This window comes from Ruegeria sp. AP12 (assembly GCF_056540025.1).
This window is the reverse complement of record NZ_JBQFVZ010000008.1, coordinates 1-55,988: the sequence shown is the minus strand read 5'-3', so window position 1 is coordinate 55,988 and position 55,988 is coordinate 1. Positions and strand designations below refer to the sequence as shown.

The window sequence follows — 55,988 nt, the reverse complement described above, 5'->3', positions numbered from 1 at the left end:
CAAAGGCGTAGAGCCTGAAAGCGTAACCGCAGCCACCTTTGGCGGCACGCCGATGATCTTTGTCGGGGCCGAGCGTGCCTCGGTCGTTGGTGTCTATGACGCCACCGACCCGGCTAATCCGGTGCTGAAACAACTGCTGCCCTCGGGTGTTGGCCCGGAAGGCTATGTGGCGATCCCCGAGCGCAACCTGCTGATCTCGGCCAATGAAAAGGACCTGATCGAAGATGGCGGCCCGCGCGCGCATGTCTCGATCTTCGAGTATCAGGACGCCCCCGCCAGCTATCCGCACCTGACTTCGGAAGGCGCGGATGAACTGATCGGATGGGGCGCGCTGTCCGGTCTGGTCGCGGATGAGGACGGCATGATCTATGCGGTCAATGACAGCTACTACGGTTTCCAGCCGTCGATCTTCAAGATCGACCCCAGCCAGCAACCTGCCCGTATCGTGGACGTGATCCGCATTCACCGTCAAGACGGCAACCCGGCGCAGAAGCTGGACCTGGAAGGCATCACGCTGGACGGCAAGGGCGGCTTCTACGTCGCCTCCGAAGGTCGCACTGACCGGGTGATCCCGCACGCGATCTACCATGTCTCGGCCGACGGTCTGATCAAAGACCGCAAGGGCGAGATTGGCCTGCCGCCGGAATTGATGGCCGTCGAAAAGCGTTTCGGCTTCGAGGGCATCACCAAGGTCGGCGACACCCTGTGGATGGCCGTTCAGCGCGAATGGAAAGACGACCCGGAGAACCACGTGAAACTGGTCGCCTACAATCTGGAGACCCAGGAATGGGGCGCGGTGCATTATCTCAAGGCGGATCCGGAAACAGGCTGGGTTGGCCTGTCGGAAATCGTGGCCTTCGGTGACCATGTCTATGTCATCGAACGCGACAACCAGCACGACCACCGCGCCGTGACCAAGAAAATCTACCGCATCCCGCTGTCCGAAATGACCCCGGCGCCACTGGGCGGCGACCTGCCGGTGGTCAGCAAGGAAGAGGTCCGCGACCTGCTGCCCGACCTGACTTCGACCGGCGGTTACGTTCTGGACAAGATCGAAGGTCTGGCCATCCTGCCCTCGGGCGAGGCATTTGTGATGACCGACAATGACGGCGTCGACGATGCCTCGGGCGAGACGATGTTCTGGTCGATCGGGTCAGTGACGGCTGGGAATTGAACCCACTTGCACAACTTGAGAAACCCCGCACGAAATTGTGCGGGGTCATTTTACTTCTAACTTCAGCGCTGAGCCCATTCCGGAAGTGTCCCAGCCGATGCAACAAGCTTGTAGTCCGTGACCCTTGCAGCACCGCAGCAACAAAAGCGAACATTATCCCAAACTGGTGCGAGCTGGACAGATCGATATGCTTCAAGTCTTTCCTCGGGTCCACTTGGCAAGCCAGGCGTTAACGCTTTCCGTGACCTCCGGGTGCCCCCGCCACTGTAGCTGTATGGGGTAAGCGGTATGGTCGAACCGTCTTCCAGATGAAACCTGAGCCGGCCCGCGTCTTCCCCCATCTGGGCGCGCAGTTCGACGATCTCCTCCAAGCGCGCCGAACGTGTTCTCTCGCCTATCATACGTGCCCAGTGAACGCGCGCTTCTCCTATTCGGCCATCGAGCGCCACTGTTACTTTGGCGCTCATCAACCAGAAAAAGATTCCACCCGAAACAAACAAGGCGAAGAAACACAGGCGAACCCAGAAGGGCGCGTCCAAGTCGTCTCCAAAGAAGAGGATTGCAAAGCCAACGGCAATCGTGGCGGAGAAAAAAAGTCGGTCAACTACACTACTTCGAGCAATCACCAAACGGTCGCTAGTGTTCTCGATGATTTTCATGGCTGGCACGAGCTCTTTTCCAGACCGGCAACGACAGGATTCTTCTGCGCAAATACTATGACGCCAATTGGGCTCTGATGAGGCGGCAACCGGCATTTGCACCATACTGTTGGTGATCCACGGCGTCTCAAGGCACGCGACGAGGCACTAGGCAGTTTGTTTCCGAGCGTCCGCTTTGTCCGCTCAGCGAACATCCTGGCACTACACAAAAAACAACGCCCCGCGTCTGGAGGAACGCGGGGCGTGGGTTGCGACAGTCTGGGAGGAGGCGACTGTCGCAGGACTTTCAGGCTTTAGTTGACCGCTTTCGCGTCAACCACGTCCTTTTCGATGGATTTGGCCGAAGAAATCTCGATCCGGCGCGGTTTCAGGGCTTCGGGCACTTCGCGCTTCAGGTCGATGTTCAGCATACCGTTTTCGTGGCTCGCGCCGGTGACGCGGACGTGGTCGGCCAGCGCGAAACGACGCTCGAATGCGCGGGTGGCGATGCCACGGTGCAGATAGCTGCGCTCCTGATCCTCGGCGGCTTTCTTACCGGCCACGACAAGCGAGTTTTCCTTCACTTCGACGGACAGGTCTGCTTCGGAAAAACCAGCGACAGCGACGGAAATCCGGTAGGTGTCTGCGTCGGTTTTCTCGATATTGTATGGGGGATAGCTGGGCTGAGCCACGTCATTGGTCAGAACGCGGTCCATCATGTCGGCGATCTGGTCAAAGCCAATGGTGGCGCGGTGCAGCGGTGCAAAATCAAATGTACGCATGTGTCGTATCCTCATCCTTGAGCGATTTACGATTTATGCCCTCCGAACGGACGGGCGATTTCAACTGCCGGGCCCCGTTTGTGGCGACCCGGTACAGTTCACATGGGTAGCATTTTGACCAAGTTCAACCCCCGCCCGAGCTGATGAATTTCGCGCCGGAACTGGACTTGCCGGTTCCGACCTGCAACCGGCGGATCGACGCTTTGGGCTGGGGCGCGTCGCGGCGCATGATTGCTTTGAGGTCCGAGACCACGCCCTCAAGCTCCATCCCAAATCCGGTCTTTCGGCCACCCTGCACACTGACGGCCGAAACCACGGACAAAATCTGCCAGCGCGAGCCCTTCTTGGCCAGAATGGCTGACCCGGACGAGCCGAAGGTGATGTCGCAATCAAAGGTGATCAGCCCCTGCCGCCGTTGCAGAATACGGCACGAGCGTTCGCGCGTAATCGCCTCGGCCCGTCCGCGCCCGTATGAGGCGATGCTGATCTCGCCGTTCGCCACCCGCCCATTATGCAGGGCAAATGGGTCAGCGATGTCATAGGGGATCGGTTCTTCCAGCCGCATCAGGGCGACATCGTCCTGAATGCTTTGAACCGACAGGGGCGCGTTTGCAACATATCCGGGATGGGCGGCGATCTGCACCACCTTGCGTTCAGCCAATGCGGTGCCGTTGCTGAGGCCCGCGCGAAACGTAACTTCGCCCGGCACATAAGGTTTGCCCGTCCGCTTGTCCAAAGCGCAATGTGCGGCGGTCAAAACCAGATCCTGCGCAATCAGCGTTCCGGTACAGAAAGAGCGTGTGCCGACGTCCAGCCGGCCAATCGCTTCCCACCCGTACAGATCCTCTCGATCTGTCAGTTTGCGCTTGTTGGTCTGGGCCTGCGCGGTGGTTGCAATGACGGATAGACCGAGAAGAAAACAAAGAATGACCCGGATCATGGTTTGACGAACCTCGCCCCTACGTTTTTGCCCCCACCGTTTCCTGACGCCGAGGATGTGAACCCGCGCCCTGCCGCAAGCTCGGCCTGCAACAGCTCAAGCGCGTGTTCGACTGCGGTGCCAATGGCCACGCTTTGCCCGTCCATGCTGGCCTTGGCGGCCACGACCGAGACGATGCGCGGCTCGGGCCCCGAGAAGGAAAAGACTGGCGCGCCGGAAGCCCCGAAATCCACATCGCAGGACATGACCAGAATGCCCGCCTGCCGATTCATGACCGAACAGACCTCTTGCAGTGACGGGGCCTCGGCCCGATCCGCCGCGTAGGACACCACGCCGACCTCTTCGCCGCGTTTCGGCTGCGCGCCGGTGTCAAACGGGGTCACGGAGGTGTTTCGAATTGGCTGCCAAAGCTCGATCAAGGCAATATCCGTGCTGACACGGTCAGGCGACGCGTCGGCACCAAAGCTATAGCCCGGATGAATCACCGCCTGCCGTGCATCGCGATAGGCCAAGGCCCGCCCCAGACGCCAGCCTGCTAGAAACTCGATATCCGCCAGATCGATGATCTGGCCGGTGCCTTTGTTGAAAAGACAATGCGCGGCGGTCAGGACCAGATTCGGCGCAACCAGCGTTCCTGTGCAAAACCCCACGCCCTTGATGTTCAACCGACCGACAGCCATCCAATCCCGACCGGAATCAGAGGTTTCCAGGCTTTTTAGCCCGGTGTCCTGTGCCGCTGCCGTGAAAGGCAACACGCACAGCGCCATCGCTTTGATCCATTTGCGCACGCGGTACTCCGCCCGTTTCCTCCGGCCCACTGTCTTATGGGGCGCGTGCGGCGAAAATAGGGCGGATTGGGTTTTGTGACCGATATGATGCCACCGGGCATCACGCGGTTTCAGCGCAGGATTGGCACGTCTTGATTTGCCCGGCTGGTGGTCAGTGCCCGGGGCTTCGGCCCGCCGGTTGCCCAGTCCAACAGCTCGACCGTATGCACAATCGGAACCTCGGTGGCCGAGCCGATCTGCATCATGCAGCCGATATTCCCCGCAGCGATAATATCGGGTCTTTTCGCCTCAAGCGTTTTGACCTTGCGCTGCTTCAACTGGCCCGAGATTTCGGGCTGCATCAGGTTATAGGTACCGGCACTGCCGCAGCACAAATGGCTGTCTGCGGGTTCCACCACCTTGAACCCGGCCCGCTTCAGCAGGTCTTTCGGGTAGGTCTTGATCTTCTGCCCATGCTGAAGCGAACAGGCCGCGTGATAGGCAACGGTCAGGCCCTGATCCCTTTGTTCAGGCAGGTCCAACTGCATCAGTACCTCGCTGATATCCATCGCAATACCCGAGACACGCGCAGCATCATCGGCCAGGATATCATTGCGGAACATATGCCCGTAATCCTTGACCGTTGTGCCGCAGCCCGAGGTGTTGATGACGATGGCATCCAGCCCGTCTCGATCCATTTCGCGGGCCCAGGCCCGTATGTTGGCCGCCGCCGCAACGTGACTGTCACGACTTTTGCCCATGTGATGGGTCAGCGCCCCGCAACACCCGGCCCCTTCGGCCACCACAACCTCACAGCCCAAACGGGTCAGCAACCGGATCGTGGCGTCGTTGATATCGGTGTTCAGAGCCTTCTGTGCGCAGCCCGTCATCAGCGCAACGCGTTTTCTGCGCGGGCCGATGGGCGCAAAGCTCTGCGGATCGTCATTGCGACTGACCGGAGGGATGTGTTTCGGTGCCATGTCCAGCATCGCCCGCAACCGCGCATCCGGCATCAGGAACCGAAACGGACGGCCCAGCTTGGCCCCGATCAGGGCCCAGCGAAACCGTATCGGATAGGGCAGAATTTGCGCCAGCACCCAGCGCAACACCCGATCCGACAGAGGGCGCTTGTAATTGTTCTCGATATATTCCCGCGCGTGATCGACCAAGTGCATATAGTGCACTCCGGATGGGCAGGTGGTCATACAAGCGAGGCAAGACAGACAACGATCGATATGCTTGACCGTTTTCTCATCCGGCACACGGTCATTCTCAAGCATGTCCTTGATCAGGTAGATGCGACCCCGGGGGCTGTCGAGCTCATCGCTCAGCACCTGATAGGTCGGACACGTGGCCGTGCAGAACCCGCAATGCACGCAACTGCGCAGGATGTCGTTCGAACGCTGGATCGCCGGGTCCTGCAGTTGCTTTTCGGTAAATGTCGTCTGCATCTGTCTACCCCATCAGGCCCGGATTGAAACGGCCATGCGGGTCGAACCGCTGCCGCAACCCACGGGTCAAGGCTGCAACCTGTGCGGGTTCAGGCTGAAACCGGCCCAGAGCATTCACCGTCTCCGGGGCCGCCCGCACCAGCGTTGCATGGCCTGAAAAATCCCCCAATCGCGCCCGAACGTCCGACCCGTCATCCACCAGCGCCCAGATCAATCCGCCACCCCAATCCAGCAACAGCCCGCTGGCCTCAAGCCGCGCAGAAATCTCAGGTGCGTCGCTCGGCTTGACCGAGATACGCCAGACATCGCCATCCTTGCCCGCAAACGCGCGGGCATCCCGGATCGCGCACCAAATATCTTCAGGGTTTTCCATGCGCGAAACCTCGCCAAACCCGGATAAAACCGTCTGCAACCGCCCAGTGCGATAGGCAACCGAATCCTCAAACCCCTCAACCCGTAGCAAAGCCTGCCCAATCGCTGGATCATACGCGGCGCCACTGACCTCAAAGGGGGATTTCAACGCCGCAGACAGAACCTCAATCGCACCCGCGACATGGGGGGCCGAAACGCCCAAAGTCGCCGTCGCCTTGGGCATGGGCAGCACCTTCAGCGATACCTCGGTCAACACCCCCAACGTTCCCCAGGACCCCGCCATCAGCTTGACCAGATCATAGCCGGTGACGTTCTTCATCACCCGCCCGCCATTCTTGACCACTTGCCCCAGCCCATCAACAAAGCGCACCCCCAGCAGAAAATCCCGACACGCCCCGGCCTGCACCCGGCGCGGGCCCGAGATATTGGCGGCCACGACTCCGCCAATCGTCGGCTCTCCCGAATGTCCAAGCAGTACCCGATAATCCGCAGGCTCAAACGCCAGTTGCTGCCCTTCCGCTGCCAATGCAGCCTCAACCTCAGCCACCGGGGTCCCCGCCCGCGCCACCAAAGTCAGCGCACCCGGCTCATAAAGCGTTATTCCGCTCAGAGCGGCCGTGCTCAAAACCGGCTCGGGTCCCTGCACGCCCCGCGTGCCGCCGCCCTCAATACGCACCGGCGCGTTCAGCCCGGCCACGATCTCGGCCAGTTCCATCTCTGTCTCAGGTCTCATGATACTTCTTCTTGTTCAAAAATACGGCGGGGTGAATTGGCCCGCAGGGCCAAGAGGGGCTGGCCCCTCATTCCGCCGCCATCCGCCGCCCTTTCGACACATCCAATGGAAACACCTTGGCCGGGTTCAGCAGCCACCGTGGGTCGAACACATCCTTTACCGCCATCTGTGCCTCAAGATCGGCGGGCGTGTACTGATGCGACATCAGATCCCGCTTTTCGATTCCCACCCCATGCTCTCCGGTCAGGCACCCGCCGACATCGACGCACAGCTTCAGGATATCCGCGCCAAACGCCTCGCATTTCTCAAGATCACCGGGCTTGTTGGCATCGAACAGGATCAAGGGGTGCATGTTGCCATCGCCCGCATGGAAGACATTGCCTACGGGCAGGCCATATTCCTCGCTCAACTCACCGATCCGGCGCAACACCTCGGGTAAGGACGACACGGGGATCGTCCCGTCCAGGCACATATAGTCATTCATCTGCCCCATCGCCCCAAAGGCCGACTTCCGCCCCAGCCAAATCTTGGCGCTTTCTTCCGCCGACTGGCTCTCGCGCAATTCGACCGGGTTGTGACGCTTGGCAATCTCGATGATCTTCGAAAGCTGATAGTCGATCTCGGCCTCGGACCCCTCGACTTCGACTATCAGCAAAGCCGTGCAATCGGGATAACCCGCATGGGCGAAGTTCTCGCAGGCCTTGATGCACAGCGTATCCATGAACTCGATCGCCACCGGCAGGATGCCCGACTTGATAATGTCCGAAACGCATTGCCCGGCCACCTCATTGTCATCGAACCCCATCAGCACAGGCCGCGCGCCTTCGGGCTTGCGCAGAATGCGCAGCGTTGCCTCGGTCACGACGCCCAACTGCCCTTCAGAGCCGCAGATCACACCCAACAGGTCCAGCCCACCGGAATCCAGATGCGCGCCGCCGATCTCGACAACGCTGCCATCCATCATCACCATCTTGACGCCTAACAGGTTATTGGTGGTCACACCGTATTTCAGACAATGCGCCCCGCCCGAGTTCATCGCGATGTTCCCCGCAATCGCGCAAGCCAGTTGCGAGGACGGATCGGGCGCATAGAAGAAATCCTCCTCCTCGACCGCGCCGGTCACACTCAGATTGGTGCGACCGGTCTGAACGCGGATGAAGCGGTTGTCGTAATCCGTCTCCAGCACCTCATTCATGCGCGCCACACCCAGAATCACGCAATCCGCCGTGGGTAGCGCTCCGCCCGCCAGCGATGTGCCGGACCCACGCGGGACCACCGGCACGCCCTCATCATGGCAGATGCGCAAAACGTCCGAGACCTCTTGCGTGGTTGACGGCAACACCGCCAGCATCGGCGGACAGCGATAGGCGGTCAGCGCATCACATTCATAAGCGCGTGTTTCCGCCGGGTCGTGAATCACCGCATCCTCGGGCAAAACCTGCAGCAAACGCGCCAGAACGCTTTGCTTGCGTGCAAGCACATCGGGATTTGGCTGGGGCATGTCCATTGCTGATCCTCCAATTTGGTAAAATAATATTACCAATTTATCGATCTGGCAAGTTCAATGATCTGTGCCTACTGTCGCGCCCATGACCTGGATTGATCGCGCGCTTCTGTTTTCGACACTGGACTATGTCGCCATCCTGTTGCTGATCGGGGCCTGGCAGGGGATCGGCTGGAAGATCGAGCATCCCTTACCCAACAGGCGATCCGTTTCCATGATGATGGACGACTTCCGCCGGGACTGGATGCGCGAGATGGTCACCCGGCAACCGCGCATGTTCGACGCGCAGGTCGTGGCGGCGATGCGGCAGGGCAGTACGTTCTTCGCCTCGACCACGATGATCGCCATTGGCGGCGGGCTGGCCCTGCTGGGCAATACCGAACAACTGTCCGGTGTCGCCAGCGATCTGGCCATCGGCAGCGCGCCTGCGCTGGTGTGGGAGATCAAGATACTGGTCGTGATCCTGTTTCTGGCCAATGCCTTTCTGAAATATGTTTGGGCGCACCGTCTGTTTGGCTATTGCGCCGTGCTGATGGCTGCTGTTCCGAACGACCCCGAGGACGCACAGGCCTACCCTCGCGCGGCCCAGTCGGCCGAGATTTGCGTGACCGCCGCCCGCAGCTTCAACCGCGCGCTGCGGGCCACCTATTTCGCTCTCGCCTCTTTGGCCTGGTTCCTGGGGCCCGTCACGCTGATCATTGGCACGGCCATCACGGTTGGCGTTCTGTACCGGCGTGAGTTCGCCTCGCACTCCCGCTCGGTTCTTTTGACCTTGCCGCCTGACACCAAGACGTGATCGCAATACTGCGCTTAACAAATTATGGTCTGCCCATGCGTTATCTGATTCTTGCCGCTCTGTTTGCCACCCCAGTCCTGGCCGATCCTCCGACAATCGAAGAGGTCTCGGCCCGCCAAAGCGGCGATACATGGCGGTTTGACGTGACGATCCGGCACCCCGATACCGGCTGGGACGATTACGCAGATGGCTGGCGTGTGCTGGACATGGACGGGAATGAGCTGGGGATGCGCGTGCTGCATCATCCGCATGTGGATGAGCAGCCCTTTACCCGGTCACTTGGCGGCGTCGCCATTCCCGAAGGCACCGCGCAGGTGCAGATACAGGCGCGCGACAATGTCGGGGGCTGGGCCGAAGACACTACGGTCATCGACCTGAACTGACGCTCAGAACACCCCAAGGCTTAGCCCAGCGGCCATCGCAGCACCGATCTCACGACAGTGCTCAAGCTGTTCGTCGGGGATCGTCTTCTCGGCCAGAATTGCCTCGGGCGTCTGCGCATGGGTGCAGATGATCAGCGGCGGCTGAACCTCTTTCAACCGCCAGCCGGTAGCGATGCGGGCAGTTTGACGGGCGGCGTTCTCTCCGTCTGACCCGGCGCAGATCATCTGGGCATAGGGGCGGCCTTCGATCCGCCCCAGAACCGGATAGTAGCTTCGGTCGAAGAATTCCTTCATCAGACCCGAAATCGCCGCCAGATTCTCGGGCGCGCAGAAGATATAGCCATCGGCGGAGAGCAAATCCTCAGGTCCCGCCTGATCGGCGAATTTCAGAACTACGTCTGCCTCGTCACGCCCCGCCGCAGCCGCTGCTTCGGCCATCTGCCGGGCTCCGCCGGTGCGCGAATGGTAAACGATCAGAAGCTGCGCCATGTCAGACCCGGTGATAAGGGCCGCCCGACAGGATGGTTGCAGCCCGATACAGTTGCTCGGCCAGCATCACACGGACCAGCATATGGGGCCAGACCATCGACCCGAATGAGATGGAAAAATCGGCCTCAGCCCGCAGATTAGGGTCTATTCCGTCCGCCCCGCCGATGATCAGTGCCAGATCCTGTCGTCCGGCATCACGCCAGCTGCCCAGTTTCTTGGCAAAATCGGGCGAGGACATGACCCGCCCCCGCTCATCCAGCGTACAGATCACCGCGCCCTTGGGCAGCGCCTTGCGCAGCAGGGCAGCCTCAGCCCCCATGCCTGCGTTTTTTTTGTCTTCAACCTCGATCACCCGCGCAGGACCAAGGCCCAGCGCGCGACCGGTCCTATCAAATCGGGTTAGGTAATCGTCAAGCAGGGACTTCTCGGGCCCGGCGCGCAATCGCCCGACCGCAACTATGCTGATACGCATATCTCTCTCGCCTCCGGCCCCTTAATACGGGCCGGGATGGCGCCTCAGTTCGCCGAGGCGCTGCCGCCCTGAGGCAGCCACATCTTTTCCAGCTGGTAGAATTCGCGCACTTCGGGGCGGAAGATATGGACGATCACGTCGCCCGTATCGATCAGCACCCAGTCGCCGGCATCCTTGCCTTCGACCTTCGAGGTGAAACCGAATTCCTGCTTGATGCGATCCGTCAGCTTTTCCGCCATGGCCGAAACCTGCCGGGTCGAACGACCCGAGGCAATCACCATATGATCCGCAACAGAAGACTTGCCCTGCAGGTTGATCTGCACAACGTCTTCGGCCTTGTCATCGGAAAGTGAGGAAAGGATACGTTCAAGCAGCTTGTCGCTGATTGACTGAGAGTGGGCCATCACGCTGGCCCCATCTTCGGCAGGCAAACCCGCCTGAGTATGTAGAGACAGGACATAGTCCTCCTTTGCTGCGCGCCGTCAGATCCCCGGCGCAGGGATACTTATAAGGTAACAAGCACCCCGTGACATTTCAATGAAGGCCCCCGGAACCCACACAGCATTGTGCCCTGACGGCATCTGCGGGGTCGTAAGGGACCTTGATAGACTCGGCCAGTATCTATATCTGACCGCTTATGAGACCTCATACGGCCCCGAATATCGACCTGCAAGACCGCGCGCGCCTGCGTGAACGGTTCTTTGGGGCTGCCCGCACGGTTCTGGCCCGCCTATAGGCGGCGACCAGCCACTCGCCAGCTATTCTCATCTAAATACGGGAGAGGACCGATGTCCCCCAAAACACTCTATGACAAGATCTGGGATGCCCATGTCGCGCATGAAGCCGATGATGGCACCTGTTTGCTGTATATCGACCGCCATCTGGTGCACGAAGTCACCAGCCCACAGGCGTTCGAGGGCCTGCGCATGGCAGGCCGCAAGGTACGCGCACCGGAAAAAACCATCGCCGTGCCGGATCACAACGTACCGACCACGCCGGACCGCGTGAACGGGATCGAAAACCCCGAATCGCGTATTCAGGTCGAAGCACTGGACAAGAACGCCAAGGATTTCGGCATTCACTATTACCCGGTGAATGACGTCCGTCAGGGCATCGTCCACATTGTCGGCCCGGAACAGGGCTGGACCCTGCCCGGCATGACCGTTGTCTGCGGCGACAGCCACACCGCCACCCACGGCGCGTTTGGTGCGCTGGCCCACGGCATCGGCACCTCCGAGGTCGAGCATGTGCTGGCCACGCAGACCCTGATCCAGAAGAAATCCAAGAACATGAAGGTGGAAATCACCGGCAAATTGCAGCCGGGCGTGACCGCCAAGGATATCACTCTGGCCGTGATCGGCGAAACCGGCACCGCTGGCGGCACCGGCTATGTCATCGAATATTGCGGCGAAGCGATCCGTGATCTGTCGATGGAAGGCCGCATGACCGTCTGCAACATGGCGATCGAAGGCGGAGCCCGCGCGGGTTTGATCGCGCCGGACGAAACCACGTTCGAATATGTCAAAGGCCGCCCGCACGCACCCAAGGGTGCCCAGTGGGAAGCCGCGATGGACTGGTGGAAAACGCTCTATACCGACGAAGGCGCGCATTTCGACAAGGTCATCACCCTGCGCGGCGAAGACATCGCGCCGGTCGTCACCTGGGGCACCAGCCCCGAGGATGTGCTGCCGATCACCGCATCCGTACCGCACCCCGAAGATTTCGAAGGCGGCAAGGTCGACGCGGCCCGCCGGTCCATCGAATACATGGGTCTGGAAGCCGGTCAGAAGCTGAGCGACGTCGAAATCGACACCGTCTTTATCGGGTCCTGCACCAATGGCCGCATCGAAGACCTGCGCGCCGCGGCTGAGATTCTGAAGGGCAAAAAGATCAAGGACGGAATGCGCGCCATGGTCGTGCCCGGTTCCGGTCTGGTCCGTGCACAGGCCGAGGAAGAAGGTCTGGCCGACATCTTCAAAGAGGCCGGGTTCGAATGGCGTCTGGCGGGATGTTCGATGTGTCTGGCGATGAACCCCGATCAGTTGCAACCGGGCGAGCGCTGTGCCGCGACCTCGAACCGCAACTTCGAAGGCCGTCAGGGCCGTGGTGGACGCACCCATCTTCTGAGCCCGGCGATGGCTGCCGCAGCGGCAATCACAGGACGGCTGACAGACGTCCGTGAACTGATGTAAGGTGTCCTCATATCTAGATATTTGAGGGATTGAAGACATGAGTGACTGGATCAAATGGCTCTTGCTTGGACTGCTGTCCATCGCGTTCGGCATCTTTGTGCTGGGTGCGCCGGTGGTGGCGTCTGTTGCCGTAACGGTCGTGACCGGCGTGTTGCTGCTGATTGCAGGCGGGCTACAAATCGTCGGCGGCTTCACGGTTGAAGGCACCGGCAACAAGATCCTGTCGCTCATCATGGGTGCGGTGATGCTGTTTCTGGGTTGGTCCTTTCTGGATCACCCGCTGCAAGGCACGCTGACGCTGGCGACCGTGATGCTGATCCTGTTCATGGCAGGCGGCATCGCGCGGGTCATCCTGTCGTTCCAGATGCGCGGAACGCAGTTCTTCTGGCCCACGCTGATCTCGGGCATCTTGTCCATCGTGCTGGCCGGTATCATCTGGTCTTACGCGGCATCGGAACCCGCAGCTCTGCTGAGCTTGCTGGGCATCCTGCTGGGCATCGAGATGCTGTTCAACGGGTTCGGATTGGTCTTCATGGCGTTCTTTGTCAAAAACGCACCCAACGAAACGAAACAAGCTTAACCGCGGGACATGGGCGCGGCCCTCTCCCGCACGGAGTGTGAACATGGAAAAGTTTGAAAAAGTCCACGGGGTGGCCGCCCCAATGCCTTTGATCAATATCGATACCGATATGATCATTCCGAAGGTGCACCTGAAAACCATCAAACGGTCCGGCCTGGGCGTCGTGCTGTTTGACGAGATGCGCTATCACGACCATGGCGGCGAGAACGAGGATTTCGTTCTGAACAAACCCGCCTATCGCCAGACCGAGATTCTGGTCGCGGGTGACAATTTCGGCTGCGGCTCGTCCCGCGAACACGCGCCCTGGGCGATCAAGGATTTCGGCATCAAGGTCGTGATCTCGACCAGCTTTGCCGACATCTTCTTCAACAACTGCTTCAAGAACGGCATCCTGCCCATCGTGGTCGAAGAAGAACACCACGCGATTCTGATGGAAGACGCGCACAAGGGCGAGAACGCCCGCATGACCGTGCATCTGGAAGATCAGCAGATCACCACCTCGGACGGTGTTGTCATCGAGTTTGACATCGACCCGCACCGCAAGCACTGCCTGCTGAACGGTTTGGACGATATCGGCCTGACGATGGAGAAAGACCACCACATCGACAAATTCGAAGAACATGCAGGTCAGGCGCGCCCCTGGGTGTGATTCTGGGGACGAATCTGTTGACACTCAACCTAACGGGGTCGCGCACGCGGCCCCGTTCGCATTCTTGGGGTTGATTTTTCCCAAACCACAACATCTAGGTATCAAATTGAGATACACGTCGGATTTGCGTCCAAAATGATGCAATCCCGCACCAGTTGCGCCATCATTTTGCCCGAAATCACATGTTATCTGCACCCTGACTTGAGCGAAATGTCGCTTATCGTCCATGGTGACGGAAAGAGGCATCCGTCAGAATTAAGAAACGGGCGGGCACAAGTTGGAAATCAAGTCGGCAAAGATCGGCTGATCCAGTTTGAAAAAGGGTTCGGATAGTGATTGCGCGCACAACTGGGGCGGCGATACGTGGAATATTGGTTGCACTTCTGGTGCTGACACCCGCGTTGTACCTGCCTGTATCATCGACGAACGGGACCGAGATAGTGGTCTTCCTCGCGATCCTCGCGTTCATCCTGACCTTTGCCGAATACAACTCTGCCTTTCCCAGCTTTATCGAATTCCGCGACGCCCCGCCGGTGAACCGGCTGCGTTTTGTCGGCCTGATGTCGATGGTCACCTTCCTGACTTTGGTCTGCAAGAATGGCTATGCACCGACCGATCTGACCACATTCTCGTATTCCGTGGGTCTGGCCGTCGCCAATGTGGTGGACTTCCCGTACTCACCCGTCCGGCTGATCGTTCTGATGTTGCCTGCAGATGCCAGCGCGCCGCTGGTGGAACTGGTGCGTATCACGGCAAGCGTCGCTTATGTCGCCGCTCTGGTCACGATCGCCAGCTTTGCCTATGCGGTGAAGCTGCGCGGATGGCCCACTGGCAACGGGGCCTTCAATGTCTGGACCAACCTGCCGTTGTTTGACCCCACCAAAGGCGGTGACGTGGTCAGCCGCCTGCAGCGTGACGGTCGTCTGAACATCTGCATCGGTATCCTGCTGCCGTTCCTGATCCCGGCCGTGATCAAGCTGCTGACCAATTTCGTGACGCCGATTTCGCTGAACAACCCGCAGACCCTGATCTGGACCATGAGCGCCTGGGCCTTCCTGCCCGCCAGCATGATCATGCGTGGCATGGCGACCCTGCGTATCGCCGGGCTGATCGTGGAAAAGCGCCGCGCTTACTCAACATCCGAGACAACTCAGGCCGCATGATCCGCGCACTGATCCTGCTTTTGCTGCCCATCGCGGCGCAGGCAGATGTGGTGCGCATTGCCAGCTTCAACACCGAGCTCAGCCGGAAAGGCCCCGGCCTGCTGCTGCGCGACATTCAGCGCGACGAGGCGCAGGTGCTTGCGGTCATCGATGTGCTTGTGGCCACGGGGCCCGACATCGTGGCGCTGCAAGGCATCGACTGGGACATGAACGCGATGGCCCTGACGGCTCTGGCAGAAAGCCTCAGAGAGGCCGGGCTGGATTACCCCTATCAGTTTACCGCGCAGCCCAATACCGGGCAGGACAGCGGGCTTGATCTGGATGGGGATGGCCGCACGCAAGGTCCGGGAGACTCGCAGGGATGGGGCTTGTTTACCGGGCATGGCGGGCTGGCGGTGTTGTCGCGTTATGAGATTGCGATGTCCGAGGTGCGGAATTTCTCGGACCTTCTGTGGCGCGATCTACCGGGGGCCGAGTTGCCCGTGGCCGAGGGTGCACCGTACCCGTCCGAGCAGGCACAAGCGGCGCAGCGCCTGTCGTCGACCGGCCATTGGGTCGTGCCGATCAACACCCCCTCGGGCCGTCTGAACCTGATGACCTTTCACGCAACCCCGCCCGTGTTCGACGGCCCCGAGGATCGCAACGGCCTGCGCAACCGGGATGAGATCCGGCTCTGGTCGGTGCTGATGGATGGTGGCATTGGCCCAGCCCCGACCGATCCGTTTGTGATCGCTGGGGATGCCAATCTGGATCCCAATCACAGCGATGGGCGCAGAGAGACCATCGCCAACCTTCTCTCGGACCCGCGCCTGCAGGATCCGCAGCCGAAATCCCTCGCGGGCGACAGGGCCACGGTCCATTGGAAGGCGGTGGGGGAGTTGCGGGTGGATTACGTTCTGCCCTCAGCCGATCTGAAGGTTGTTGATGCCGGTGTCTTCTGGCCCGCGCCGAGTGATGCGAAAAGGGACAGCGCCGAACGGGCCAGCCGTCATCGGCTGGTCTGGGTGGATGTCTCGATGCCATGAGGCACCGCAGTCGCGGTCTGCTCTGATGGTATCGCTGTACGCATCGCCTGATCCAGATCGGTATGCGGCACCGGGCCGATCAACGTGGTCAAGGCCGTATCGTCCAGCCGGTGCGGCACATCCCACAAATATCGCATCTCAAGCAGATGCGGGGCCATGCGCCAGAAAGGACAGGCAAGCTGCAGGGGCCACCATTGCATCCGTTTGAGCGCCACATCACCCCCCGTCACCCGCGACAGAGACTGCGCAATCTCGCGCCCGGTCAGCGTATATCCGGCAAATGGCAGATCGCAGAACCGAGGCAAGTCTTGCCGCATCTCGGCCAACATGACGGCCGTCGCTGCAAGGTCAGGCAGGTACGCCCATGCATGGGGAATATCGGGGTTGCCCGGATAGGTCAGTCGCCCTTTCGACAGACCCTTGATCATCACCTGATCAAACCAGTTCCCCGACGCACACGTGTCGATGAAATCCCCGGCCCGCAGGATGATCACCCGTGCGCTTGAACGGTGATAGGCGTCCTCCATATCGATCCGGATACGACCCAAAGGGTTCCGGGCCAGATGCGGACTGTCAGTAGACCACGGGCCGGGAGTATCCGCCCCGATTACATATACATTGCCCGGCACGATGACCGTTGCACCAGTGCGTTCAGCCACGTCAATCACTTGCCGGTGCAGGCCCGGCACCAGACGGGCCCACTGGGTATAAGGCGGGTTCCAGGCGTTGACGATCACGTCCGCGCCACGCGCCGCCTGCTCCAGCTTGTCAGCCTCGCGATTGAATATCCGCACGGTCCAACCGGCTTTGCGAAACGCAAGTTCGGCATTGCGGCCAAACCGGCCACTGGCGCCGAGTATCAGTACGGTGTGTTGCATGGTGCCCTCCTGTCGGGACCAACTTAACCATGCACATGATTCAGGGAATTGCCGGCAAACGCAGATCATGTATTCATATCTGAATGGACAAAGCGCTTACCCATGCCGATTGGTCGCTGATCCAAAGCTTTCTGGCGGTGGCCGAAACCGGGTCTCTGTCCGCCGCCGCGCGGCAACTGGACCGCAGCCAGCCCACGCTGGGCCGGCAGATTCATGCGCTAGAGGAGGAACTTGGCGTGTCGCTGTTTGACCGGCACGCACGGGGGCTGAAACTCAGCGATGTGGGCAACCAGCTGCTGCCCATGGCGCAGCAGATGCATCAGGCGATGAACGCGTTCAGCATGACGGCGGCAGGCCAGTCGCAAGAGCTGGAAGGCACGGTGCGGATCACCGCGTCCGTCTTTGCCTCTCACCACCTGTTGCCGCCCATATTGGCGCATATACGGCAGCAGGAACCGGCCATTCAACTGGAACTGGTCGCAACGGACGCAACTGAAAACCTGCTCTATCGCGAGGCCGATATCGCCGTGCGCATGTATCGTCCCGAACAGATGGATATCGTGTCGCGCTACCTTGGTGATGTCCCGCTGTGTTTCTGCGCGGCCACAACTTACCTGAACCGCGTCGGACGCCCCAAAACGCCCGAGGATCTGTTCCATCACGATCTGGTCGGGTTCGATGCAAACGAAGACATCATCCGAAAGATGCAGGAAAAGGGATGGCCCGCCAGCAAGGACAGCTTTGCCACCCGCTGCGATCTGCAAAGCGCCTATTGGGAGCTGATCCGCGCCGGGTGCGGTATCGGCTTCAGTCAGGTTCAGGTCGCCGAAGAGGACCCTCTGGTCGAGGTTCTGCCGCTGGATGTAAAGATTCCGATCCTGCCGGTCTGGCTTGCCGCGCCGCAAGCGATGCGCCAGACCCCGCGCATTCGCAGGGTCTGGGACTTGCTGGCCGACGGGCTGAAAGCCAGCCTTTAAAGCGGGCCGGTATAGGTGCCGCGCGGCGGATAGCCATTGTCCAGCGCGTATTTGATACCACCCTGCATGTCAGCGACCGAGGGGCGGCCAAACGGGGTCGATTGCTGCCAGGCGAAATACAGCGTCCGGTCGGGGGCGATGTAGAAATGCCCCGGTTCTGCAAAGAACGCGGCCTCGGCGGTGCCTTCGCGACCTTTGGACAGATACAGGCCCCAGTCTTCCCGCGCAGCGGCCAGCGGCAGGCTGTGCCCGACGCGCAGCCGGGTCGTGCCCGCTTTTGCCACGGTTTCCGCAGCGCGTTCGGCGGTGTCGGTGCTCAGCATGATGACCTCAAGCCCCAGCGCGGCGAAGTCGTCCAGCGCGGCTTCAACCTCACCCATCTGCCTGATGCAGATCGGGCAATGCAGGCCGCGATACTGAATCACCAGCGTGCCGTTTTCGCCCTTGTCGGCATCCAGATCAAAACTTCCATGGCCCACGGTTTCGATTTTCAGGCCTGGGACGGGATTTCCCGGTATCAACATGTGTTTTCCTCGTGATTCTGCCGGATCGTCTCATTGACCCGCTGCGGCGCAGACGCTAGGGCCTGAGCTGTGAAACGCAAGGAGACCCTTCATGTCCAACCCCTCGCTCCTCATCCTGCCCGGAGACGGAATTGGCCCGGAAGTTATGGCCGAAGTGCGCAAAATCATCGACTGGTTCGGCACCAATCGCGGCCTTCACTTTGACGTGAGCGAGGATCTGGTCGGTGGTGCGGCCTATGATGCCCACGGCAAGCCCCTGTCGGACGAAACCATGGCCAAGGCGCAAGAGGTCGACGCGGTGCTGCTGGGTGCCGTAGGCGGTCCGAAATACGACGATCTGGATTTCAGCCTCAAGCCCGAGCGCGGCTTGCTGCGCCTGCGCAAGGAAATGGATCTGTATTCCAACCTGCGCCCGGCCCAGTGCTTTGACGCGCTGGCAGATTTCTCGTCGCTGAAAAAGGATATCGTCGCTGGCCTCGACATCATGATCGTGCGCGAGCTGACCTCTGGCGTCTATTTCGGCGAACCGCGCGGTATCTTCGAGGAAGGCAACGAACGCGTCGGCATCAACACCCAGCGCTACACCGAATCCGAGATCGAACGCGCCGCGCGCTCGGCCTTTGAACTGGCGATGCGCCGGAACAAAAAGCTGTGCTCGATGGAGAAAGCCAACGTGATGGAATCGGGCATCCTGTGGCGTGAGGTTGTGACCCGCGTCGCCGCCGATTACCCCGAGGTTGAACTGTCCCATATGTATGCCGACAATGGCGCGATGCAGCTGGTGCGCGCGCCCAAGCAGTTTGACGTGATCCTGACCGACAACCTGTTCGGCGACATCCTGTCGGATTGTGCCGCGATGCTGACCGGCTCGCTGGGTATGTTGCCCTCGGCGTCCCTGGGCGCTCCGATGGCCAATGGCCGCCCCAAGGCGATGTACGAGCCGGTACATGGCTCGGCACCCGACATCGCAGGTGAAGGCAAGGCCAACCCGATCGCCTGTATCCTCAGCTTCGCCATGGCGCTGCGCTATAGCTTTGACCAGGGCGATGAGGCCACCCGTCTGGAAACCGCGATCGAGAAGGTGCTGGCCGACGGCGTCCGCACCGGTGACCTGCTGGCGGATGAGGGCGTGACCCCGGTCTCGACCACGGAAATGGGCGCAGCCATCATCGCTGCGCTGGATGCCAGCCTGTAAGCTACCTAGATAGAATTGAAGAAAGGCGGCGCCCGGTGCGCCGCCTTTTTCGTATCAGTTCCCGCCGAAGATATCCCGGATCAAGTTATTGATGGCCCGTTCAAAGCCACCACCTTGGCGTCGACGGGGTTGGGGCTGCGCGACCTGAACTGGCGGTTCGGGCACGATCATCGGCAATGGCGTGGGCGTCATCCCTTCGGTCACACGCAGCATGGTCTCTTTCCAGATCTCGGCAGGCAGCCCGCCACCGGTGACACCCGAAAGCGGCGTGTTGTCGTCATAGCCCATCCAAACACCGGCCACGTAGTCGGCGGTGAAGCCAATGAACCATGCATCCCGCGCGGCCTGAGTCGTGCCGGTCTTACCCGCAACCTGCCATCCCGGCAGCTTCGCGCGACCGCCGGTGCCTTGGGACACCACACGCTCCATCATCCAGGTCAGTTGTTTGGCCGCGTTGTCATTGATCACCCGCTCACCGATCCCGGTGGTCGTCACCATGACCGGCGTGTCATCGCCCAGCAGCTTCAACTCGGTCAGACCATATGGTTCCACAGATGACCCACCGTTCAGGATACCCGCATAGGCCCCGGTCATCTCGATCAGTGTGCTTTCGGATGCGCCCAGCGCCAGCGCCGGTCCCTGCGCCAGATCGCTGGCAATCCCGAAGCCGCTGGCCACGGTGCGCACATTGTCCAGCCCGGCCACTTCGGCCACTTTCACAGCGGGAATGTTCAGCGAGTTCTTCAGGGCATCGGCCAGCGTCACGCGGCCATAAAACTTGTTCGTATAGTTCTTGGGGCACCAGTTGCCCGACCCCGGAATGTCGACGCAATAGGGTTCATCGACCACAATGTCATAGGGCGAATAGCCCAGCTCCAATGCTGTGGCATAGACGAATGGCTTGAAGGACGATCCGGTTTGGCGCAGCGCCTGCGTCGCGCGATTGAACGCGCCCGACACGCGGGTCTTGCGCCCGCCGACCATCGCGCGCACGGCCCCATCAGCGGACATCACCACAATCGCCGCCTGTGCCTTGGACCCTTCCCGAACCTTCTCCTGAAAGATGAATTGCAGCGCCTCTTCTGCCGATCTCTGAATACGCTGGTCCAGAGTCGTACGGATCACCACATCCTCGGTGGTATTGCGCGTGAAAAACTCAGGCCCGCTGGCCATGACCCAATCGGCGAAATAGCCACCAGCCCTTGCTGCTGCGGCCTCGGACAGTTCCGCAGGACGGCTGCGCGCTTCGCTGGCCTGCGCGCCGGACAGATAACCCTGATCCTCCATCAACCCGACCACAAGCCGCGCGCGATCCTGCGATCGTTGCAGGCTGTTGGTGGGCGCATAGCGTGTCGGGGCAACCAGAAGACCCGCCAGCATCGCCGCTTCGGCCGGCGAGACCTCGGCCGCGGATTTGCCGAAATAGCGCTGGCTTGCAGCCTCGAATCCGCGCGCACCTGCACCCAGGAAGGCCCGGTTCAGATAGATCGTCAGGATTTCGTCCTTGGAGTACTTGACCTCCATCGCCATCGCATAAATGGCTTCTTTCCCCTTGCGCCACAGCGAGCCCTGACGGCAATCCGACTCATAAGCGGCCTCCGACTCCCACTCGCTGGGATCGTAGGGAACACCAAGACACAGCAGCTTGGCAGTCTGCTGGGTGATGGTAGAACCGCCATGGCCAGACAATGGTCCGCGCCCCTCACTCAGGTTGATACGCACGGCGCTGGCAACGCCGCGCGGACTGACGCCGAAATGGCGATAGAATCGCTTATCCTCGGTGGCGATCACCGCGTTCTTCAAATGGGGTGAGACAGTATCCGCCGTAATCACCCCACCAAACTGATCGCCGCGCCAGGCAAAGACCTTGCCGTCACGATCCAACAGCGTCACAGACCCCCGCGCGCGCCCGTCCAGCAAGGCATCCACATCGGGCAGCGAGGTGTAAACGACCCCCACCGCCAGCGCGATCAGCATCGCCACCACGGCCCCGACGCGCCAGGTCACGCCCCAGATCAGACGCCAGATCCAACGGAAAAGGCGACGAAAAATCCCACCGCCATTGCTGCCCGAGCGTTTGCGTGTCTTCTTGCGGGCGGTCTTGCGCGTGGTTGTCTTGCGGGCGGTCGATTTCTTGCCCGCCGGTTTCGCAGCCCGCTTGGTCGCCGAAGGTTTGCGCCCCTTCGACGGGTACCGTTTATCCGCGACCAATGTCGGTTTGCGGCGCTTGGACTCAGTCATGCTCAAACTCTGCCCGGTTATGCTTTTGGCCCACCATACCCCGGTGGCCTGCCTATGTTGAGGTCCGATTTACCGGAATTTCCCCTCCCATATCCGCCTAAAATTTAGACGCACGGCAGGTTTTGTGCAAAAATTGTGCAACTTCGCGTCATTTTTGAACCGAATTACGCCCCAAAACCATTTCTTACCGCCTCGGGTCACGCTCTTTTTCTGCAGGTGCAAACAAGCCGGTCAGACCGGAGAAGCAGAGGGGAAAGACGTGAAACTGATCATTGCGACAATCAAGCCGTTCAAGCTCGAGGAGGTGCGCGAGGCACTGACCCAGGCTGGAGTGCGCGGCATGATGGTGACCGAAATTAAGGGCTTCGGCTCGCAATCCGGTCACACTGAAATCTATCGCGGCGCCGAATACGCCGTGAACTTCGTGCCCAAGATCAAGCTCGAGATCGTGGTGCCCGCCACGATGGCCGACCAGATCGTTGAGACCATCACCACAACCGCCAAGACCGGCAAGATCGGTGACGGCAAGATTTTCGTCCTCGATGTCGAGCAGGCGCTGCGCGTGCGGACCGGGGAAACCAACGAAGAGGCGCTGTAAGCGCCGACACTCACACTCAATCCGAGGAAAACACATGAACCTGATGAAATCTCTCATCCCTGCTGCCGCGCTGGTCGTGCTGCCGCAGATGGGTTTGGCGCAAGAAGCCGCAGAAGGCGAGGCCGCGCTGCACACCCAGTATATCTTTACCACCCTGCTGTTCCTGATGGCGGGCTTTCTGGTCTTTTTCATGGCGGCAGGTTTTGCCATGCTGGAAGGCGGCCTGGTGCGGTCCAAGAATGTGGCCATGCAGATGATCAAGAACGTGGCGCTGTTTTCCTGCGCCGCGATCATGTACTGGCTGGTCGGCTTCAACACGATGTATCCGGGCGACTTCAATGGGTTCTTCGCCCTTGGCGGTCCGACGGTGCTTGATGCGGTGGGTGTTGACCCTGCCGAGGCCGCCCTGGACTATGCCTCGATCGGCTCGGACTTCTTCTTCCAGCTGGTCTTTGTGGCTGCGACCGCGTCCATCGTGTCGGGCGCCGTGGCCGAGCGGATCAAGCTGTGGCCCTTCCTGATCTTCGTCATCGTGCTGACCGGCATCCTGTATCCGATTTCGGGGTCGTGGAAATGGGGCGGCGGCTGGCTGGACGCCATGGGCTTTTCCGACTTCGCCGGTTCGACCGTCGTGCACTCGGTCGGAGGCTGGGCCGCTCTGGCTGGCTGTCTGATCCTTGGCCCGCGTATCGGCAAGTACAAGGACGGCAAGGTTCACCCCATGCCCGGTTCGAACCTGGCGCTGGCAACTTTGGGGACGTTCATCCTGTGGCTGGGCTGGTTCGGTTTCAACGGCGGCTCGCAGCTGGCGATGGGCACCGTGGGTGACGTCTCCGACGTGTCGCGCATCTTCGCCAACACCAACATGGCCGCCGCGTCAGGTGCAGTTGCAGCCCTGATCATGACCCAGGTCCTGTATAAAAAGCCCGACCTGACCATGGTGCTGAACGGCGCGCTGGCCGGTCTGGTTTCGATCACTGCTGAACCGCTGGCCCCGACCCTGTTCGGCGCGCTGTGGATCGGTGCCGTGGGCGGTATCATCGTGGTCTTCGCGGTTCCGATGCTGGATAAGTTCAAGATCGACGACGTGGTCGGTGCCATCCCGGTCCACCTGTTCGCAGGTATCTGGGGCACTATCGCCGTGATCTTCTACGGCGAGGCCAACCTGATCACCCAGCTGACCGGTATCGTTGCCTACGGTGTCTTCACCTTCGTCGCCGCGCTGATCCTGTGGATGGTTCTGAAAGCAACCGTCGGCATCCGCGTCAGCGAAGAAGACGAGATCAACGGTCTGGACATGGCAGAACTGGGTATGGAAGCCTACCCGGAGTTCTCGAAAGGCTAAGCTGCAATCAGCTCAACAAAAAAACCCGGGCGCTCGCGCCCGGGTTTCTTTTTGGATTGTTTTTTGGACTAAACCCCAACGTCAACAATCGCCTGCGCCAGGATCGGCACTGTCGTTGCGTTCAGACCGGCGATGTTCAGGCGGCTGTCGCCGACCATGTAGATGCCGTGATCGGCGCGCAGTTTCTCGACCAGTTCCGGCGCGGCACCAAGACGCGAGAACATGCCGCGGTGCTGGGCGACAAAGCCAAAGCGGTCCGATCCTGTCAGGCGTTGCAATTCGTCGGCCAGTTGCTGACGCAGGCCAAGCATGGACAGGCGCACCTCTTCCAACTCGGCGGCCCAATCGGCGCGCAGGGCGTCGTCGTTCAGGATCGTGGTCACAACGCGCGCACCGTGATCGGGCGGGAAGGAATAGTTCTGGCGGTTCAGGAAGGCCAAAGTGGCTTGGTTCAGCGCCGTCTGCGCCGGATCGTCGCTGATTGCCATCAGCAGGCCGGTACGCTCGCGATAAACGCCGAAATTCTTCGAACAGGACGCCGCGATCAGGCAGCGCTTGACGGACGAGGCCACCAGGCGGGTGGCCTGTGCGTCTTCTTCAAGCCCGTCGCCAAAACCCTGATAGGCAATGTCGATCATCGCCACGAGGCCACGCTCGTTGATCAGGTTCACGACCTCTTGCCATTGCACCATGTTCAGGTTGGCACCGGTCGGGTTGTGGCAACAACCATGCAGCAGAACCACATCGCCTGCGGTGGCGGTTTTCAGGTCCTCGATCATGCCATCGAAATCAACGCCGCGCGTTTCGCCGTCGAAATAGCGGTACTGGACCGTCTCCATTCCCAGATAATTCAGGATCGACAGGTGGTTGGGCCATGTCGGGTTCGACACAAACACACGGGCCGAGGGGTTGGCCATACGGATCATCTCAAACGCCTGCCGACACGCGCCGGTGCCGCCGGGGGTCGCCACGGCGGCGATGTTGCCGCGCGGAACTGCATTGCCAAGGATCAGGCCGATCATCGCATCCGAATAGGCCGGATCACCGGCCAGACCGGTATAGGCCTTGCTCTCCTGCTCTTGCCAGATGCGTTGTTCAGCGGCTTTGACCGCACGCATCACCGGGGTCACGCCCTCGGCATTCTTGTAAACGCCCACACCCAGGTCGATCTTCTGATCGCGCGGGTCTTCGCGGTACATTTGCATCAGCGCCAGAATCTTGTCGGCGGGCTGCGGTTTGAGGTTCTCGAACATCAGGTCTCTCCGGTTGCGACGGGCAGGGTCGGGAAGGCACCCCATTCCGCCCAGGAGCCGTCATAAAGCGAGTGGTCTTTCTTGCCCATGCGCTCGAGCGCAAGGCTGAGGATTGCGGCGGTCACGCCTGACCCGCAACTGGTTATCGCAGGTTTCGACAGATCAACGCCTGCGGCCTCGAACACGGCACGGCACGCGTCGGGCGATTTCATCGTGCCGTCCCCATTCAGCAGGTCGCCAAAGGGCACGTTGTGCGATCCCGGAATATGGCCCGAACGCAAGCCTTCGCGCGGCTCGGCCTCGGTTCCGGCGAAACGGGCGGCGGAACGGGCATCGATGATCTGGTGATCGGCCAGCTTGGCAGCAGCAGAGACCTGCGTAACATCGCGCACCATCTGGTTCTGCACCCGTACGGTCATGTGGCGGTCGCGAATAACGGGGGGCAGATCCTCGATCTCACGCTCTTCGGCTTGCCACTTGGGCAGACCGCCATCCAGCACGGCGACGTTCTCTTGCCCCATCAGGCGGAACAGCCACCAGACCCGCGCCGCCGAGAAAAGCCCCGCGCCGTCATAGATCACCACCTGATGGCCGTCGCCCACGCCCATGGCCCGCAGGCGCGACATGAACTTTTCCACCGGCGGTGCCATATGCGGCAGATCAGAACGGTGGTCGGAAATCTCGTCAATGTCGAAGAAGCGCGCGCCGGGAATGTGGCCCGCCTCATATTCGGCCCTGGCGTCACGGTTCTGCGCAGGCAGATGCCACGACCCGTCCAGAATCCGCAGATCCGGGTTCTTGATATGTGCGGCCAGCCATTCGGTAGATACCAGGGTTTTCGGATCGTCCTGCATCAAAGCCTCTCCTCAGCGAGCTTGAATTTTCCCTATACCCGGCAGGATAGGGGTTCAAGGCTGGATAGGCCTATTCTGACGCCCGGCGCAGGCGAAAATGCTGAATAATCCCGATCAGACTGATCAGAATCCAGAACCCTTCGATCAGCATCGAGGCAAGGTTGAAATTATGCACCAGCGAATAGACGATCAGCACCGAGCCCAACAGGTTCACGACCGGAAAGGCCAGATCGTCCGAATTCATCATCCGCATCTGCGTTGCAAAATAGGCCGCCACCACGATCAGCGCCCCGAACGACCCGATGGCGTCCACGATGGTCAGGGTTTCCAGCAATGCGGTCATGCGGTCAGGTTCCGTTCAGATGGTCAGGCTGTTGCGAATAGTGGTGCATATTCAGAAAAGCCGCCCCTTGGGCACCGGCCCTGTATCCATGCGGCAGATCGGCGGCAAAGCGCAGGCCCTGCCCGGTCTGCAAGGGCAGCCATTCCCCATCGCGCAGAATCTCCAGATCTCCGCTGAGGACAAAGACCTCTTCGGTGACGCCGGCGGCGTGGGGGGGGGACTCGTGGCTTTGGTTGGGGGCAAGCTGGACGTGAAAGGTTTCCGCGCCCAGCGCCGGGTCGAAAGGAAATACGATCTTGACCTCGATACTGCCGGGGAAGGTGACGGTCTGGAACACGCCCGCATTGGCCGGATCGCGCAGAACGGACGACCCGATCAACGCGCTCAGCGGAAGTTGGAACCCCTTGGCGATCTTCCACAGGGTCGCAATGGTCGGGCTGGATTCGCCCCGTTCGATCTGGCCCAGCATGGCTTTGCTGACACCGGTCATTTCAGCCACTTTCGACAGGCTCAGCCCCGAGGCCGCGCGCACATCCCGTAGTTTCAGAGTAATGTCGTCCGGTGCCATATCGCTGTCTTTCGAATCCCCTTGTGCGTTATAGCGCACATGTGATACGTGCGCTATAACGCACAATCTCGACGCAATGCAACCCGAGGCAATAGGGAAACAGCATCATGCCAATGTACCGATCCAGAACCTCCACCCATGGCCGCAACATGGCCGGCGCCCGTGGCCTGTGGCGCGCCACCGGCATGCAGGATGACGATTTCGGCAAGCCGATCATCGCCATCGTCAACTCGTTCACCCAATTCGTACCGGGTCACGTCCACCTGAAGGATCTGGGCCAGATGGTCGCGCGCGAGGTTGAAGCCGCAGGCGGTGTTGCCAAGGAATTCAACACCATTGCCGTGGATGACGGCATCGCCATGGGCCATGACGGGATGCTGTATTCGCTGCCCTCGCGCGAGGTGATTGCGGATTCGGTCGAATACATGGTCAACGCGCATTGCGCCGACGCGATGGTCTGCATCTCGAACTGCGACAAGATCACCCCGGGTATGCTGATGGCCGCGATGCGCCTGAATATCCCGGCCATTTTCGTCTCGGGCGGGCCGATGGAGGCGGGCAAGATCGACATCGCCGATCTTGAGGCGAAAAAGATCGACCTTGTGGATGCCATGGTCGCCGCCGCTGATGACCGCTTTACCGATGAACAAGTCCAGCATATCGAGGAAAACGCCTGCCCCACCTGCGGGTCATGCTCGGGCATGTTCACCGCAAACTCGATGAACTGTCTGGCCGAGGCGCTGGGTCTGGCGCTGCCGGGCAATGGCTCGACCCTCGCCACCCATGCAGACCGCAAGAACCTGTTCCTTGAGGCTGGGCGTCGGATCGTCGAAATCACCAAACGGCATTACGAGTTGGACGAAAAAGGCTTCCTGCCGCGCGAAATCGCAACCTTCGATGCCTTCGAGAACGCCATGAGCCTGGATATCGCCATGGGTGGTTCAACCAATACGGTTCTGCACCTGCTGGCCATCGCCCACGAAGGCGGCGTCGATTTCACCATGTCCGACATGGACCGCCTCAGCCGCAATGTCCCCTGCCTATGCAAGGTCGCGCCCAATACCGAGAACGTGCATATGGAGGACGTCCACCGCGCCGGTGGCATCTTCTCGATCCTTGGCGAGCTTAGCCGCGCCGGATTGTTTCACGAACATTGCAGCACGGTGCACACGCCAACCATGGGTGAGGCGATTGCCAATTGGGACATCAAGATCGCCAACAACCCCGCCGCGCAAGAGCTGTTCAAAGCAGCCCCCGGCGGCGTGCGGACCACGCAAGCATTCAGCCAATCGAACCGGTACAAGGAACTGGATACCGACCGTGAAGGCGGCGTGATCCGCTCCAAGGAACACGCGTTTTCTCAGGACGGAGGCCTTGCAGTTCTGTTCGGCAATATCGCCCGCGACGGCTGCATCGTGAAAACAGCAGGTGTGGATGCCAGCAGCCTGACCTTCACCGGCTCGGCCTATGTGTGCGAAAGTCAGGATCAGGCGGTCAGCGACATCCTGACCGGCAAGGTGAAAGAGGGCGACGTCGTCGTGATCCGCTACGAAGGTCCCCGCGGCGGGCCGGGGATGCAGGAAATGCTGTATCCGACCTCGTATCTGAAATCCAAAGGTCTGGGCAAAGCCTGCGCGCTGCTGACCGATGGTCGTTTCTCAGGCGGCACCTCGGGCCTGTCCATCGGCCATGTCTCACCCGAGGCCGCCGAAGGCGGCGTGATCGGTCTGGTGCGTCAGGGTGACAGGATCGAGATCGACATTCCCAAACGCTCGATCCATCTGGCGGTGTCGGATGAGGAACTGGCCACACGTCGCGCAGAGCAGGACGAAAAGGGCTGGGAACCGGCAGAGCCGCGCAAGCGCAAGGTCTCTACCGCGCTGAAAGCCTATGCCAAGCTGACCACCAGCGCCGCCAAAGGGGCGGTGCGTCAGGTTTGAGTTGGAAACCGCTCAACTAAAAAACGGTCTACCTGTCCGGTGGGCCGTTTTTGTTCATTTGTGGGATTAAGCTAACGTTCGAGTCTCAGGAGGCTTTCAGTCTTCGATTTCAAGCAAGGCCGGATCGAACCAGACATCCTCGTAAGTTCCGTCAGTGAGGAAGCGCCAACCGGGTGGAAGAATCAGAAACTTAAGACTGAGTTCGCATCGGGTTTCAAGGTGAGCTAGATGCATCGGTTTAAAGAAATCAGCAGCATCTGAAAGCTCTACTCCACCCCAAAGATACCAACCACTTACACCTGATGTCGGCGGATGACGAAGCCCGTTAAGTGGCATCAGCCCCTCTAGTGCAGATTGTGAAACACCTACTTTGTCCCCATCGAAGGCTTCGCAAGTTTTGAGTTCAAGGTCCGCACAGACTTGTTTTTGCGATTGTCGAATACTCTGCTTCAAAATTGCTTTCCCATTGTCCCGCGACACTATCGACTTTCAAATTTGAAGCAACTTTGGACTAGAAGCAGACGCTCATCTGCAAACCATGTTCCGGGCAGATGTATCGCTGCCGGGGATACCTATCGCCGCTCAATCACCCAGCTTGGCGTGCACTTCGTCCAGATCGATCTCACCCACGGGCATCTTGTTGGCCGGGTTTTCGAAATCGTATTTGAACAGCTCGAAATCCTGTTTGTAGATTTCATAGACCAGATGCATCGATAGATCGTCGAAATAGTCCTCGACCGGATGCGCGCGTTTGGGGCCGTGGCCTTCGGATTCGTTGAAACGGGGGATTGCGGACAGATCAATGGCGTGTGGGGTCTCAAGACTGTCCAGCACGCCCTGCATCCCATCGTTGAACTTTTCGGTCCAAAAGATGCGATCATACCGCCCGCCATTCACGATGAAGGTCGACACATGCCCCGACATGGCGGACCAGTGAATATCCGGATCCATCGGGCGCCGCCAGCGGATCGTATCGCGGGCAAACAGCAGGAACCGGCGGAAGCTGGCGATCTGGTCGAACTCACCCTTGCCATCATCTCCGCCCACTTCGATCCCGTAATTATACACCAGCGTCGGCACCAGATTGCCCCGATACCTCTTGCCATTGCGCTGGATGCCGCAAATCTTGTCGAAAAAGGAACTCAGAATCCGGGTGTACGGATTGCGCACACAGGTAAAGGAATACGACCCGTGATTGCGCACATTTTCCGCGATCATACCCTGGCTTTGATCGAAGGCCCATTTGTGCATCCCGTCCTTGGCGTCGTGGATATCGCCGTCAAAGAACTGCCCGTGATCCGAGTAATACATGATCTGACCAATGGTCGAGCACGCGCATTTCGGCACCACACGGTAAACCATGCTTTCGCTCTCGGTCATCCAGGTGCCGGGAAACCCCATCTGCGTGCCTCCTATGCTGGTCGGGTATCAGGTTGATAGGCCAGCTTTTGAAATCAAAAAACCAAAAATACTCTGTTTATTCAATCGCTCATCCTCAGTATCACAGGTGCAATCGGGCAAAAACGGAAATCGCGACACCAAATGGCAAAGATTGCCTATATCCTGCTGTGCCACAAAGACCCTGACGCGATCATCGCGCAGGCCGAGCAGTTGACGGCTGCCGGCGATTGCATGGCGATCCATTTCGATGCCCGCGCGCGTGAGGCGGATTATGACAAGATCCGCACCGCGCTGAAGGGCAACCCGAATGTCACCTTCGCCGACAAGCGCATCAAATGCGGTTGGGGTGAGTGGTCTTTGGTGCAGGCCACGCTTTATGCGCTGCAAGCGGCTGTCGAGACATTCCCCCGCGCCACCCATTTCTACATGCTGTCGGGCGATTGCATGGCGATCAAAACAGCGGAATACACGCATAATTTTTTGGACGAGCAGGACAGGGATTTCATCGAAAGCCACGATTTCTTTGCCAGCAACTGGATCAAGACCGGGATGAAAGAAGACCGGCTGATCTATCGCCACTATTTCAACGAACGTACGCAGGCCAAACGGTTCTATGCGGCCTACGAGTTGCAAAAACGTTTCAAGCTGACGCGCGAGATTCCCGAGGACATTCAGGTCATGATCGGCAGCCAATGGTGGTGCCTGCGCCGCCGCACGGTCGAAATGATCCTTGAGTTCTTGCAACAGCGTCGCGACGTGATCCGGTTCTTCTCGACCACCTGGATCCCGGATGAAACCTTCTTTCAGACGCTTGTCCGTCATCTGATCCCGAAGGGTGAGATCGAAAACCGCACGCCGACCTTCCTGATGTTCTCGGATTACGGAATGCCGGTGACGTTCTACAACGATCATTTCGACATGCTGCTGGGGCAGAACTATCTGTTTGCCCGCAAGATCAGCCCCGAGGCGCATGAGCTGAAGGACCGGCTGGGCGCGCTGTATGCCAGCACGGGCGTCGACTTCCCGATCTCGGATGAGGGGCGCAACCTGTATGCCTTCCTGACCGGGCGGGGCCGCGTCGGCCGCCGGTTCGGGCAAAGGTTCTGGGAGGCCGGAAATACGCTGGGTCCCGAGCGTGAACTTTTCCTGATCGTCTGCAAAAAGTGGCACGTGGCCAAACGGCTGGTGGATCAGATCGCCTCGGAAACCGACATCCCGTGCATCGAGTATCTGTTCAACGAACAGGACACGCCCCTGCCCGATCTGGGCGGGATCGAGACGACGCTCAACAAACGCTCGCGCCATCGGCGGGCGGTTGTCCAAATGCTGTTTCAGCATTTCGGGTCAAACCAACTGGCGCTGTGTCTGGACCCGTCCAATCTGGACGTCATTCAGGATTTCTGCGGCGATGCGGCCAAGACCCATGTGCTGGAGATCGAGTGCGACTATTCCGACGACTATCTGATCGGCCACGCCCGACGCGTCGGGCTGGCGGGTGAAAACAGCCCGGCTGAGACGGTTTCCCGCCTGTTGCCCACTTTGCGTAATGATCTGGCTTATGAATCCCAACAAATCCGCGAGGCCGGGATCGATGGCTATCTGCGCCTGCGCGAAAGCGCCGACCGCGCCGAAAATGAGGCCGCCATTGCACGCTTTCTGGGTGTGGAAAGCGACAAGGCGCAGTCCATCATGAAGCTGGATTACCTGTTTTCAGACTAAGGCCCGGCGGCACGATCCGCACCGCCGGAACCGTGATCAGATGTCGAACTTCACGCCCTGTGCCAATGGCAGTTCAGCCGAATAATTCACGGTATTGGTCTGGCGTCGCATATAGGCTTTCCACGCGTCCGAGCCGCTTTCACGCCCGCCACCGGTTTCCTTCTCGCCCCCAAACGCGCCACCAATCTCGGCCCCGGATGGCCCGATATTCACGTTGGCGATGCCGCAATCCGATCCGGCTGCGGTCAGGAATTGCTCGGCCTCGCGCATGTTCAGCGTGAACACGCAGGAGGACAGGCCCTGCGGGACGTCGTTCTGCAAGTCCAGCGCGTGATCGAAATCGTCATAACCCATCACGTAAAGGATCGGGGCAAAGGTCTCGGTTTTGACCACGTCCGTCTGGCCCGGCATTTCCACGATTGCGGGTTCCATGTAGACACCGCCCGGCACCCCTTCGGTCACGCGTTGGCCACCAAACACGGTGCCGCCTTCGGACTCAGCCGCCTTCAGCGCGGCGGTCATTGCAGCGCCCGAGGCTTCATCCACCAAAGGCCCAACCAGCGTGCCTTCGGCGAGTGGATCGCCAATGGGCAGACCGGCATAGGCTTTCTTGAGGCGCGCAACCAGTTCATCCTTGATCGAGTTATGCACGATCAACCGCCGCAGCGTCGTGCACCGTTGCCCTGCGGTTCCAACAGCCGAGAACACAATCGCCCGCACGGCCATTTCCAGATCCGCCGAGGGGCCAACGATCATTGCATTATTGCCGCCAAGTTCCAGAATGCACTTGCCGAACCGCGCCGCGACGATGGGCGCAACCGCGCGGCCCATGCGGGTTGACCCGGTGGCCGAGATCACCGGAACATCCTCGCTTGCGACCAGCGCTTCGCCCAGCGCGGCCCCGCCGATCAGGGTTTGCAGCAGGTTGTCGGGTGCGTCGCCAAACCGGGCCAGTGCGCGTTCGAAAATCTTCTGACAGGCCATTGCCGTCAGCGGCGATTTTTCGGACGGTTTCCAGATCACCGGATCGCCGCAGACAATCGCCAGCGCTGCGTTCCACGACCAGACCGCAACCGGGAAATTGAAGGCCGAGATCACACCGACCGGCCCTGCCGGATGCCACGTCTCCATCATCCGGTGGCCGGGGCGTTCCGAGGCGATGGTCAGACCGTACAGCTGTCGCGAGAGGCCAACGGCAAAGTCGCAGATATCGATCATCTCCTGCACTTCGCCCAGACCTTCGGACGTAATCTTGCCCGCCTCCCAACTGACCAGCGCGCCCAGGTCGTCCTTGGCGGCGCGCAGTTCTTCGCCCAGCAGGCGGATCAACTCACCCCGGCGCGGGGCTGGCACGGTACGCCACGCTTTGAACGCGGTTTTGGCATTGGCAAAGATGGTCTCCACCTCGGAGGCCGGGGTTTCGTGCACTTCAGCCAGAACGCGCCCGTCAATCGGGGATCGCACGGTCAGCGTGCCGCCCGTCAACTCGGCAGCAGTCAGGTCGAGGTTTGCCAGAGTGGTTTCTGCAGTCATCACAACGTCTTTCATTTCTCACGCCGCCTTGTTCTGTGGGGTTACATCGCCCGCCCGGTAGAGCCGGCCAAATTCAGTGTTCAGGAAATCGGACAGGTTCACCTGCTCTTGCCGGACAAACCCGGTCGAGGGCAGAACGCCGGTGCGCATCAGATCGACGACGCCCAGAACACCTGCGGCGGTTGTGACTTGAATGGCGCTCCAGACCTGTCCGTTGATCTCGCGGGCGAAGCTTTTGTTGATCAGGGATTTCTCGCGTAGCGCTCCGTCGATCATGCCTTTGGCCGTGCAATAGACCAACACCACATCCTGATCGGTGCGCGGCAGGGCGGCCTCGAAGATCTCTTTCAGCAAATCGCGGCGGCGTTCCAAACCAAGATCGTGCAACAGCAGTTTCAGGATATCACAATGGCCCGGATAACGGATCGAGCGATAGGAGACCGCCCGCGCCCTGCCCTCCAGCGTTTCCGGCAATGTCCCCAGACCGCCTGAGGTGTTAAAGCACTCGTATTCCACCCCGTCATGGCCCAGCACCTCATAGTCTTCCAGCGGTGCGGTCTTGACGCGTTCACCATTCACGATGGCATCGCAGGGATTGCAGTATTCGTTGATCAACCCGTCCGTGGACCATGTCAGATTGTATTTCAGCGCGTTGGTGGGAAAAAGCGGCAAGGCCCCCACCCGCATGTGCAGACTGTCGATCTGGTCGAATTCCGCCGCCAGCGACGCGCCCGCGATACCGACAAATCCGGGTGCCAGACCGCATTGCGGCATGAAGGCGGTTTGGCTTCCGTCGGCCAGTTCGCGCACCGCGTTGGTGGCCGCGACATCCTCGGTCAGGTCAAAGTAATGCGCGCCTGCCTGTTTGGCCGCTTTGGCAATGGTCGGGGTCAGAAAGAACGGGGCTGCTGAGATGACGGCGTCGAAGCCATCCAGCCCCTCGGCCAGCCCCTCAGCGTCTTTCGCATCGATCTGCTTGGTGGCCACGCCCAGCTTTGCAACCTCGCCCAGCGCTTTCAGATCGTGATCTGCGACGGTGACGCTGTAATTCGGTGATCCTTTCAGAAGCGTGGCGATCATCTGCCCGATTTTGCCAGCCCCTACGACGCAAACAGTCCAGGACATTGCGTGCCTCCTCTTTCTGGTTTTCCTTCAAGAGTGGCGCAGAGGATGGTCATTTCGCAGGGGGTATCTTGACGAAAAGCACGTCATATTCGTCATTATGCCGAGATTTCCGTCATTATGGAAAATCACGGACCTGACAGAAAAACGCCCCGGACCGCAGTCCGGAGCGTCTGACATCAATCTGTTGTTTACCCGGGGTAGAACGCCGTCAGACGGTCGCACCTTTCAGCCGGATCATCGTGCCGACGCTGCCTGCACAAACGCCAACCACGATAGCAATCATCAGTTCCAGCGCTTCGACATGGGCGAACTGAAACCCGGCAAATACCAGGGTTTCGGCCACACCGACCAGACCGCCCAACGTTGCGCCCAGCCACAGACGGCGGGTCATCATGCCAAGGGCGAGGCCAAGAATACCCGGCAAGCTTAGGATATTGCCGCCGATGGTTCCCAGAATATCAAGCATATCTCGCCCCTTCTCAATCGGTCCGCGTGGACAGGAATGACCGGATTTCGTCGCTGTCGGCGGTTGCGTGCTGCTGCAACGGTGCTTTGCCTTCCAGTTCGGCCGTTACATCCTCGTAGGTCTCAAGGTAATTGGGCGGCAGGCTGTGCGCGATGCCCTGATGGCAGTCGATGCAGGTCATGTTGTTGTCGATGGCGCGCTGATGCTCGGATGCGGCGCGGGTTTCCTGAATGGTGAAGTCCATATAGTCGAAGTTGTGGCAGTTCCGGCATTCGCGGCTGTCCGACGCCTTCATCTTCTTCCAGACCGCCGAGGCCATGCTGAGGCGATGCGCCTCGTATTTCTCAGGCGTGCTGATGGTCCCGGCCAGTTCGTGATACACGTCCTTCACGGCCATGATCTTGGCCTTGATCTTGTGATTCCACTCGTGCGGCACGTGGCAGTCGGAACAGATCGCCCGCACGCCAGAGTGGTTGTTATAGTGGATGGTCTCGCGATATTCGCCCAGGTTGGTTTCCATCGTGTGGCACGAGACGCAGAATTCCTCGGTATTGGTCAGTTCCAGTGTCCAGTGGAACCCACCCCAGAACAGGATACCGGCCAGAAAACCCGCCAGAATCAGGAACCCGGAACTGAAGGCCACAGCCGGGGTCCAGATCCAGGACCAGAGGCGGCGGATCCAACCGCGTTTTTCAGGAGATGCTGCCATATTGGTGCTCCTTTATTTTCTTGTGGGTTGGATTAGTTGCCCGAGGACGGCTGAAACACGTTTTCGACCAGCGGCGGAGCATCCGCCTGCGGCACGTGGCACTGGTTGCAGAAATACCGGGTGCCCGCGATCTGATCCAACTCGCGCCCTTCGCGATCCAGATAGTGGGTCATCGACAGGGTCGGCGCGTTACGCTCACCCGCTTTGGTCCAGTCATGGCAGGACAGGCACTGATTGGTGCGGATGTCGATCTGGTACTGTTCGATCGAATGCGGGATCAGCGGCGGTTGCTGGCGATAGTTGCGCTGCATGCGCCCTTCGACATTCTTGTGGATCTGATCAAGCGGGATCAGCTCATCCACATCCGCACCCCGCAGCGTTTCCACCTGGGCTGACTGCGCAAGGGCAAACCCACTCAGGAGCAGGACGGGGATCAGGGCAATTCCACCTGTCACGATTGATATTTTCATCTTGGCACTCCCTTAATGAAGTCTGGCGGCGCGCGTCTCTGGCGCGGCAACTGGACGGATGGGTTTGGTGACGTGGTCGTCGAACCGGTGAGTAAAGTTGAAGACGTCGACCGCGCAGACATCTATGCAGCGGCCGCAATTGGTACAGTCGGGCGACAGGATCAGCGGGCTGGATCCCGGTTTGCCCTTGAGAGCGGGCGAGATCACCTGATTTTCGGGGCAGACCGCATAGCAATCCATGCAATCGTCACAGGCAACGCGGTTGTGGGCGCTGACCCGCAGCAGGCTTTTGGTGCCGATCAGGCCGTAGAACGCACCAACCGGACACAGGTGCCCACACCAGCCATGGCGCGAAACGAAAAGGTCAAAGACGAAGATGGCCGCAACCATGGCCCAGACAAAGCCCATGCCAAAGATCAATCCGCGATGCAGCATGGTGATCGGGTTCACCAGTTCCCACGCGATCACACCGCCCAGGCCCGAGACGATCAGGACGGTGGCCAGCACCCACAGGCGGGTTCCGCGTTTGGGTTGCCAGCCCTTGGGCAGGTCCAGCTTGCGGTGCAGCCAGTTGGCCGCGTCGGTCACCGGGTTGATCGGGCAGACCCACGAGCAGTAAACCCGGCCTCCGATCAGCGCATAGGCAACCAGCACGATCACCGCGCCGATCAGGGCCGTCAGTTCGGGCCAATGGCCTGCAATCAGACTCTGCATTAGAACAAACGGGTCGGTCAGCGGCAAGACGCCAAGGGTCAGCGACCCGGCCAACGTGCCCTGAATAATCCATATCCCGAACCATGGCCCCAGAAGGAACAGCGCCAGAAAGAACAGCTGGCTGCTACGGCGCAACAGCAGGAACCTATGCGCGCCGATCCAGCCCTTGGCCTCGATGGCCTCGCGCCCGACAGGCATATGGGTACGCGCGCTCATTGCCCTGCCCCCGGTAAGGCGTATCCGGGCTCGAACCCGCCGGGAGCGGCCAGATTGTCGATCCCCGGTCCCGGCAGGCGATCAGGCAGATCGATCAGACCCTCGACCAAGGGGGCGCCCCTGGCCTCTTTCTCTTCCCAGCCTTTGCGATAGTGATCCGCGCTGCTGCCGCGCGCCAGTCGGGTGGGCAGGACCTTGATCGCCGCTTCGGGCAGAACGCAGCTTTTCTCACACACACCGCAGCCGGTGCAGCGGTCAGCGTGCACTGTTGGGATGAACAGCGCATGGTGGCCCGAGCGGGTGTTATGCGCGGTTTCCAGTGTGATCGCCTCGTCAATGACGGGGCAGACCCGATAGCAGACATCGCAGCGCAGGCCGAGGAAGTTCAGGCAGTTCTCCTGATCGACCAGCACCGCAACGCCCATTTCGGCGTCGTCGATGTTTTGCAGACCCGGATCCAGCGCCCCTGTCGGGCAGGCCGCGACGCACGGAATGTCATCGCACATTTCACAAGGCACATCACGGGCAGTGAAATAGGGCGTGCCCGTCGCCGCAGCATCAGACCCTAATTCAGCCAGTTTCAGCGTATCGTAAGGACAATCCCGCACGCAGAGCCCACAGCGAATGCAGGCCGACAGAAACTCCTTTTCCGGCAGCGCGCCGGGCGGGCGCAACGCCTCGGCCGGCAGGGCACGGGCATCGCGGGCCAGCCACGCCAGCCCGAGCCCGGCGACTGCGCAGCCGCCCGCCGCCCGCGCCGAGTCCTGCAGGAACCGGCGCCGCTGCGGCGAAAGGGGTGTGTCGACAAGGGGATACATGGGGACGACCTTTGCGATCCTTGCCGGTTACGCGCGCTCGACCTTACAGGCGCATTTCTTGAAGTCGGTCTCTTTCGACAGCGGGCAGGTCGCGTCCAGCGTCAGCTTGTTGGTCAGCTGATGCTCGTCAAACCAGGGCATGAAGACCAGACCACGCGGCACCTTGTTGCGGCCACGGGTCTCGACCCGGCTTGTGACCTCGCCACGGCGAGTGGACAGCACGATTTCCTGCCCGCGCCGCAGACCACGATCCCGCGCGTCTTCGGGGTGCATGTAGACGACCGCATTCGGATAGGCGCGGTGCAGTTCCGGCACACGGCGGGTCATCGAACCCGAGTGCCAGTGCTCCAGAACCCGACCGGTGGACAGCCACAGATCATATTCTTCATCCGGCACCTCTGCAGCGGGTTCGAACGGCGCAAAGATGATCTTGGCCTTGCCATCCTTGTGACCATAGAATTCGACGCCCGCACCTTCGGACACATAAGGGTCATAGCCTTCGCGGAAGCGATACAGCGTTTCCTTGCCGTCCACGACCGGCCAGCGCATGCCGCGCGCCTGATGGTACATCTCGAACGGGGCCAGATCGTGCGCATGTCCGCGCCCAAACTCGGCATATTCTTCGAACAGACCTTTCTGAACGTAGAACCCGAAGTGTTCGGCATCGTCATTGTCGAAACCTTCGGCGGTTTCGGACAGCGGGAACTTGTCGACCTGACCGTTTGCGTAAAGCACGTCGAACATGGTCTTGCCGCGATGCTCGGGCATTTTGGCCAGCAGTTCCTCGCCCCAGACCTCTTCGACGGTGAAGCGTTTGGAGAATTCCATCAACTGCCACAGGTCCGATTTCGCCTCACCCGGCGCTTTCACCTGCTGCCGCCAGAACTGGGTGCGGCGTTCGGCGTTGCCATAGGCACCTTCCTTTTCCACCCACATGGCGGTGGGCAGGATCAGGTCGGCGGATACGGCAGTGACCGTCGGATAGGGATCGGACACGGTGATGAAGTTTTCCGGGTTGCGATAGCCTGGATAACCTTCCTCGTTGATATTCGGCGCGGCCTGCATGTTGTTGTTGCACTGCACCCAATAGGCGTTCAGGTCGCCGTCCTTGAGTTTGCGGTGCTGCAGAACGGCGTGGAAGCCGGGCTTGGGCGGAATGGTCCCTTCAGGGATATTCCACGCGGTTTCACAGATTTTCCGGTGCTCGTCATTGGCCACCACCATGTCAGCGGGCAGACGGTGGGCAAAGGTACCAACCTCGCGCGCTGTCCCGCATGCCGAGGGCTGACCTGTCAGCGAGAAGGGCGAGTTGCCGGGTTCCGAAATCTTACCCACCAGCAGGTGGACGTTATACATCAGCGAGTTCACCCAGGACCCGCGGGTATGCTGGTTGAAGCCCATGGTCCAAAGGCTCATGACCTTGCGGTTCGGGTCGGCATATTGCTTGGCCAGTTTCTCCAGCTTGTCGGCCGGAACGCCGGACAGTTCGGCGGTGTATTCCAGCGTGTAAGGCTCGACTGCCTTGGCATATTCCTCAAAGCTGATCGGCTCGAGCTTGCCCGAGTTCGGGTTCTCAGCCTCTTGCTGTAGCGGGTTGTTGTCGCGCAGGCCGTAACCGATATCGGTTGCGGTCTTGGTGATGTTGACGTGGTTCTTGACGAACTCTTCGTTCACTGCGCCGGTCTGGATGATGTAGTTGGCGATATAGTTCAGGATCGCCAGATCGGTCTGCGGTTCGAACACGATGCCATTGTCGGCCAGCTCGAACGAGCGATGTTCGAAGGTCGACAGCACATGCACTTCGCAGCCCGGCTTGGTCAGGCGCGTGTCGGTCAGGCGCGACCACAGGATCGGGTGCATCTCGGCCATGTTCGAGCCCCACAGAACAAACGTATCCGCGTGTTCGAGGTCGTCATAGCAGCCCATCGGCTCGTCAATGCCGAAGGTGCGCATGAAGCCCACCACGGCCGAGGCCATACAGTGCCGCGCATTGGGGTCGATATTGTTCGACCGGAAGCCAGCTTTCATCAGTTTCGAAGCGGCATAGCCTTCCCAAACCGTCCACTGTCCCGAGCCGAACATGCCCACGCTGGTCGGGCCTTTCTTGGCCAGGGCCTCTTTCCACTTGGCGGCCATCACGTCAAAAGCTTCGTCCCAGCTGACCGGCTCGAACTCGCCATTCTTGTCGTATTCGCCATTGGTCTTGCGCAGCAGCGGCGTGGTCAGGCGGTCCTGACCGTACATGATCTTGGACAGGAAATAGCCCTTGATGCAGTTCAGGCCCCGGTTGACCGGTGCGTCCGGGTCGCCCTGGGTTGCGACCACGCGGCCATCCTTGGTGCCCACCAGAACCGAGCAGCCGGTGCCGCAGAACCGGCAGGCTGCCTTGTCCCAGCGGATGTCGGGCGCATCGGCCTGTGCATTCGCCTGACCGGCAGCCATCGGGATACCGGCGGCCGAAGCGGTGGCGGCAGCAGCAGATGCCTTGAGGAATGTACGACGGGATTCAGAAACAGTCATTGGACGAGCCTCCTGCTGGTCGGTTGGCTTGGGGCATTGGGTTGGGGCGGGGATTCCGCCAGATCTTCGAAATGGTGATAGGTCAGCGTCAGTGAAATCACGCCGGGGATCTGATGCAGATCCATGATCGTCTCGGATGCCAATCGGTCGGACGTATCTTCGACGACAACAACGAAACGGCCATCTTCGGCTTCGGCATGAACCTCGACGCCATCGGTTTCGGTCATGGTTGCACGGGCTGATGCGGTTCGATCCGCAGCCACGTGAACAAGGCAACCGCAAATGTTCATTGGATGACCTCTGGTTTGGGTGTTTGAGGGCGTTCAAGCGCGACCGCGCCAACCGGGCAGGCCGAGGCGCAGGCGGCGCAGCCGATGCAACTGTCCTGATCCAGAACGGGTTCCGCACGCCCGCCCAGTTGCAACTGGAAACGGATCGCACGCGCATCGCAACTGTCCTGACACACACGGCAACTGATGCCCTTCATCGACAGGCACGTGGTCGCCTGTACGGCGGCGCGCCATGGCCAGTCAGGCACGCGATCAACCTGCAGCGCATCGGTTTCGCAGACCTCGGCGCAGCCTGCACAAAAGGTACAGGCACCGGCATTCAGTTCAAGGATCGGGTATCCATCGGCGTCCTTTGACAAAATCCCTTCGGGGCAAGCGGTTATGCAATCCCCGCATGCGGAACAGGCATCCACAAAACCAGATTCCACCGCACCCGGAGGACGAATCGCGTCCTTATCCTCGCGAAGTGCGCGTGCGCTGAGAAACGCGCGTCTTGTGGTCATCTGGCTCATGTGCTGGCGACCGTGTCCTGGACAATGTCAAACGTATCAGCCGTGCTAACAGTTTTCAAACTTACCGAATTTGACACAGGTCAATTTTCACGCGGCAAAACAAATAATCTCATTAAGAATCATGTTTTGGCGCTGGACGACCGGATTACCCCGGCGGCCTCGTCCGCCAGCATCGGCCAGGCGGTGGTTTCGGACTGGTACAAAAAGACCTCGCGCGTTTCCGGCAGATCAACGATTTTTCGGAACTTGAGATCGGATGAGACAAGCCGAGTCGCGGCCTGAGGCAACAGCGTGCCCCAGCTGCCGGTGCTGACCATGGCCAGCAGGGAATGGGTGTTGTGAACGGTGACATCGATTCTGGCCAGATGGTCCTGAATACGCCGCGACTGTATCTGATCGCACAGCGCATTGCGCAGAAACGGGCTGCGAAACACGTCGCTGATGGTGATCGGTCCAGACACCGAGGCCAGCGGGTGATGATCCGACATCACCAGCCCGAACGGGTCCTGAAACAGCGGCGCAACTTTGGTGCCTTTCACCGGCCTTCGGGACGAGGCGATCCCGATATCCGCCCAGCCCTGCCAAATGGCGTCCAGAACCTGCTCGGTATCGGTGTCCCGCAGCTCGATCTTCACCCCCGGATGGTGGTCTGTGAAATGGCGCACGAGGGGTGGAAAGACCAATGCCGCCATCGACGGCACTGCTGCGATCCGCAGCAGGCCTTGCGGCGCGCGGGTCAGCATGTCGATGGTTTCCAGCGTCGAATCGAACTGCCGCAACTGGCTTTGGCCCAGTTGAAGCACATGGGCCCCCAAGTCCGTCAGGCGGTTTTTGCGCTCTCCGACAAACAAGGGGCGGCCCAGATGCGCCTCAAGCTGTTTCAGCGTCATGGAAACCGCAGATTGCGTGCGACCCAACCGGTCGGCCGCATCCGCAAGATTGCCCGTTTCCGCCACCGTGCAGAAGCATCGCAACATCTCGATCTTGATCGCCATATTTCAATTTTCCTGAAGTTTCCTCAAGAAATTTGAGTTTGACTGATGCGTTACCCCATGTCCATCATCCCGCAACCTTGCTCAAACCTTTCCCGAGGCTTTCCGTGACCCACAAGAACCTTATCGCTGGCGAATGGCTGGCGGGTGATACCGAGATTGAAAACCGCAACCCGTCGGATGTAACCGACCTGATCGGTATGTACGCTCAGGCAACATCGGATCAGCTGGACGCCACCCTGACCCGCGCCCGCGCGGCTCAGGCCGAATGGGCGGCTTATGGGCTGGAGCGGAAGCAAGCCGTGCTGAACGCCATCGGCACCGAAACGATGGCCCGCGCAGAAGAGCTGGGCACATTGCTGAGCCGTGAAGAAGGCAAACCTCTGACCGAGGGCAAGGGCGAGGTCTATCGGGCCGGTCAGTTCTTCACTTATTACGCCGCCGAATGCCTGCGCCAGATCGGGGAAAACGCCGATTCCGTGCGCCCAGATATTGAGATTGACGTGCGCCGCGAACCGGTGGGCACTGTGGCGATCATCAGCCCGTGGAACTTCCCGACCGCGACCGCCTCGTGGAAGATCGCGCCTGCGCTGTGCTATGGCAACGCGGTCGTATGGAAACCGGCGAATGTGACCCCGGCATCAGCGGTCGCGCTGACCGAGATCATCGCACGGCAGGATATCCCCAAAGGTCTGTTCAGCCTGATCATGGGTTCGGGCGGCACAATTGGTCAGCGTCTGGTGGAAAGCCCGTTGATCGACGCGATTTCCTTTACCGGCTCGGTCCCGGTGGGCAAGGGGATCGCCGCCGCCGCAATCCAGAACCTGACGAAAGTGCAGATGGAGATGGGGTCCAAGAACGCGCTGGCGGTTATGGACGATGCCGATCTGGAACTGGCCGTCACGCTGGCACTGGGCGGGGCCTTTGGTGGCACCGGACAGAAATGCACTGCCTCATCCCGGCTGGTCGTCCACGCAAACATCCACGACGCCTTTGTCGAGAAATTGGTTGCTGGCGCGCAAGCGATGAAGGTTGGTCACGCGCTGGAAGAAGGCGTGCAGATGGGGCCCGTCGTCAGCCAGCAGCAGTTGAACGAAAATCTGGCCTATGTCGATCTGGGCAAATCCGAAGGCGCCGAGCTGGCCTGTGGCGGCGCACGTCTGGATATGCCGCATGACGGGTTCTACATGAGCCCTGGCGTGTTCCTGAACACCACCAATGACATGGCGATAAACCGTGAAGAGATGTTCGCCCCCCTGACCAGCGTCATCAAGGTTGGCAGCTATGACGAGGCGCTGAGCGTCGTCAACGACACCAACTTTGGCCTGACCTCGGGCATCGTGACCCGCTCGCTGGCGCGGGCCACGCATTTCCGCCGCAATGCGCGCACCGGTGTGGTCACGGTGAACCTGCCGACAGCGGGCACCGACTATCACGTGCCGTTTGGCGGGCGCGGCGACAGTTCCTACGGGCCGCGCGAACAGGGCAAGGCCGCGGCCGAGTTCTACACCACGGTCAAAACCGCCTACATAAGCGCAGGCCCCGTCTGATGCGGCCCACCCTCAGGATAGACGGGCTGCAATATGCCAACTGGTCCGAAAAGATCTTTCGGCAGCTTCGCGAAGGCGGGGTTGATGCGATCCACGTCACCATCGCCTATCACGAAAGCTTTCGCGAAACCGTCCTGAACTTCGAACGCTGGAACCGCTGGTTCGAGCAATATCCGGATTTGATCATGAAGGGGCTGAATGCCTCGGATATCGACCGCGCCCGTGCAACCGGGCGCACGGCGGTGTTCTTCGGCTTCCAGAACCCCTCACCCATCGAAGACGATATTGGCCTGGTCGAAATCGTACACACGCTCGGCGCGCGGTTCATGCAGTTGACCTATAACAACCAATCGCTTCTGGCGACCGGCTGTTATGAGGCCGAAGACACCGGCCTCACCCGCATGGGCAAGCAGGTCGTGCGCGAGATGAACCGTGTGGGGCTGGTGATCGACATGAGCCATTCCGGGGATCGCTCGACCATCGAAGCCGCCGATCATTCCGCCCGCCCCATCGCCATCACCCATGCCAACCCCCACGACTGGCATCCGGCTTTGCGCAACAAGCGCGACGATGTCATCCGTGCAGTGACAGAAAATGGCGGCATGTTAGGCTTTTCGATCTACCCTCATCACCTAAAGGGCGGCTCGGGCTGCTCGCTGCAGGAGTTTTGCGAGATGATCGCGCGCACGGCGGACAAGTTCGGCATCGACCATTTGGGGATCGGCACCGATTTGTGTCAGGATCAGCCCGACAGCATTGTGGAATGGATGCGCGTGGGACGGTGGAGCAAAGAGATCGACTATGGCGAAGGCTCGGCTGCCGCGCCGGGATTTCCGCCCATGCCTGACTGGTTCCGGGACAACCGCGACTTTGGCAACATCGAATCCGGCCTGCGCGCAACCGGCATGAATGACGCGGATGTCGCCGCCGTTATGGGCGGCAATTGGTACCGTTTCTTCGCTGACAATTTCACGCCGCACGGGCAGTCAGATGGCTGAGCTGCGCCCACCCGAGAAGATCATGACCCTGGAACGGCTGGGGTCGCTGCATCAATGCCGGCTCAGCTTTATGCGGCAGCTGACCCGCCGGATGGCTCGGGAAAGCTGGGAATTCTCACGCCCGGTTTTTGAGATCGACGAACAGGGCGTCGGCCACGCCGTTTATACCGCGCAAGGGCCGGAACGCGCCTATTCGCTGGTGGCATTCGCCCATGATTTGCCGGACCACATGCGCTCGGACCGGGTGATTGCGACCGCATGGGACACGACATTCACCCTGTTTGACGGCGTGCCCGAGCCCCATGACATCGAGCGCCTGTCGCAAAACGTGCCCCTGCAAGAAGCGGGCCGGGTCACTGAACGTGAGATTTCGGTCAGCCGCGCCAACCGCTCGGTCCGGTTGTGGGAACATGTGGTGGACTGCCTGTCCAATGGCCGCCAGCCGGATGCGAACCAGCTTGAAGCGGTCGGGTATCTGATGCGCACTACCGCTGTTTACGGCTCGGGCAAGCTGGGGGCCGCCGACCGCGAGGTGATTGCCAACCGGCCCGAGATGCAGTCGCCGTTTCAGGCCGAGATGCTGTCGGTCTACCTGACCCGCTGGTTCGTACGCGATCTGGTCGAGCATATGGCACAGGTGCGCGGCGGCGACAGGGCCGCGCGTTTGGACGAAGGTCTTGCGCGGCAGATCGGCATCGGCAATTCGACCGGGCTGGGCATGGCCCCCTATCTGGTCAACCATCCGGTTTTGCTGAACAATTGGATTGTGGCCCGCGAAACCGCCATTGCGCGGGTGCGCGACCTGCCCGCCTCGCCTGAACAGATCGACCTGTTTCGCGATCTGGTCAACAGGTGCGAACAGCTTGTGGCGACATGGCGATCTGAACACCCGATCCAGATCGTCAAGCTTCAGCACCTGACGGACGATCTGGCCGCGCTTGGGTCTTATTTGGAAGATACAGGGCTGTCGGGCGCGACGCCTTGGAATAATCTCATGATTTGGACGGACCAAACGCTCAGCGCTGAAGGGCAAGAGCTTGTCGCCTCCTTGATTCTGGAGCCGCATGGCGATCTGGTCGATGATCTGGCGACCACAATGTCCGATCACAGCGGGCCCTTTGTGCTGGATGGGTCCATGCCTGTGGCTGAGGTGTCCAACCTGTTGCGTCGGAATTTCGGCCCCTTGCTGGATCGGGACTGGACCGCGCCCGAGAACTGCGCAAGGGCGTGGTATATCTCGGAAGAGAAGCTGGAACCAAGGTTAGGCGAACGGTTCGAGGAACCGATAGAAGCCTACGAACAACCGCTGGCCCCGGCCCGTGATGCCACGGCAGCGTTGGCCGTGCTTGTAACAGCGGACCCGCACAGCCCGGTGGCAGACACCCTCGCCCACCACCCCGAACATCGCCAAAGCGTCCGGCGCGCCCAGATCACACGCTCAGCGCCCTATGGCGAGATCCGCTCGAACACGATCGGGGCCGACGTGGTGCCGATTGACATGCTGCGCGCCAAACTGTCCTTTTTTGGCGTAACCCGGTTTGATCCCCGCTCGGACCGGTGGGTGCGCGTGGTCATGTATGCCGGGGCCCCTTATCCGCCCGATCTGACGCCGGACAATGCCGACCTGTGGGTCTATCCCGAGCCGTCCGCATGACCCTGTCGTTGAATGAGGTGGAAACCATCGCCAAGCGGGCGACCCGTGGGGCGGGCCAACCCTGGGGGCTGGCGGGCGAGGCGGCAAAGGCCTGCCGCTGGTTGTGCGCTCAGGGTCTGGACGGGGTCGGTGCTCTGACCACTGATCTGGAGACCGGGGCGCAAACACTGATCAAGGGCGTGTCCCTGTCGGATCGGGCGCGCGTTCTGACCACCGAAACCGTCACCATTCCCGCTGTCAGCACTCCGCTTATGATCCTGCCCTTTGCAGCCAACGCCGCCCGCCTGATCAAAGCGTGTGTCACTGTGAAATGCGGCGGCGTGGTGGCGGTGACAAATGGCAGGTCACTGGAGTTGGCGCAGGGATTTCCTGACCGGTCCGAGACCGTAACCATCGCAAGCGGCGGCGTTTTGACCACAGCCCGCACCCATGCAACCCGCGCCGCGCCACTGCCGCGCGATTGGCAGGCACTGAACGCGCTGGCCCATCGAACCTATGCCCCGGCGACCGAGGAAAGCCGCGCGCGCGGCGCTGGTGCCGGGGCAACTGACAATGACTGACTAAGTGAGTTGATGATGCAAACCAAGACCCTGACACTGGCCGAAATCGAAGATCTGGCCCTGCGCGCATTGGTGGCCGCTGGCACGTCCGAGGCCAACGCCCGACCCCTGGCTGTTGCCACCGCCGCAACCGAAGCCGATGGCGTTGCCAGCCACGGGTTGGCCTATATCCCGATCTATTGCGAGCATGTGCAATGCGGCAAAGTGGATGGGCAGGCCACACCAGTTGTGGACCAGCCACGCCCGGGCGTGATCGCAGTTGATGCGGCCACCGGCTTTGCCCATTCGGCCATCGATGCCGGGTTCGAAAAACTGATCCCTTTGGCAAATGAACACGGGATTGCCGCGCTTGCCATCAAGAACAGCTATAACTGCGGGGTTCTGGGCTATCATACCTACCGGCTGGCACAGGCCGGGCTGCTGGGGCTGGGCTTTACCAACGCGCCTGCGTCGATTGCGCCTTCCGGCGGGGCAAAACCGGTGGTCGGGACCAACCCGTTCTCTGTCGCTGCACCCGGACCAGACGGCCAGCCCGCTTTGCTGATCGACCAATCCGCCAGTACAATCGCCAAATCCGAGGTGATGAAACACGCGCGCGAAGGCAAACCGATCCCCGTAGGCTGGGCGCTGGACAGCGAGGGAAATCCGACAACAGACCCTAATGTGGGGCTCAAAGGCTCGATGGCCCCGTCGGGCGGGTATAAAGGCGTCGGAGTTTCGCTGCTGACCGAAGTGCTGGCTGCCGCCATGACCGGCGCAACCCTGGGGATCGACGCGTCGCCTTTCTCGGGCACCGCAGGCGGCCCGCCCCGCACCGGCCAGATGTTCCTGGCCATTGATCCGGGTGCGACTTCCGGTGGGGCGTTTGCCGACCGGATTGAAGCGCTGGTCCACGCCATCCGCGTGCAGGATGGTGCACATCTGCCCGGCGATGGCCGTCAGGCGAAACGCCGCAACGCTGCCGAGCAGGGCATCGCGGTAAATCAGGCGACCCTGGATCGGATCGAAGCGATCCTTGCCTGAACACACGCGGATGCCTGACCCTTGATTGTTATCGCGCGCAAAGATTATGTAAAGATAGCGCAAATCAAGACAGCTCTCCGGGTGCAGGCAGGGTAGAATGACCAAAATCAGGAATATGGAAGAATTCGCGGCCCTCAGCGGAATATCCCGGCCGACCGTTTCCAAATACTTCCATGATCCTGACAGCGTCCGCCCAACCACCCGCGCCCGCATCGAAGAAGCGCTGGAGAGGTTCGACTACCGCCCCAATATCTTCGCGATCAATCAGAACCGGAAACTGACCAAGAATATCGGCATCGTCGTCCCCTACCTTGCCGACCCGTTCTTTGCCGAGATCGCACGCTATCTGGAACAAAGCTGCATCGCCGCAGGCTATAGGCCTTCGCTGTTCAGCTCGCATGGCGAACGGAAACTTGAGGTCGAGATTCTGGACAGCCTGCGCTCGCTGAAACCGGCGGGTGTGTTGCTTGCGCCCTTGGGGCGCGACTCGGACCGGTCGGCGATTGAAAAGTTCTGCAAGAACGTGCCGACGGTCCTGTTCGACAGCAATATCGAGGGGCTGGGTGCGGCCTTTATCGGATCAGACAATTTCAGCTTTGTCTCGCAGACCGTGGAATACATGACCCGCACAGGTGAGCCGCCTTCGTTCTTCGAGATGCGGACACCCGCAAACCCCAACGCCAACAAGCGGCGCAAGGCCTATGTCGAGGTGATGGAGCGTCTGGGGTTCGACCCCCATGTGATCAGGATCGACGGCGAAGGCTGGGCATTTGAAGAGATCGGGCATCGGGGCGCTTTGAAAGTTCTGGAGGGCGGCGCGCTGAAAACAAACTCGGTTCTGTGCAGCAATGACCGCCTGGCAATCGGGTTTCTTGCCGCCTGTTACGAACAGGGGATTCGGGTTGGTCGCAAAGACGATTGCAGCTTGAGAGTCGCCTCGAACGACGATCATCCCTTTGCAAAATTCACCTGCCCGTCTTTGACCACGGCGGCGCATGACTATGACAATGTCGCGGGACGCAGTGTCGAAACACTGTTCGAACTCATTGAAAGTGGGGGGAAATTTGACAGCCGAAGGGAAACCCTGTTCCCGGCCCGGCTTGTATTGCGGGAGTCCGCGTGATCGCCAAACTTTAACGCGCGTAAAGTTTTTATTGACGCCGCGATAATTTACCGACTACCCTTCCTGCATGACATCCAAGCTCAGGGAGGACAGGGATGTATTTTAAGAACGCACTTCGTGCGGCGACTGCACTGACTTTCGTCGCCACGGCCGCGGCCCATGCGCAAACCATAACGATTGCCACCGTCAACAATGGCGACATGATCCGGATGCAGGGCTACACCGACAATTTCACCGAAGCGACCGGCATCGATGTGGAATGGGTCACGCTGGAAGAAAACGTGCTGCGTCAGCGCGTGACCACGGACATCACCACCAAGGGTGGACAGTTCGACATCATGACAATCGGCATGTACGAAACGCCCATCTGGGGCGCAAATGGCTGGTTGGTGCCGCTGGATGGCATGTCCGATGACTACGATGTGGGCGACCTGCTGCCCGCCATGGCAGGCGGGCTGAGCAATGACGGCACGCTTTATGCCGCGCCGTTTTATGGCGAAAGCTCGATGATCATGTATCGCACCGACTTGATGGAAGCTGCCGGTCTGGACATGCCCGAAGCCCCCACCTGGCAATTCATCCGCGAAGCTGCGGCGGCGATGACGGACCGGGACAATGACATCAACGGCATCTGCCTGCGCGGTAAGGCGGGCTGGGGTGAAGGCGGCGCCTTTATCACCGTAACCGGGAACTCATTCGGTGCGCGCTGGTTCGATGAAAACTGGAAGCCCCAGTTCGATCAGCCCGAGTGGAAAGAAGCACTGACATTCTTTGTCGATATGATGAATGAATCCGGTCCTGCGGGTTATGCCACCAACGGATTCAACGAAAACCTGTCGCTGTTCCAGCAGGGCAAGTGCGGGATGTGGATCGACGCGACCGTTGCCGCATCATTCGTGACCAACCCCGACGATTCAACCGTGGCGGACAAGGTCGGCTTTGCGCTGGCACCAAATTCAGAAGGCGTTGATAAGCGCGCCAACTGGCTCTGGGCCTGGGCACTGGCCATTCCGGCTGGGACCCAGCAGGAAGACGCCGCGAAGCAGTTCATCGAATGGGCGACCTCGAAGGACTATATCGAGCTGGTGGCCGAGAACGAAGGCTGGGCCAATGTGCCTCCGGGTGCGCGGACCTCGCTTTATGAAAACGACAACTACAAGGATATCCCTTTCGCGCAGATGACGCTGAAGTCGATCCTTGCGGCGGATCCGCAGAACTGCTGTGCCCAGCCGACGCCCTATACCGGCATCCAGTTTGTCGCCATTCCTGAGTTTGCAGGCATCGCCACGCAGGTCAGCCAGGAATTCTCGGCGGTTTATGCCGGTCAGCAAACCGTGGACGAAGCCCTTGCCAAAGCGCAGGCCTTCACCACCGAAGAGATGGAAGCCGCAGGGTACTGAGGCCTCCCTCCCAGTGGGGGACAGGTGCCTGTCCCCCGCTCCCCACTTTCACAACTCGTGTTTTTCTCGCAGGCTAGCCCTATGCCTGAACAGAGAGGTCTTGCGCCATGGCAACCCAACATTCCCGATCCGTTGCCCGCCTGATGATGGCACCCGCAGTGGTCCTGCTGCTTGGCTGGATGCTCGTGCCTCTGACGATGACCCTGTATTTCTCCTTCAAGAAATACCTGCCCCTGCGCGGTGGTGATCTGGGCTGGGTCGGGTTCGACAACTACATCCGGTTCGTTTCCTCCAGTTCTTTCTGGCCTGCGGTTCAGGCGACGCTTTTGATTGTCGGCGGCGTGTTGGTGATCACGGTCATTCTGGGTGTTCTTCTGGCGATGCTGTTGGACCAGCCGATGTGGGGGCAAGGCGTTGTCCGCATTCTGGTGATCGCGCCCTTCTTTGTGATGCCCACCGTCTCCGCTTTGGTCTGGAAGAACATGTTCATGGATCCGGTGAACGGCCTGCTGGCGCATCTGTGGCGCTTTTTCGGGGCCGAGCCGATTTCATGGCTGTCCGAGGCGTCGATGACCTCGATCATCATGATCGTCTCATGGCAATGGCTACCCTTTGCGACACTGATCCTTCTGACCGCGATCCAGTCGCTGGACAGTGAGCAGCTGGAAGCCGCGGAAATGGACGGCGCGCCGGTGCTGAAACGCTTTTACCACATCGTCCTGCCGCATCTGAGCCGCGCGATCACCATCGTGATCCTGATCCAGACGATCTTTTTGTTGTCGATCTTCGCCGAGATTTTCGTGACCACCGGCGGCGCATTCGGCACCCGCACACTCACCTACCTGATCTTCCAGCGCGTGCTGGAAAGCCAGAATGTCGGCCTTGGGTCAGCCGGAGGTGTCTACGCCATCATCCTTGCCAACATCGTTGCCATCTTCCTGATGCGCATCGTCGGCAAAAACCTGGACGCGTGAGGAGGTAAGACCATGGCCCGCGCCGTCACACCCCGTCGAAAAACGCTGAACACCGCCCTCGCCTGGGCTGTTGGGCTGCTGATCTTTTTCCCGATCCTGTGGACCATCCTGACCAGCTTCAAGACCGAGGCGCAGGCGATTGCCAGCCCGCCCCTGTTCCTGAACTTCAACTGGACGCTGGAGAACTATGCCATCGTGCAGGAACGCTCGGACTATATGCGGTTCCTGTGGAACTCGGTCATCATCGCGGGGGGGTCAACCATTCTGGGTGTGATCATCGCAGTGCCCGCCGCTTGGGCCATGGCCTTCGTGCCGTCCAAACGGACCAAGGACATCCTGCTGTGGATGCTGTCTACCAAGATGCTGCCTGCGGTTGGCGTGCTCTACCCGATCTACCTGCTGTTCATCCGGCTGGGTCTGCTGGACACACGCGGAGGATTGGTCGTTGTTCTGATGCTGATCAACCTGCCGATCATCGTCTGGATGCTGTATACCTATTTCCGCGAAATTCCGGGTGAGATTCTGGAAGCCGCGCGGATGGACGGGGCGACGTTGAAAGAGGAAATCCTCTATGTGCTGACGCCCATGGCCATTCCCGGCATCGCCTCGACCGTGTTGCTGAACTTTATCCTGGCGTGGAACGAGGCGTTCTGGACCCTGAACCTGACCGCCGTCGATGCCGCGCCTCTGACCGCCTTCATCGCCAGCTATTCCAGCCCCGAGGGCCTGTTCTTTGCCAAGCTCAGCGCAGCCTCGACCATGGCGATTGCACCAATCCTGATCCTTGGCTGGTTCAGCCAGAAACAACTTGTCCGCGGCCTGACTTTCGGCGCTGTGAAATAAGGAAGACGACGTATGGGACGTATCCAACTCAAGTCCGTGACCAAAAGCTTCGGCGACGTTCAGGTCATTCCCCCGCTGGACCTGACCATCGAAGATGGCGAGTTCACCGTCTTCGTCGGCCCCTCGGGCTGCGGTAAGTCCACCCTGTTGCGCCTGATCGCGGGGCTGGAAGACATCACCAGCGGCTCCATCGACATTGACGGGTCGAATGCAACGGACGTGCCACCCGCCAAACGCGGGCTGGCGATGGTTTTCCAATCCTATGCTCTGTATCCGCATATGACCGTGCGCAAGAACATCGCGTTCCCGTTGCGCATGGCCAAGCTGGATCAGGCCGAGATCGACAAACGCGTCGAAGGCGCGGCAGGCGTTCTGAACCTGACCGACTATCTGGACCGCCGCCCCGGCCAGTTGTCCGGCGGCCAACGTCAGCGGGTCGCCATCGGCCGCGCGATTGTGCGGGAACCGGCAGCATTCCTGTTCGATGAACCGCTGTCGAACCTCGACGCAGCGTTGCGTGTGGGAATGCGGCTTGAGATTAGCGAATTGCACGAGCGCCTTGCGACCACGATGATCTACGTAACCCATGATCAGGTCGAAGCGATGACCATGGCGGACAAGATCGTCGTGCTGCAAGCAGGCGTTATCGAGCAGGTCGGCTCTCCACTGGAACTCTATCGAACCCCGCGCAACCTGTTCGTCGCGGGTTTCATCGGCTCACCCAAGATGAATTTCATCGAAGGGGACGAGGCCGCAAAACACGGCGCGCAGACCATCGGCATTCGCCCGGAACACATCGCAGTGTCCGATACCGAAGGCACATGGTCCGGCGTTGTCGGCGTGTCGGAACATCTTGGGTCCGACACGTTCTTCCACATCCACGAAACCGGTCTGGCCGAAACCATCACCGTCCGCGCGGATGGCGAGGTCGGGTTCCGCCACGGGGATCGCATCCACCTGACCCCACGCGCCGACGTCATTCACCGGTTTGATCAACAGGGGCTGCGGATCGAATGACGCGCCTGAAGGGCAAAACCGCGCTGATTACAGGGGCCGCCCGCGGGATCGGGCTGGCCTTTGCCCAGGCCTATGTGGCCGAGGGCGCGCAGGTTGCCATTGCCGATATCGATATTGCCCGCGCCAAAGATGCGGCCGCACAGATTGGATCAGCGGCCTTGGCGGTGGAAATGGATGTCACTGATCAGGCCAGTATTGAGACCGCAATTGACCAAACCGCCGACCGGTTCGGCACCATCGACATTCTCATCAACAACGCAGCCATTTTTACCGCCGCGCCAATCACCGAGATTGATCGCGCCGACTACCAGCGCGTCTTTGACATCAACGTGGCGGGCACCCTGTTCACGTTGCAGGCGGTGGCGCGGCACATGATCAAAAACGACGTCAAAGGTCGGATCATCAATATGGCCTCGCAAGCCGGACGGCGCGGGGAACCTCTGGTCGCCGTCTATTGCGCCAGCAAGGCTGCGGTGATCTCGCTGACTCAATCCGCAGGGCTGAACCTGATCCAGCACGGGATCAACGTAAACGCCATCGCCCCCGGGGTTGTGGACGGTGAACATTGGGACGGTGTCGATGCCTTCTTCGCCAGATACGAAGGCAAAGCGCCCGGCCAGAAAAAGCGCGAGGTTGCGGCGGCGGTCCCCTATGGCCGCATGGGCCACGCCGGGGATCTGACTGGTATGGCCGTCTTTCTGGCCTCGGACGAGGCCGAATACATCGTGGCCCAAACTTATAACGTCGATGGCGGAAACTGGATGAGCTGATGGACCCGCGCTCGGAAACACATATGCCGATCAAACTGCGCCGATCTGCCTTGGCGGATCTGCCGGCAGAGGTCAAAACACCTCGGTACAGGCCCAAAGACCTAACACCGGGCATTGTGCATATCGGTTTGGGCAATTTCCACCGGGCCCATCAGGCCTGGTACATCCATCAACTGATGCAAATGGGCAGGGCAAAAGACTGGGCGATCATCGGCGCGGGCGTTCGACCCTATGACGCCGAGATGCGTGAAAAGCTGATGGCCCAGGATTGCCTGACAACCCTGATCGAGCTCGACCCTTCGGGAATCTCGGCCGAGGTCATCGCCCCGATGATCGACTATGTGCCTATTGAAAAGGGGAACCGTGCCCTGATCCGACAGATGTCGGATCCGGCGATCCGCATCGTATCGTTGACGGTGACGGAAGGCGGTTACTATCAAGACCCTAATACAGGGGATTTTGACACAACACATAACGATATCCAACATGACGCGCAAAACCCAAACCAACCCCGGACGGTGTTCGGAGCGCTGGTCGCGGCCCTGAAACACCGCCGGGACGTCGGGACGCGCCCGTTCACCGCACTGAGTTGCGACAACCTCAAGGGCAATGGCGCAATACTCAGGTCCTGCGTCATTGGGCTGGCCAAATTGTCGGACCCGGATCTTGCCGATTGGATCGACCAACAGGGCGCATTTCCGGATTCGATGGTGGATTGCATCGTCCCGGTCACCCGGGATCAGGTCATTTCGATGTGTCACGATCTGGGGGTCGATGACAAAGCCCCGGTCACTCACGAACGGTTTCGCCAATGGGTCATTGAGGACGCATTTTGTGCAGGCCGACCACGATTGGAAGAGGTCGGTGTTACCATAACAAACGACGTTCATACCTATGAGGCCATGAAGCTCAGAATCCTGAATGGTGGCCACCAATTGCTTGCCAATGTCGCAGAGATATTAAGCGTTCCGACAATTGCAGATTGCATGAAAGATGCTGATCTTGCCGGGTTTTTCCGGAAAGTACAGTCAGAGTGCATTGTGCCCCATGTCAAACCGGTCCCCGGCCTCACCCCCACTGATTATCTGACCCTGATCGGGCGCCGCTTTGCAAACCCAACCATCCAGGACACAACGCGCCGCGTTGCCTTTGACGGATCCTCTCGCCATCCCGAGTTTCTGTTGCCGTCGCTACTGGACGCGCTTGGGGAAGGCGCGTCAATTTCGGGTTTGGCCCTTGCCGAAGCATTCTGGTGTCGAATGTGCGCGAGCATTCGGGAGGACGGAACCGAAATTCAAGCCAACGACCCCCTGTGGGACGAATTGCAACGGGCGGCAATTGCAGCCAAGGACGACCCAAAGGCGTGGATTGTTGAAACTGGTTTGTACGGTCAGGTCGGATTGAACGAACGTTTCGCTCAGGAATTTTCAGGTTGGCTTTCCGAGATTTGGCAGAACGGAGCCCGAGCCGCATTGAGAAGGTACCTTTGAGAAGGCCTGGAAGCCCAAAAAAACACTTTGGGCCAAACACGATACTTCTATTGGGTTTTGCCTTTTGCTCAAATGCGTTGAGAACCCATTTACCATCTGGGGGGCCGCTAAAGGTTTGACACTGTCAACCTTTGGTTAAACAGGTCGATGGGCTATCTTTTTGGATCGCTTGGGTCATTTAAGTTGGTTTCGGGCTTAGGAATTGCACCTTTGACCATCAGGTTATGGTTTGAAGGGACCGTGGCCGCAGTGGGGCCGCGAAAGCCCTGATAACG

At 60.1% G+C, this 55,988-nt stretch carries 57 protein-coding genes (1 of these 57 running past the window's edge); 28 read left to right on the top strand and 29 right to left on the bottom strand.

What is annotated here, in order from left to right:
• Positions 1-1,174: the 3' portion of an esterase-like activity of phytase family protein gene (locus ACR0E6_RS18255; RefSeq protein ID WP_480585904.1), read on the top strand. 1,010 nt of this gene lie to the left of the window's left edge; the window shows 1,174 of its 2,184 coding nt (coding positions 1,011-2,184); its start codon lies off the left edge, out of view; the stop codon is at positions 1,172-1,174.
• Positions 1,175-1,482: 308 nt separating this feature from the next.
• Positions 1,483-1,911 (top strand): hypothetical protein, encoded by a 429-nt coding sequence (locus ACR0E6_RS18250; RefSeq protein WP_480585900.1) that lies wholly within the window; start codon positions 1,483-1,485, stop codon positions 1,909-1,911.
• A gap of 215 nt (positions 1,912-2,126) precedes the next feature.
• On the opposite strand, the gene ACR0E6_RS18245 is transcribed toward ACR0E6_RS18250, so the two are convergent.
• The 6 genes from ACR0E6_RS18245 to ACR0E6_RS18220 all read right to left on the bottom strand — a co-directional run bounded on the left by ACR0E6_RS18245 (position 2,127) and on the right by ACR0E6_RS18220 (position 8,364).
• A complete protein-coding gene (locus tag ACR0E6_RS18245; RefSeq protein ID WP_170524217.1) occupies positions 2,127-2,594 on the bottom strand; it encodes an Hsp20 family protein in 468 nt (155 codons plus the stop codon).
• Positions 2,595-2,718: 124 nt separating this feature from the next.
• Positions 2,719-3,534 carry a trypsin-like serine peptidase gene (locus ACR0E6_RS18240; RefSeq protein WP_480585897.1) on the bottom strand — a complete coding sequence of 272 codons (816 nt, stop codon included), beginning with the start codon at positions 3,532-3,534 and terminating at the stop codon, positions 2,719-2,721.
• Entirely contained in the window at positions 3,531-4,322 is a 792-nt protein-coding gene (locus ACR0E6_RS18235; RefSeq protein ID WP_480585895.1) for a trypsin-like serine peptidase, read from the bottom strand. The genes ACR0E6_RS18240 and ACR0E6_RS18235 overlap by 4 nt, the downstream gene beginning before the upstream one ends.
• Before the next feature lie 110 nt (positions 4,323-4,432).
• Positions 4,433-5,752 carry a glycolate oxidase subunit GlcF gene (gene glcF, locus ACR0E6_RS18230; RefSeq protein ID WP_480585892.1) on the bottom strand — a complete coding sequence of 440 codons (1,320 nt, stop codon included), beginning with the start codon at positions 5,750-5,752 and terminating at the stop codon, positions 4,433-4,435.
• 4 nt (positions 5,753-5,756) lie between these two features.
• A complete protein-coding gene (locus ACR0E6_RS18225; RefSeq protein WP_480585889.1) occupies positions 5,757-6,857 on the bottom strand; it encodes an FAD-binding protein in 1,101 nt (366 codons plus the stop codon).
• A gap of 67 nt (positions 6,858-6,924) precedes the next feature.
• Positions 6,925-8,364: an FAD-linked oxidase C-terminal domain-containing protein gene (locus ACR0E6_RS18220; protein ID WP_170524205.1), complete on the bottom strand. Its 1,440-nt coding sequence runs from the start codon at positions 8,362-8,364 to the stop codon at positions 6,925-6,927.
• An 82-nt stretch (positions 8,365-8,446) separates the two neighbouring features.
• On the opposite strand from ACR0E6_RS18220, the gene ACR0E6_RS18215 reads away from it, so the two are divergent.
• Positions 8,447-9,157, top strand: a complete 711-nt coding sequence (locus ACR0E6_RS18215) for a DUF599 domain-containing protein (RefSeq protein ID WP_480585886.1) — start codon at positions 8,447-8,449, stop codon at positions 9,155-9,157.
• Between the two features lie 35 nt (positions 9,158-9,192).
• On the top strand, positions 9,193-9,540 hold the full coding sequence (locus ACR0E6_RS18210; RefSeq protein ID WP_480585884.1) for a hypothetical protein: 348 nt from the start codon (positions 9,193-9,195) through the stop codon (positions 9,538-9,540).
• Between the two features lie 3 nt (positions 9,541-9,543).
• Here the strand turns inward: ACR0E6_RS18210 and ACR0E6_RS18205 are convergent, their stop codons facing one another.
• The 3 genes from ACR0E6_RS18205 to rsfS are packed head-to-tail and all read right to left on the bottom strand — an operon-like array spanning position 9,544 to position 10,905.
• Positions 9,544-10,029 carry a flavodoxin family protein gene (locus ACR0E6_RS18205; protein WP_480585881.1) on the bottom strand — a complete coding sequence of 162 codons (486 nt, stop codon included), beginning with the start codon at positions 10,027-10,029 and terminating at the stop codon, positions 9,544-9,546.
• Between the two features lies 1 nt (position 10,030).
• Positions 10,031-10,501, bottom strand: coding sequence for a 23S rRNA (pseudouridine(1915)-N(3))-methyltransferase RlmH (gene rlmH, locus ACR0E6_RS18200; RefSeq protein WP_480585878.1), 471 nt, complete (start codon positions 10,499-10,501; stop codon positions 10,031-10,033).
• A 44-nt stretch (positions 10,502-10,545) separates the two neighbouring features.
• A complete protein-coding gene (gene rsfS, locus ACR0E6_RS18195; protein ID WP_058276550.1) occupies positions 10,546-10,905 on the bottom strand; it encodes a ribosome silencing factor in 360 nt (119 codons plus the stop codon).
• 233 nt (positions 10,906-11,138) lie between these two features.
• Here rsfS and ACR0E6_RS18190 point away from each other — a divergent pair, with 233 nt between their 5' ends.
• The 6 genes from ACR0E6_RS18190 to ACR0E6_RS18165 all read left to right on the top strand — a co-directional run bounded on the left by ACR0E6_RS18190 (position 11,139) and on the right by ACR0E6_RS18165 (position 16,110).
• Positions 11,139-11,237, top strand: coding sequence for an isopropylmalate isomerase (locus tag ACR0E6_RS18190; protein WP_170455888.1), 99 nt, complete (start codon positions 11,139-11,141; stop codon positions 11,235-11,237).
• A 52-nt stretch (positions 11,238-11,289) separates the two neighbouring features.
• Entirely contained in the window at positions 11,290-12,693 is a 1,404-nt protein-coding gene (gene leuC, locus ACR0E6_RS18185; protein ID WP_170634542.1) for a 3-isopropylmalate dehydratase large subunit, read from the top strand.
• A 37-nt stretch (positions 12,694-12,730) separates the two neighbouring features.
• Positions 12,731-13,273: a DUF308 domain-containing protein gene (locus tag ACR0E6_RS18180; RefSeq protein WP_170634544.1), complete on the top strand. Its 543-nt coding sequence runs from the start codon at positions 12,731-12,733 to the stop codon at positions 13,271-13,273.
• Between the two features lie 43 nt (positions 13,274-13,316).
• The gene (leuD, locus tag ACR0E6_RS18175) at positions 13,317-13,922 is read left to right on the top strand and encodes a 3-isopropylmalate dehydratase small subunit (RefSeq protein ID WP_170455894.1); all 606 of its coding nucleotides are present in this window, start codon (positions 13,317-13,319) and stop codon (positions 13,920-13,922) included.
• Positions 13,923-14,254: 332 nt separating this feature from the next.
• On the top strand, positions 14,255-15,085 hold the full coding sequence (locus ACR0E6_RS18170) for a hypothetical protein (protein ID WP_480585875.1): 831 nt from the start codon (positions 14,255-14,257) through the stop codon (positions 15,083-15,085).
• A complete protein-coding gene (locus ACR0E6_RS18165) occupies positions 15,082-16,110 on the top strand; it encodes an endonuclease/exonuclease/phosphatase family protein (RefSeq protein WP_480585872.1) in 1,029 nt (342 codons plus the stop codon). Before ACR0E6_RS18170 ends, ACR0E6_RS18165 begins: the two co-directional genes overlap by 4 nt.
• Here ACR0E6_RS18165 and ACR0E6_RS18160 read toward each other — a convergent pair.
• Positions 16,074-16,988 (bottom strand): Rossmann-fold NAD(P)-binding domain-containing protein, encoded by a 915-nt coding sequence (locus ACR0E6_RS18160; RefSeq protein ID WP_480585869.1) that lies wholly within the window; start codon positions 16,986-16,988, stop codon positions 16,074-16,076. The two genes, ACR0E6_RS18165 and ACR0E6_RS18160, sit on opposite strands and share 37 nt — an antisense overlap.
• Positions 16,989-17,071: 83 nt before the next feature.
• Between ACR0E6_RS18160 and ACR0E6_RS18155 the strand changes: the two genes are divergently transcribed.
• Complete coding sequence (locus ACR0E6_RS18155) at positions 17,072-17,965, top strand: LysR family transcriptional regulator (RefSeq protein ID WP_480585866.1); 894 nt, start codon at positions 17,072-17,074, stop codon at positions 17,963-17,965.
• Here ACR0E6_RS18155 and ACR0E6_RS18150 read toward each other — a convergent pair.
• Positions 17,962-18,489 carry a redoxin domain-containing protein gene (locus tag ACR0E6_RS18150; RefSeq protein WP_170455904.1) on the bottom strand — a complete coding sequence of 176 codons (528 nt, stop codon included), beginning with the start codon at positions 18,487-18,489 and terminating at the stop codon, positions 17,962-17,964. The two genes, ACR0E6_RS18155 and ACR0E6_RS18150, sit on opposite strands and share 4 nt — an antisense overlap.
• Positions 18,490-18,580: 91 nt before the next feature.
• On the opposite strand from ACR0E6_RS18150, the gene leuB reads away from it, so the two are divergent.
• Positions 18,581-19,684, top strand: coding sequence for a 3-isopropylmalate dehydrogenase (gene leuB, locus ACR0E6_RS18145; protein WP_170738013.1), 1,104 nt, complete (start codon positions 18,581-18,583; stop codon positions 19,682-19,684).
• A gap of 54 nt (positions 19,685-19,738) precedes the next feature.
• On the opposite strand, the gene ACR0E6_RS18140 is transcribed toward leuB, so the two are convergent.
• Positions 19,739-21,925, bottom strand: a complete 2,187-nt coding sequence (locus tag ACR0E6_RS18140; RefSeq protein WP_480585863.1) for a transglycosylase domain-containing protein — start codon at positions 21,923-21,925, stop codon at positions 19,739-19,741.
• Between the two features lie 259 nt (positions 21,926-22,184).
• Here ACR0E6_RS18140 and ACR0E6_RS18135 point away from each other — a divergent pair, with 259 nt between their 5' ends.
• Together ACR0E6_RS18135 and ACR0E6_RS18130 are read left to right on the top strand one after the other, a co-directional pair.
• Positions 22,185-22,523, top strand: a complete 339-nt coding sequence (locus ACR0E6_RS18135) for a P-II family nitrogen regulator (RefSeq protein ID WP_170434072.1) — start codon at positions 22,185-22,187, stop codon at positions 22,521-22,523.
• A 34-nt stretch (positions 22,524-22,557) separates the two neighbouring features.
• Positions 22,558-23,868 (top strand): ammonium transporter, encoded by a 1,311-nt coding sequence (locus ACR0E6_RS18130; RefSeq protein ID WP_170524184.1) that lies wholly within the window; start codon positions 22,558-22,560, stop codon positions 23,866-23,868.
• A gap of 68 nt (positions 23,869-23,936) precedes the next feature.
• Here the strand turns inward: ACR0E6_RS18130 and ACR0E6_RS18125 are convergent, their stop codons facing one another.
• The 4 genes from ACR0E6_RS18125 to ACR0E6_RS18110 all read right to left on the bottom strand — a co-directional run bounded on the left by ACR0E6_RS18125 (position 23,937) and on the right by ACR0E6_RS18110 (position 26,886).
• Entirely contained in the window at positions 23,937-25,121 is a 1,185-nt protein-coding gene (locus ACR0E6_RS18125) for an amino acid aminotransferase (RefSeq protein WP_480585860.1), read from the bottom strand.
• Complete coding sequence (sseA, locus tag ACR0E6_RS18120) at positions 25,121-25,975, bottom strand: 3-mercaptopyruvate sulfurtransferase (RefSeq protein WP_480585857.1); 855 nt, start codon at positions 25,973-25,975, stop codon at positions 25,121-25,123. Before sseA ends, ACR0E6_RS18125 begins: the two co-directional genes overlap by 1 nt.
• Positions 25,976-26,045: 70 nt before the next feature.
• Positions 26,046-26,318 carry a CBU_0592 family membrane protein gene (locus ACR0E6_RS18115; RefSeq protein WP_170524174.1) on the bottom strand — a complete coding sequence of 91 codons (273 nt, stop codon included), beginning with the start codon at positions 26,316-26,318 and terminating at the stop codon, positions 26,046-26,048.
• 4 nt (positions 26,319-26,322) lie between these two features.
• On the bottom strand, positions 26,323-26,886 hold the full coding sequence (locus tag ACR0E6_RS18110; protein WP_480585854.1) for a helix-turn-helix domain-containing protein: 564 nt from the start codon (positions 26,884-26,886) through the stop codon (positions 26,323-26,325).
• Between the two features lie 107 nt (positions 26,887-26,993).
• Between ACR0E6_RS18110 and ilvD the strand changes: the two genes are divergently transcribed.
• Positions 26,994-28,826, top strand: a complete 1,833-nt coding sequence (ilvD, locus tag ACR0E6_RS18105) for a dihydroxy-acid dehydratase (protein ID WP_480585851.1) — start codon at positions 26,994-26,996, stop codon at positions 28,824-28,826.
• Between the two features lie 96 nt (positions 28,827-28,922).
• Here ilvD and ACR0E6_RS18100 read toward each other — a convergent pair whose 3' ends face one another.
• Both ACR0E6_RS18100 and ACR0E6_RS18095 read right to left on the bottom strand, forming a co-directional pair.
• The gene (locus ACR0E6_RS18100) at positions 28,923-29,279 is read right to left on the bottom strand and encodes an immunity protein Imm33 domain-containing protein (protein WP_170455922.1); all 357 of its coding nucleotides are present in this window, start codon (positions 29,277-29,279) and stop codon (positions 28,923-28,925) included.
• Between the two features lie 129 nt (positions 29,280-29,408).
• Positions 29,409-30,227 (bottom strand): sulfotransferase family protein, encoded by an 819-nt coding sequence (locus ACR0E6_RS18095; protein WP_170455924.1) that lies wholly within the window; start codon positions 30,225-30,227, stop codon positions 29,409-29,411.
• Between the two features lie 141 nt (positions 30,228-30,368).
• On the opposite strand from ACR0E6_RS18095, the gene ACR0E6_RS18090 reads away from it, so the two are divergent.
• Positions 30,369-31,946: a DUF5928 domain-containing protein gene (locus ACR0E6_RS18090; RefSeq protein WP_480585847.1), complete on the top strand. Its 1,578-nt coding sequence runs from the start codon at positions 30,369-30,371 to the stop codon at positions 31,944-31,946.
• A 36-nt stretch (positions 31,947-31,982) separates the two neighbouring features.
• On the opposite strand, the gene amaB is transcribed toward ACR0E6_RS18090, so the two are convergent.
• The 11 genes from amaB to ACR0E6_RS18035 form a co-directional block, all read right to left on the bottom strand.
• Positions 31,983-33,479, bottom strand: a complete 1,497-nt coding sequence (gene amaB / locus ACR0E6_RS18085; protein ID WP_480585844.1) for an L-piperidine-6-carboxylate dehydrogenase — start codon at positions 33,477-33,479, stop codon at positions 31,983-31,985.
• Between the two features lie 18 nt (positions 33,480-33,497).
• Positions 33,498-34,604 (bottom strand): saccharopine dehydrogenase family protein, encoded by a 1,107-nt coding sequence (locus ACR0E6_RS18080; protein WP_480585841.1) that lies wholly within the window; start codon positions 34,602-34,604, stop codon positions 33,498-33,500.
• Between the two features lie 208 nt (positions 34,605-34,812).
• Positions 34,813-35,070, bottom strand: coding sequence for a hypothetical protein (locus ACR0E6_RS18075; RefSeq protein ID WP_480585838.1), 258 nt, complete (start codon positions 35,068-35,070; stop codon positions 34,813-34,815).
• Positions 35,071-35,083: 13 nt separating this feature from the next.
• Positions 35,084-35,779: a NapC/NirT family cytochrome c gene (locus ACR0E6_RS18070; protein ID WP_480585835.1), complete on the bottom strand. Its 696-nt coding sequence runs from the start codon at positions 35,777-35,779 to the stop codon at positions 35,084-35,086.
• Between the two features lie 32 nt (positions 35,780-35,811).
• Positions 35,812-36,249 (bottom strand): nitrate reductase cytochrome c-type subunit, encoded by a 438-nt coding sequence (locus ACR0E6_RS18065; protein ID WP_170455936.1) that lies wholly within the window; start codon positions 36,247-36,249, stop codon positions 35,812-35,814.
• A gap of 12 nt (positions 36,250-36,261) precedes the next feature.
• Positions 36,262-37,179, bottom strand: a complete 918-nt coding sequence (napH, locus tag ACR0E6_RS18060) for a quinol dehydrogenase ferredoxin subunit NapH (protein WP_480585831.1) — start codon at positions 37,177-37,179, stop codon at positions 36,262-36,264.
• Complete coding sequence (gene napG / locus ACR0E6_RS18055; RefSeq protein WP_480585829.1) at positions 37,176-37,997, bottom strand: ferredoxin-type protein NapG; 822 nt, start codon at positions 37,995-37,997, stop codon at positions 37,176-37,178. Before napG ends, napH begins: the two co-directional genes overlap by 4 nt.
• Before the next feature lie 27 nt (positions 37,998-38,024).
• Entirely contained in the window at positions 38,025-40,517 is a 2,493-nt protein-coding gene (gene napA, locus ACR0E6_RS18050; RefSeq protein WP_170524143.1) for a nitrate reductase catalytic subunit NapA, read from the bottom strand.
• Positions 40,514-40,807 (bottom strand): chaperone NapD, encoded by a 294-nt coding sequence (locus tag ACR0E6_RS18045; protein ID WP_170455944.1) that lies wholly within the window; start codon positions 40,805-40,807, stop codon positions 40,514-40,516. The genes napA and ACR0E6_RS18045 overlap by 4 nt, the downstream gene beginning before the upstream one ends.
• The gene (gene napF / locus ACR0E6_RS18040; protein ID WP_170455946.1) at positions 40,804-41,319 is read right to left on the bottom strand and encodes a ferredoxin-type protein NapF; all 516 of its coding nucleotides are present in this window, start codon (positions 41,317-41,319) and stop codon (positions 40,804-40,806) included. The genes ACR0E6_RS18045 and napF overlap by 4 nt, the downstream gene beginning before the upstream one ends.
• Positions 41,320-41,438: 119 nt before the next feature.
• Complete coding sequence (locus ACR0E6_RS18035) at positions 41,439-42,314, bottom strand: LysR family transcriptional regulator (protein WP_480585824.1); 876 nt, start codon at positions 42,312-42,314, stop codon at positions 41,439-41,441.
• A 104-nt stretch (positions 42,315-42,418) separates the two neighbouring features.
• On the opposite strand from ACR0E6_RS18035, the gene ACR0E6_RS18030 reads away from it, so the two are divergent.
• The 12 genes from ACR0E6_RS18030 (at position 42,419) to ACR0E6_RS17975 (ending at position 55,713) form a co-directional block, all read left to right on the top strand.
• The gene (locus tag ACR0E6_RS18030) at positions 42,419-43,861 is read left to right on the top strand and encodes an aldehyde dehydrogenase family protein (RefSeq protein WP_480585822.1); all 1,443 of its coding nucleotides are present in this window, start codon (positions 42,419-42,421) and stop codon (positions 43,859-43,861) included.
• Complete coding sequence (locus tag ACR0E6_RS18025; protein WP_170737981.1) at positions 43,861-44,859, top strand: membrane dipeptidase; 999 nt, start codon at positions 43,861-43,863, stop codon at positions 44,857-44,859. The genes ACR0E6_RS18030 and ACR0E6_RS18025 overlap by 1 nt, the downstream gene beginning before the upstream one ends.
• Positions 44,852-46,513 (top strand): hypothetical protein, encoded by a 1,662-nt coding sequence (locus tag ACR0E6_RS18020; RefSeq protein ID WP_170455955.1) that lies wholly within the window; start codon positions 44,852-44,854, stop codon positions 46,511-46,513. Before ACR0E6_RS18025 ends, ACR0E6_RS18020 begins: the two co-directional genes overlap by 8 nt.
• A complete protein-coding gene (locus tag ACR0E6_RS18015; RefSeq protein ID WP_480585818.1) occupies positions 46,510-47,073 on the top strand; it encodes a DUF3726 domain-containing protein in 564 nt (187 codons plus the stop codon). Before ACR0E6_RS18020 ends, ACR0E6_RS18015 begins: the two co-directional genes overlap by 4 nt.
• 12 nt (positions 47,074-47,085) lie before the next feature.
• On the top strand, positions 47,086-48,096 hold the full coding sequence (locus tag ACR0E6_RS18010) for an Ldh family oxidoreductase (RefSeq protein ID WP_480585816.1): 1,011 nt from the start codon (positions 47,086-47,088) through the stop codon (positions 48,094-48,096).
• A gap of 97 nt (positions 48,097-48,193) precedes the next feature.
• Positions 48,194-49,219, top strand: a complete 1,026-nt coding sequence (locus tag ACR0E6_RS18005) for a LacI family DNA-binding transcriptional regulator (protein WP_480585813.1) — start codon at positions 48,194-48,196, stop codon at positions 49,217-49,219.
• Between the two features lie 95 nt (positions 49,220-49,314).
• The gene (locus ACR0E6_RS18000; protein ID WP_170524117.1) at positions 49,315-50,619 is read left to right on the top strand and encodes an ABC transporter substrate-binding protein; all 1,305 of its coding nucleotides are present in this window, start codon (positions 49,315-49,317) and stop codon (positions 50,617-50,619) included.
• Positions 50,620-50,726: 107 nt separating this feature from the next.
• A complete protein-coding gene (locus ACR0E6_RS17995) occupies positions 50,727-51,593 on the top strand; it encodes a carbohydrate ABC transporter permease (protein ID WP_170455967.1) in 867 nt (288 codons plus the stop codon).
• A gap of 12 nt (positions 51,594-51,605) precedes the next feature.
• The gene (locus ACR0E6_RS17990) at positions 51,606-52,436 is read left to right on the top strand and encodes a carbohydrate ABC transporter permease (RefSeq protein ID WP_170455969.1); all 831 of its coding nucleotides are present in this window, start codon (positions 51,606-51,608) and stop codon (positions 52,434-52,436) included.
• A 12-nt stretch (positions 52,437-52,448) separates the two neighbouring features.
• Positions 52,449-53,453, top strand: a complete 1,005-nt coding sequence (locus ACR0E6_RS17985) for an ABC transporter ATP-binding protein (RefSeq protein WP_480585807.1) — start codon at positions 52,449-52,451, stop codon at positions 53,451-53,453.
• A complete protein-coding gene (locus tag ACR0E6_RS17980; RefSeq protein ID WP_480585804.1) occupies positions 53,450-54,223 on the top strand; it encodes an L-iditol 2-dehydrogenase in 774 nt (257 codons plus the stop codon). Before ACR0E6_RS17985 ends, ACR0E6_RS17980 begins: the two co-directional genes overlap by 4 nt.
• The gene (locus ACR0E6_RS17975) at positions 54,223-55,713 is read left to right on the top strand and encodes a mannitol dehydrogenase family protein (protein WP_480585801.1); all 1,491 of its coding nucleotides are present in this window, start codon (positions 54,223-54,225) and stop codon (positions 55,711-55,713) included. Before ACR0E6_RS17980 ends, ACR0E6_RS17975 begins: the two co-directional genes overlap by 1 nt.
• The last annotated feature ends 275 nt before the right edge of the window (positions 55,714-55,988 follow it).

Bases quoted from the DNA above. Each gene is read 5' to 3' on its own strand.
- glcF (WP_480585892.1), bottom strand. From the start codon at position 5,752: ATGCAGACGACATTTACCGAAAAGCAACTGCAGGACCCGGCGATCCAG.
- ACR0E6_RS18065 (WP_170455936.1), bottom strand. From the start codon at position 36,249: ATGAAAATATCAATCGTGACAGGTGGAATTGCCCTGATCCCCGTCCTG.
- ACR0E6_RS17995 (WP_170455967.1), top strand. From the start codon at position 50,727: ATGGCAACCCAACATTCCCGATCCGTTGCCCGCCTGATGATGGCACCC.
- ACR0E6_RS18225 (WP_480585889.1), bottom strand. From the start codon at position 6,857: ATGAGACCTGAGACAGAGATGGAACTGGCCGAGATCGTGGCCGGGCTG.
- ACR0E6_RS18210 (WP_480585884.1), top strand. From the start codon at position 9,193: ATGCGTTATCTGATTCTTGCCGCTCTGTTTGCCACCCCAGTCCTGGCC.
- ACR0E6_RS18245 (WP_170524217.1), bottom strand. From the start codon at position 2,594: ATGCGTACATTTGATTTTGCACCGCTGCACCGCGCCACCATTGGCTTT.
- ACR0E6_RS17990 (WP_170455969.1), top strand. From the start codon at position 51,606: ATGGCCCGCGCCGTCACACCCCGTCGAAAAACGCTGAACACCGCCCTC.
- ACR0E6_RS18160 (WP_480585869.1), bottom strand. From the start codon at position 16,988: ATGCAACACACCGTACTGATACTCGGCGCCAGTGGCCGGTTTGGCCGC.
- ACR0E6_RS18015 (WP_480585818.1), top strand. From the start codon at position 46,510: ATGACCCTGTCGTTGAATGAGGTGGAAACCATCGCCAAGCGGGCGACC.
- rlmH (WP_480585878.1), bottom strand. From the start codon at position 10,501: ATGCGTATCAGCATAGTTGCGGTCGGGCGATTGCGCGCCGGGCCCGAG.
- ACR0E6_RS18125 (WP_480585860.1), bottom strand. From the start codon at position 25,121: ATGTTCGAGAACCTCAAACCGCAGCCCGCCGACAAGATTCTGGCGCTG.
- leuB (WP_170738013.1), top strand. From the start codon at position 18,581: ATGTCCAACCCCTCGCTCCTCATCCTGCCCGGAGACGGAATTGGCCCG.
- ACR0E6_RS18035 (WP_480585824.1), bottom strand. From the start codon at position 42,314: ATGGCGATCAAGATCGAGATGTTGCGATGCTTCTGCACGGTGGCGGAA.
- ACR0E6_RS18000 (WP_170524117.1), top strand. From the start codon at position 49,315: ATGTATTTTAAGAACGCACTTCGTGCGGCGACTGCACTGACTTTCGTC.
- ACR0E6_RS18070 (WP_480585835.1), bottom strand. From the start codon at position 35,779: ATGGCAGCATCTCCTGAAAAACGCGGTTGGATCCGCCGCCTCTGGTCC.
- napG (WP_480585829.1), bottom strand. From the start codon at position 37,997: ATGTATCCCCTTGTCGACACACCCCTTTCGCCGCAGCGGCGCCGGTTC.
- ACR0E6_RS18025 (WP_170737981.1), top strand. From the start codon at position 43,861: ATGCGGCCCACCCTCAGGATAGACGGGCTGCAATATGCCAACTGGTCC.
- ilvD (WP_480585851.1), top strand. From the start codon at position 26,994: ATGCCAATGTACCGATCCAGAACCTCCACCCATGGCCGCAACATGGCC.
- leuD (WP_170455894.1), top strand. From the start codon at position 13,317: ATGGAAAAGTTTGAAAAAGTCCACGGGGTGGCCGCCCCAATGCCTTTG.
- ACR0E6_RS18095 (WP_170455924.1), bottom strand. From the start codon at position 30,227: ATGGGGTTTCCCGGCACCTGGATGACCGAGAGCGAAAGCATGGTTTAC.
- ACR0E6_RS18090 (WP_480585847.1), top strand. From the start codon at position 30,369: ATGGCAAAGATTGCCTATATCCTGCTGTGCCACAAAGACCCTGACGCG.
- ACR0E6_RS18075 (WP_480585838.1), bottom strand. From the start codon at position 35,070: ATGCTTGATATTCTGGGAACCATCGGCGGCAATATCCTAAGCTTGCCG.
- napH (WP_480585831.1), bottom strand. From the start codon at position 37,179: ATGAGCGCGCGTACCCATATGCCTGTCGGGCGCGAGGCCATCGAGGCC.
- ACR0E6_RS18010 (WP_480585816.1), top strand. From the start codon at position 47,086: ATGATGCAAACCAAGACCCTGACACTGGCCGAAATCGAAGATCTGGCC.
- ACR0E6_RS18240 (WP_480585897.1), bottom strand. From the start codon at position 3,534: ATGATCCGGGTCATTCTTTGTTTTCTTCTCGGTCTATCCGTCATTGCA.
- ACR0E6_RS18150 (WP_170455904.1), bottom strand. From the start codon at position 18,489: ATGTTGATACCGGGAAATCCCGTCCCAGGCCTGAAAATCGAAACCGTG.
- ACR0E6_RS18110 (WP_480585854.1), bottom strand. From the start codon at position 26,886: ATGGCACCGGACGACATTACTCTGAAACTACGGGATGTGCGCGCGGCC.
- rsfS (WP_058276550.1), bottom strand. From the start codon at position 10,905: ATGGCCCACTCTCAGTCAATCAGCGACAAGCTGCTTGAACGTATCCTT.
- ACR0E6_RS18190 (WP_170455888.1), top strand. From the start codon at position 11,139: ATGAGACCTCATACGGCCCCGAATATCGACCTGCAAGACCGCGCGCGC.
- ACR0E6_RS18020 (WP_170455955.1), top strand. From the start codon at position 44,852: ATGGCTGAGCTGCGCCCACCCGAGAAGATCATGACCCTGGAACGGCTG.
- ACR0E6_RS18180 (WP_170634544.1), top strand. From the start codon at position 12,731: ATGAGTGACTGGATCAAATGGCTCTTGCTTGGACTGCTGTCCATCGCG.
- ACR0E6_RS18080 (WP_480585841.1), bottom strand. From the start codon at position 34,604: ATGTCCTGGACTGTTTGCGTCGTAGGGGCTGGCAAAATCGGGCAGATG.
- ACR0E6_RS17980 (WP_480585804.1), top strand. From the start codon at position 53,450: ATGACGCGCCTGAAGGGCAAAACCGCGCTGATTACAGGGGCCGCCCGC.
- ACR0E6_RS18250 (WP_480585900.1), top strand. From the start codon at position 1,483: ATGAAACCTGAGCCGGCCCGCGTCTTCCCCCATCTGGGCGCGCAGTTC.
- ACR0E6_RS17985 (WP_480585807.1), top strand. From the start codon at position 52,449: ATGGGACGTATCCAACTCAAGTCCGTGACCAAAAGCTTCGGCGACGTT.
- ACR0E6_RS18140 (WP_480585863.1), bottom strand. From the start codon at position 21,925: ATGACTGAGTCCAAGCGCCGCAAACCGACATTGGTCGCGGATAAACGG.
- ACR0E6_RS18215 (WP_480585886.1), top strand. From the start codon at position 8,447: ATGACCTGGATTGATCGCGCGCTTCTGTTTTCGACACTGGACTATGTC.
- ACR0E6_RS18155 (WP_480585866.1), top strand. From the start codon at position 17,072: ATGGACAAAGCGCTTACCCATGCCGATTGGTCGCTGATCCAAAGCTTT.
- napF (WP_170455946.1), bottom strand. From the start codon at position 41,319: ATGAGCCAGATGACCACAAGACGCGCGTTTCTCAGCGCACGCGCACTT.
- amaB (WP_480585844.1), bottom strand. From the start codon at position 33,479: ATGACTGCAGAAACCACTCTGGCAAACCTCGACCTGACTGCTGCCGAG.
- ACR0E6_RS18130 (WP_170524184.1), top strand. From the start codon at position 22,558: ATGAACCTGATGAAATCTCTCATCCCTGCTGCCGCGCTGGTCGTGCTG.
- ACR0E6_RS18205 (WP_480585881.1), bottom strand. From the start codon at position 10,029: ATGGCGCAGCTTCTGATCGTTTACCATTCGCGCACCGGCGGAGCCCGG.
- ACR0E6_RS17975 (WP_480585801.1), top strand. From the start codon at position 54,223: ATGGACCCGCGCTCGGAAACACATATGCCGATCAAACTGCGCCGATCT.
- ACR0E6_RS18005 (WP_480585813.1), top strand. From the start codon at position 48,194: ATGACCAAAATCAGGAATATGGAAGAATTCGCGGCCCTCAGCGGAATA.
- leuC (WP_170634542.1), top strand. From the start codon at position 11,290: ATGTCCCCCAAAACACTCTATGACAAGATCTGGGATGCCCATGTCGCG.
- ACR0E6_RS18165 (WP_480585872.1), top strand. From the start codon at position 15,082: ATGATCCGCGCACTGATCCTGCTTTTGCTGCCCATCGCGGCGCAGGCA.
- sseA (WP_480585857.1), bottom strand. From the start codon at position 25,975: ATGCAGGACGATCCGAAAACCCTGGTATCTACCGAATGGCTGGCCGCA.
- ACR0E6_RS18220 (WP_170524205.1), bottom strand. From the start codon at position 8,364: ATGGACATGCCCCAGCCAAATCCCGATGTGCTTGCACGCAAGCAAAGC.
- napA (WP_170524143.1), bottom strand. From the start codon at position 40,517: ATGACTGTTTCTGAATCCCGTCGTACATTCCTCAAGGCATCTGCTGCT.
- ACR0E6_RS18115 (WP_170524174.1), bottom strand. From the start codon at position 26,318: ATGACCGCATTGCTGGAAACCCTGACCATCGTGGACGCCATCGGGTCG.
- ACR0E6_RS18045 (WP_170455944.1), bottom strand. From the start codon at position 40,807: ATGAACATTTGCGGTTGCCTTGTTCACGTGGCTGCGGATCGAACCGCA.